Source organism: Castellaniella sp. S9, assembly GCF_027257175.1.
Classification (GTDB): domain Bacteria; phylum Pseudomonadota; class Gammaproteobacteria; order Burkholderiales; family Burkholderiaceae_B; genus Castellaniella.
In genome coordinates this window covers 1-57,071 of the sequence record NZ_JAPFGD010000008.1, presented here as the reverse complement: position 1 = coordinate 57,071, position 57,071 = coordinate 1, and the positions used below count along the sequence as shown (strand labels likewise).

The 57,071-nt window shown below is 66.6% G+C and carries 50 protein-coding genes and 1 pseudogene (1 of these 51 running past the window's edge); 32 read left to right on the top strand and 19 right to left on the bottom strand.

Going from position 1 to position 57,071, the window contains the following annotated elements; genetic code table 11:
• Positions 1 to 1,934, top strand: the 3' portion of a protein-coding gene (locus OOZ48_RS13675; RefSeq protein WP_269499244.1) for a helix-turn-helix domain-containing protein. 76 nt of this gene lie to the left of the window's left edge; only the last 1,934 of its 2,010 coding nucleotides appear in the window; its start codon lies beyond the left edge, outside the window; it ends in the stop codon at positions 1,932 to 1,934.
• 8 nt (positions 1,935 to 1,942) lie between these two features.
• Here the strand turns inward: OOZ48_RS13675 and OOZ48_RS13670 are convergent, their stop codons facing one another.
• Positions 1,943 to 4,300, bottom strand: a complete 2,358-nt coding sequence (locus tag OOZ48_RS13670; protein ID WP_269499242.1) for a sulfatase family protein — start codon at positions 4,298 to 4,300, stop codon at positions 1,943 to 1,945.
• Between the two features lie 127 nt (positions 4,301 to 4,427).
• Between OOZ48_RS13670 and OOZ48_RS13665 the strand changes: the two genes are divergently transcribed.
• The 6 genes from OOZ48_RS13665 to OOZ48_RS13640 all read left to right on the top strand — a co-directional run bounded on the left by OOZ48_RS13665 (position 4,428) and on the right by OOZ48_RS13640 (position 11,630).
• Positions 4,428 to 5,153, top strand: a complete 726-nt coding sequence (locus OOZ48_RS13665) for a response regulator (protein WP_269499240.1) — start codon at positions 4,428 to 4,430, stop codon at positions 5,151 to 5,153.
• On the top strand, positions 5,144 to 6,988 hold the full coding sequence (locus OOZ48_RS13660) for a sensor histidine kinase (RefSeq protein WP_269499239.1): 1,845 nt from the start codon (positions 5,144 to 5,146) through the stop codon (positions 6,986 to 6,988). The genes OOZ48_RS13665 and OOZ48_RS13660 overlap by 10 nt, the downstream gene beginning before the upstream one ends.
• Before the next feature lie 411 nt (positions 6,989 to 7,399).
• On the top strand, positions 7,400 to 7,642 hold the full coding sequence (locus OOZ48_RS13655; protein ID WP_269499238.1) for a hypothetical protein: 243 nt from the start codon (positions 7,400 to 7,402) through the stop codon (positions 7,640 to 7,642).
• Entirely contained in the window at positions 7,639 to 8,610 is a 972-nt protein-coding gene (locus OOZ48_RS13650) for a c-type cytochrome (RefSeq protein WP_269499237.1), read from the top strand. The genes OOZ48_RS13655 and OOZ48_RS13650 overlap by 4 nt, the downstream gene beginning before the upstream one ends.
• The gene (locus OOZ48_RS13645) at positions 8,607 to 10,304 is read left to right on the top strand and encodes a cbb3-type cytochrome c oxidase subunit I (protein ID WP_269499235.1); all 1,698 of its coding nucleotides are present in this window, start codon (positions 8,607 to 8,609) and stop codon (positions 10,302 to 10,304) included. The genes OOZ48_RS13650 and OOZ48_RS13645 overlap by 4 nt, the downstream gene beginning before the upstream one ends.
• A 99-nt stretch (positions 10,305 to 10,403) precedes the next feature.
• Positions 10,404 to 11,630, top strand: coding sequence for an MFS transporter (locus tag OOZ48_RS13640; protein ID WP_269499233.1), 1,227 nt, complete (start codon positions 10,404 to 10,406; stop codon positions 11,628 to 11,630).
• A 99-nt stretch (positions 11,631 to 11,729) separates the two neighbouring features.
• On the opposite strand, the gene fabB is transcribed toward OOZ48_RS13640, so the two are convergent.
• The 3 genes from fabB to OOZ48_RS13625 all read right to left on the bottom strand — a co-directional run bounded on the left by fabB (position 11,730) and on the right by OOZ48_RS13625 (position 14,053).
• Complete coding sequence (gene fabB, locus OOZ48_RS13635; protein ID WP_269499232.1) at positions 11,730 to 12,947, bottom strand: beta-ketoacyl-ACP synthase I; 1,218 nt, start codon at positions 12,945 to 12,947, stop codon at positions 11,730 to 11,732.
• A gap of 12 nt (positions 12,948 to 12,959) precedes the next feature.
• On the bottom strand, positions 12,960 to 13,472 hold the full coding sequence (gene fabA / locus OOZ48_RS13630; protein ID WP_269499231.1) for a 3-hydroxyacyl-[acyl-carrier-protein] dehydratase FabA: 513 nt from the start codon (positions 13,470 to 13,472) through the stop codon (positions 12,960 to 12,962).
• 137 nt (positions 13,473 to 13,609) lie between these two features.
• On the bottom strand, positions 13,610 to 14,053 hold the full coding sequence (locus OOZ48_RS13625; protein WP_269499229.1) for a hypothetical protein: 444 nt from the start codon (positions 14,051 to 14,053) through the stop codon (positions 13,610 to 13,612).
• Positions 14,054 to 14,120: 67 nt separating this feature from the next.
• Here OOZ48_RS13625 and OOZ48_RS13620 point away from each other — a divergent pair, with 67 nt between their 5' ends.
• From OOZ48_RS13620 to OOZ48_RS13600, 5 genes are all read left to right on the top strand, one after another.
• Entirely contained in the window at positions 14,121 to 14,885 is a 765-nt protein-coding gene (locus tag OOZ48_RS13620) for an NRDE family protein (RefSeq protein ID WP_269499226.1), read from the top strand.
• 46 nt (positions 14,886 to 14,931) lie between these two features.
• Entirely contained in the window at positions 14,932 to 15,657 is a 726-nt protein-coding gene (gene imuA, locus OOZ48_RS13615; protein ID WP_269499225.1) for a translesion DNA synthesis-associated protein ImuA, read from the top strand.
• Positions 15,557 to 16,828, top strand: coding sequence for a Y-family DNA polymerase (locus tag OOZ48_RS13610; RefSeq protein WP_269499224.1), 1,272 nt, complete (start codon positions 15,557 to 15,559; stop codon positions 16,826 to 16,828). Before imuA ends, OOZ48_RS13610 begins: the two co-directional genes overlap by 101 nt.
• A gap of 4 nt (positions 16,829 to 16,832) precedes the next feature.
• Complete coding sequence (locus OOZ48_RS13605; protein WP_269499223.1) at positions 16,833 to 19,991, top strand: error-prone DNA polymerase; 3,159 nt, start codon at positions 16,833 to 16,835, stop codon at positions 19,989 to 19,991.
• Positions 19,992 to 20,063: 72 nt separating this feature from the next.
• On the top strand, positions 20,064 to 20,525 hold the full coding sequence (locus tag OOZ48_RS13600) for a GatB/YqeY domain-containing protein (protein WP_269499220.1): 462 nt from the start codon (positions 20,064 to 20,066) through the stop codon (positions 20,523 to 20,525).
• 10 nt (positions 20,526 to 20,535) lie between these two features.
• On the opposite strand, the gene OOZ48_RS13595 is transcribed toward OOZ48_RS13600, so the two are convergent.
• Positions 20,536 to 21,618: an alkene reductase gene (locus OOZ48_RS13595; RefSeq protein ID WP_269499219.1), complete on the bottom strand. Its 1,083-nt coding sequence runs from the start codon at positions 21,616 to 21,618 to the stop codon at positions 20,536 to 20,538.
• 182 nt (positions 21,619 to 21,800) lie between these two features.
• Between OOZ48_RS13595 and OOZ48_RS13590 the strand changes: the two genes are divergently transcribed.
• From OOZ48_RS13590 to OOZ48_RS13570, 5 genes are all read left to right on the top strand, one after another.
• On the top strand, positions 21,801 to 22,454 hold the full coding sequence (locus OOZ48_RS13590; protein ID WP_269499216.1) for a potassium channel family protein: 654 nt from the start codon (positions 21,801 to 21,803) through the stop codon (positions 22,452 to 22,454).
• Between the two features lie 14 nt (positions 22,455 to 22,468).
• A complete protein-coding gene (locus OOZ48_RS13585) occupies positions 22,469 to 23,836 on the top strand; it encodes a TrkH family potassium uptake protein (RefSeq protein ID WP_269499214.1) in 1,368 nt (455 codons plus the stop codon).
• An 84-nt stretch (positions 23,837 to 23,920) separates the two neighbouring features.
• On the top strand, positions 23,921 to 24,733 hold the full coding sequence (locus OOZ48_RS13580; RefSeq protein ID WP_269499213.1) for a transporter substrate-binding domain-containing protein: 813 nt from the start codon (positions 23,921 to 23,923) through the stop codon (positions 24,731 to 24,733).
• A gap of 52 nt (positions 24,734 to 24,785) precedes the next feature.
• Entirely contained in the window at positions 24,786 to 25,502 is a 717-nt protein-coding gene (locus OOZ48_RS13575; protein ID WP_269499210.1) for an ABC transporter permease, read from the top strand.
• A complete protein-coding gene (locus tag OOZ48_RS13570; RefSeq protein WP_269499208.1) occupies positions 25,499 to 26,182 on the top strand; it encodes an ABC transporter permease in 684 nt (227 codons plus the stop codon). The genes OOZ48_RS13575 and OOZ48_RS13570 overlap by 4 nt, the downstream gene beginning before the upstream one ends.
• Positions 26,183 to 26,215: 33 nt before the next feature.
• Here the strand turns inward: OOZ48_RS13570 and OOZ48_RS13565 are convergent, their stop codons facing one another.
• From OOZ48_RS13565 to OOZ48_RS13530, 8 genes are all read right to left on the bottom strand, one after another.
• A complete protein-coding gene (locus OOZ48_RS13565; protein ID WP_269499206.1) occupies positions 26,216 to 27,004 on the bottom strand; it encodes an RNA polymerase sigma factor in 789 nt (262 codons plus the stop codon).
• A gap of 110 nt (positions 27,005 to 27,114) precedes the next feature.
• Complete coding sequence (locus OOZ48_RS13560) at positions 27,115 to 27,882, bottom strand: helix-turn-helix domain-containing protein (protein ID WP_269499203.1); 768 nt, start codon at positions 27,880 to 27,882, stop codon at positions 27,115 to 27,117.
• A gap of 81 nt (positions 27,883 to 27,963) precedes the next feature.
• The gene (acs, locus tag OOZ48_RS13555) at positions 27,964 to 29,943 is read right to left on the bottom strand and encodes an acetate--CoA ligase (RefSeq protein ID WP_269499201.1); all 1,980 of its coding nucleotides are present in this window, start codon (positions 29,941 to 29,943) and stop codon (positions 27,964 to 27,966) included.
• An 82-nt stretch (positions 29,944 to 30,025) separates the two neighbouring features.
• Positions 30,026 to 30,730, bottom strand: coding sequence for an ABC transporter ATP-binding protein (locus OOZ48_RS13550; RefSeq protein ID WP_269499199.1), 705 nt, complete (start codon positions 30,728 to 30,730; stop codon positions 30,026 to 30,028).
• On the bottom strand, positions 30,727 to 32,628 hold the full coding sequence (locus tag OOZ48_RS13545) for a branched-chain amino acid ABC transporter ATP-binding protein/permease (protein WP_269499197.1): 1,902 nt from the start codon (positions 32,626 to 32,628) through the stop codon (positions 30,727 to 30,729). The genes OOZ48_RS13550 and OOZ48_RS13545 overlap by 4 nt, the downstream gene beginning before the upstream one ends.
• On the bottom strand, positions 32,625 to 33,479 hold the full coding sequence (locus tag OOZ48_RS13540; protein WP_269499196.1) for a branched-chain amino acid ABC transporter permease: 855 nt from the start codon (positions 33,477 to 33,479) through the stop codon (positions 32,625 to 32,627). The genes OOZ48_RS13545 and OOZ48_RS13540 overlap by 4 nt, the downstream gene beginning before the upstream one ends.
• A gap of 94 nt (positions 33,480 to 33,573) precedes the next feature.
• Positions 33,574 to 34,950 (bottom strand): ABC transporter substrate-binding protein, encoded by a 1,377-nt coding sequence (locus tag OOZ48_RS13535; RefSeq protein WP_269499194.1) that lies wholly within the window; start codon positions 34,948 to 34,950, stop codon positions 33,574 to 33,576.
• A 554-nt stretch (positions 34,951 to 35,504) separates the two neighbouring features.
• Positions 35,505 to 36,545 (bottom strand): zinc ribbon domain-containing protein, encoded by a 1,041-nt coding sequence (locus OOZ48_RS13530; RefSeq protein WP_269499192.1) that lies wholly within the window; start codon positions 36,543 to 36,545, stop codon positions 35,505 to 35,507.
• A 137-nt stretch (positions 36,546 to 36,682) separates the two neighbouring features.
• On the opposite strand from OOZ48_RS13530, the gene OOZ48_RS13525 reads away from it, so the two are divergent.
• The 14 genes from OOZ48_RS13525 (at position 36,683) to OOZ48_RS13460 (ending at position 50,747) form a co-directional block, all read left to right on the top strand.
• Positions 36,683 to 37,114, top strand: coding sequence for a hypothetical protein (locus tag OOZ48_RS13525; protein ID WP_269499190.1), 432 nt, complete (start codon positions 36,683 to 36,685; stop codon positions 37,112 to 37,114).
• Entirely contained in the window at positions 37,111 to 37,638 is a 528-nt protein-coding gene (locus OOZ48_RS13520; RefSeq protein WP_269499187.1) for a plastocyanin/azurin family copper-binding protein, read from the top strand. Before OOZ48_RS13525 ends, OOZ48_RS13520 begins: the two co-directional genes overlap by 4 nt.
• Positions 37,639 to 37,833: 195 nt before the next feature.
• Positions 37,834 to 40,092, top strand: a complete 2,259-nt coding sequence (gene pgaA, locus OOZ48_RS13515; protein WP_269499186.1) for a poly-beta-1,6 N-acetyl-D-glucosamine export porin PgaA — start codon at positions 37,834 to 37,836, stop codon at positions 40,090 to 40,092.
• Between the two features lie 9 nt (positions 40,093 to 40,101).
• The gene (gene pgaB, locus OOZ48_RS13510) at positions 40,102 to 42,123 is read left to right on the top strand and encodes a poly-beta-1,6-N-acetyl-D-glucosamine N-deacetylase PgaB (protein WP_269499184.1); all 2,022 of its coding nucleotides are present in this window, start codon (positions 40,102 to 40,104) and stop codon (positions 42,121 to 42,123) included.
• Positions 42,120 to 43,451, top strand: coding sequence for a poly-beta-1,6-N-acetyl-D-glucosamine synthase (gene pgaC / locus OOZ48_RS13505; protein ID WP_269499181.1), 1,332 nt, complete (start codon positions 42,120 to 42,122; stop codon positions 43,449 to 43,451). The genes pgaB and pgaC overlap by 4 nt, the downstream gene beginning before the upstream one ends.
• Entirely contained in the window at positions 43,448 to 43,993 is a 546-nt protein-coding gene (gene pgaD, locus OOZ48_RS13500) for a poly-beta-1,6-N-acetyl-D-glucosamine biosynthesis protein PgaD (protein ID WP_269499179.1), read from the top strand. Before pgaC ends, pgaD begins: the two co-directional genes overlap by 4 nt.
• 134 nt (positions 43,994 to 44,127) lie before the next feature.
• Positions 44,128 to 44,610, top strand: a complete 483-nt coding sequence (locus OOZ48_RS13495; RefSeq protein ID WP_269499178.1) for a curli production assembly/transport protein CsgE — start codon at positions 44,128 to 44,130, stop codon at positions 44,608 to 44,610.
• Positions 44,611 to 44,636: 26 nt separating this feature from the next.
• The gene (locus OOZ48_RS13490; RefSeq protein WP_269499176.1) at positions 44,637 to 45,086 is read left to right on the top strand and encodes a curli assembly protein CsgF; all 450 of its coding nucleotides are present in this window, start codon (positions 44,637 to 44,639) and stop codon (positions 45,084 to 45,086) included.
• Positions 45,083 to 46,006, top strand: coding sequence for a CsgG/HfaB family protein (locus tag OOZ48_RS13485; RefSeq protein ID WP_269499175.1), 924 nt, complete (start codon positions 45,083 to 45,085; stop codon positions 46,004 to 46,006). The genes OOZ48_RS13490 and OOZ48_RS13485 overlap by 4 nt, the downstream gene beginning before the upstream one ends.
• A gap of 81 nt (positions 46,007 to 46,087) precedes the next feature.
• Positions 46,088 to 46,810 carry a hypothetical protein gene (locus tag OOZ48_RS13480; protein WP_269499172.1) on the top strand — a complete coding sequence of 241 codons (723 nt, stop codon included), beginning with the start codon at positions 46,088 to 46,090 and terminating at the stop codon, positions 46,808 to 46,810.
• Between the two features lie 98 nt (positions 46,811 to 46,908).
• Positions 46,909 to 47,244 (top strand): hypothetical protein, encoded by a 336-nt coding sequence (locus OOZ48_RS13475; RefSeq protein ID WP_269499170.1) that lies wholly within the window; start codon positions 46,909 to 46,911, stop codon positions 47,242 to 47,244.
• 101 nt (positions 47,245 to 47,345) lie between these two features.
• On the top strand, positions 47,346 to 48,152 hold the full coding sequence (locus OOZ48_RS13470) for a LuxR C-terminal-related transcriptional regulator (protein ID WP_269499168.1): 807 nt from the start codon (positions 47,346 to 47,348) through the stop codon (positions 48,150 to 48,152).
• A 79-nt stretch (positions 48,153 to 48,231) separates the two neighbouring features.
• Positions 48,232 to 48,639, top strand: coding sequence for a DUF2946 domain-containing protein (locus OOZ48_RS13465; RefSeq protein ID WP_269499166.1), 408 nt, complete (start codon positions 48,232 to 48,234; stop codon positions 48,637 to 48,639).
• 47 nt (positions 48,640 to 48,686) lie between these two features.
• Entirely contained in the window at positions 48,687 to 50,747 is a 2,061-nt protein-coding gene (locus OOZ48_RS13460) for a TonB-dependent receptor family protein (RefSeq protein ID WP_269499165.1), read from the top strand.
• 37 nt (positions 50,748 to 50,784) lie between these two features.
• Here the strand turns inward: OOZ48_RS13460 and OOZ48_RS13455 are convergent, their stop codons facing one another.
• From OOZ48_RS13455 to OOZ48_RS18475, 6 genes are all read right to left on the bottom strand, one after another.
• Positions 50,785 to 52,065 carry an MFS transporter gene (locus OOZ48_RS13455; protein WP_269499164.1) on the bottom strand — a complete coding sequence of 427 codons (1,281 nt, stop codon included), beginning with the start codon at positions 52,063 to 52,065 and terminating at the stop codon, positions 50,785 to 50,787.
• A gap of 164 nt (positions 52,066 to 52,229) precedes the next feature.
• Positions 52,230 to 52,688 carry a hypothetical protein gene (locus tag OOZ48_RS13450; RefSeq protein ID WP_269499162.1) on the bottom strand — a complete coding sequence of 153 codons (459 nt, stop codon included), beginning with the start codon at positions 52,686 to 52,688 and terminating at the stop codon, positions 52,230 to 52,232.
• 122 nt (positions 52,689 to 52,810) lie between these two features.
• On the bottom strand, positions 52,811 to 54,667 hold the full coding sequence (locus OOZ48_RS13445) for a TRAP transporter large permease (RefSeq protein WP_269499160.1): 1,857 nt from the start codon (positions 54,665 to 54,667) through the stop codon (positions 52,811 to 52,813).
• A 35-nt stretch (positions 54,668 to 54,702) separates the two neighbouring features.
• Positions 54,703 to 55,239, bottom strand: coding sequence for a TRAP transporter small permease subunit (locus OOZ48_RS13440; protein WP_269499158.1), 537 nt, complete (start codon positions 55,237 to 55,239; stop codon positions 54,703 to 54,705).
• A 34-nt stretch (positions 55,240 to 55,273) separates the two neighbouring features.
• A complete protein-coding gene (locus OOZ48_RS13435) occupies positions 55,274 to 55,966 on the bottom strand; it encodes a cysteine hydrolase family protein (RefSeq protein ID WP_269499156.1) in 693 nt (230 codons plus the stop codon).
• A complete protein-coding gene (locus OOZ48_RS18475; RefSeq protein WP_332108276.1) occupies positions 55,967 to 56,701 on the bottom strand; it encodes a c-type cytochrome in 735 nt (244 codons plus the stop codon).
• A gap of 27 nt (positions 56,702 to 56,728) precedes the next feature.
• On the opposite strand from OOZ48_RS18475, the pseudogene OOZ48_RS13425 reads away from it, so the two are divergent.
• A pseudogene (locus tag OOZ48_RS13425) lies at positions 56,729 to 57,071 on the top strand (IS21 family transposase); the annotation flags it as partial.

Genomic DNA, 57,071 nt, shown 5'->3' with positions numbered 1-57,071 from the left:
CCAGCCTGCTCGGCTTGCTGCACGACGGTGCGGGCGCCGAAGAATTGCAGCAGCTGCAGAAGCATGGCGACGCCATGGCCCTGGAGCCCGGCCAGCGGGAATTGCTGGCCGGGAGCCTCCAGGCGGCCTTCTCCATCCAGAAGCAACAGACGATCCAGCTACAGCGGGAAAAGGGGCTGCTGGCGGTCCTCGAGACGGCGCAGGACCTCACCGCCATCAGGGACCTGGAACTGGTGCTGCAGGCGATCGTGCGCCGCGCGCGGCAGATTTTTGCATCCGACATCGGCTATCTGACCCACTACGATCGCGTCCGCAACGACTTCTACATCCGCGCCACGGACGGCGCGACATCCGATCGGTTCAGGAACGTGCGCGTTCCTCCGGAACACGGCATTTGCGGCCACGTCCTCAAGCACAAGACCCCCTACCACTGCACCAACTACATGCAGGACCAGGGGTTCATGCATGACAACGGCATCGATCTGGCGATCACCGAGGAAGGGGTCTGCTCCCTGCTCGGCGCACCGCTCATGGTGGGCAATCATTGCATCGGCATCCTCTGCGTCTGCGACCGGCAGCCGCGCAGCCACGAACCCTGGGAAATCTCCATGTTGTCGACATTGGCCGCGCAGGCGGCCATCGCCATCGAAAATGCCCGCCTTTTCCAGGACACCCAGGTCGCCCTCCAGCAGGCCAGCGAAGCCAATGCGCTGCTGCATCGGCAGGCGGCGGAGATCGCCGACGCCGACGAGGCCCATGAGCAGATGACCAAGCTCGCGGCGCGAGGAGGCACGGTCGCCAATATCCTCCAGATGGTCGCCTCGCTGCTCGACGGGGAAATCGCGCTCTTGAACGAGGCCGAACAGCTCACCCATCACGCATCCGCCCCGCAGGCCGCCCCCGCGCCGCGATTGGCCGACCTGCTGCAAACCACGGACGTGCAGGACCTCGTGCACAAGGCCGTGGCGCAAAGCCGCTCGTCCGGCGAATCGCAATCCGTCACGCCGATGCCGGACCTGATCATCAAGGTCGCCGCGATCACCGGCGCGGACCGCCTGCTGGGCGCCATGCTGATGCTGTCGCGCGGCGCAATCTCCGACACCCAGGTCCGTACGTTCGAACGCGGCGCGCTGGTCGCCGGCCTGGCCCTGCTCTCGGAAGAGCGCAGCAAGCACGCATTGAGCAGCCGCAGCATGGCCACGATCCGCTCGCTGGTGACCTGGCAGCAAGAACCCTTGAGCGTGCTGCAGGCCCTGACGGAACCGCTGGGGCTGGATCTGGGCGCCCCCCTGCGTATGATGGTGCTTCACGTCGAAGGCAACCACCTGGAGTATGCGCTGCGCCGCATGCGGCCGCGCCTGCCGATTTCAGTATTGATGGAGGCGCTCGACGGCCTCATCGTCGCCATTTACGCGGCCCAGCATGCCGACGAGACGCAAGCCGCCGTCCAGTCCAAGCTGGTCCGGAGCTCGCGCCTGAACGTCGTCGGCGTCTATTCGGACACGATGAGGCAGATCGAGATGCTGCCGCAGCGCTTCCGCTCGCTCAAGCGCTGCATCGATGTGCTGCGGATCCTGAAACGCAGCAACGAACTGGTTCCCGAACCTTTGTTCTCGATGTATGCACTGCTGTTCGAACAACGCAGCGACAAGGATCTCAACGCGTTCATCCAGGCCACGATCGGCGAGCTCATCGTCCAGGACCGGCGCCGCAACGCCAATTTGTGCGACACGCTGCTGGCCTACCTGGATGAGGGGCAAAGCTTCAAGCCGGCCGCCAAAGTCCTGGGCATCCACATCAACACGCTGCGCCAGCGGCTCGAGACGATCGATCAATTGCTCGGCAACTGGCGCAACGGCAGCAAGACGCTGGAGCTTCACATCGCCCTGCGGATGCACAAGCTCGGCGGCTCCCTGTCGATGCCCATGGACTGAGCGTTCATTCAGGCGCCCTGGCAGGTCCTGCCCATGTTGTTCCGGATGATCAGGCGGTCGGCCTCGTCGGTCTTGCCATCGTGGTTGAAGTCGTACCAGCTTGATTGCCCGCCGTTGATCCGGCTGAGCTCCTCCCAGTTGGCCAAGTCCTTGGCATCCACCACTAGGTCGCGGTTGCCGTCGCCCGGGCAATTGACGCTGTCGTATGCCTGGTTGTAGCTGGCCACCGCATCGTGCTGGTCCATTTCTGCCGCCAGCTTGGCATACGCCTGCTGCTGCTCGCCGTTCAACGCAGTGACATCCAGCCGCGGTGCCGCGATGGGGGCCAGTTCGGTGTTTTCTTTATCCAGCGTGGGGTTGGGCTTGGCGGCGTCGATCCGGTAGAACTCGTCCAGAATGCTGAAACTGGTCGTGCTGTAGCGGTAGACCGTGGGATCGCCCGCGCTGCCCATGGCCGGCTCGCACTCGTTGCGGGTCTGGCGCACCAGCTTGTAGGTGCCGTCGGTGACCGCCTTGGTGGCGACCGGCAGGAAGGTGGTGGTTTTACCCCCATCGGCCAGGCGATAGGCTTGGACCTGGCAGCAGTTGTGATAGCCTTCCTCGGGCACACCGTCGGTTTCCCCTGCGGTGTCGTTGTCGCCATACCAGATGCCCCCTTGGGTCAGGCACACGCCTTTCTGCGGGAACAGCGTCGTGCAGACATTGTTCGCCGCCGGGATGACGCAGGGCGATTCGTTTTCGCTGGAACCCGTCGCCCTGAGGTTGGTGCCCATCTCGGTGAAATTGCTGCTGCGGATGCCTGCCTGGCCCGCATTGGTCAGATAGGCCAGCATGGGCTGCGCATCCAGTGGGCGGTCGGCCGGAATGGCGGCTTCGACATCCGCGCCCGCGATGTCGGCGAACAGGCGGTACAGGTCTACCGAGCCGACCATGTGCGGCACCTCGCGCCCCGGCGAGGCGACCATCGGCCCCGCCACCAGCAGCGGCACCCAGACGCCGGTCTGGTAGGGGGTGGCCTTCGCGCGCGTGGGATCGAACCGGCCCGGCTCGGTCAGCTTGACGCTGTCCACATAAGTGCCGTTGTCGCCCATCACGACCACGACCGTATTGGTGCGCTCGGGATGATAATCGAGCGTGCCATCGTCCTTGTACGCGGCCAGGTTCAAGCCAACCAGCAGATCCCCGATCTTCTTGTCCATGGCCTCGATCATCAGGTTGGTGATGAGGCGGTTGTCGACCACATCGGTGAATGCCGTCAGCGCCGGGGTGTTTTCCGAGTCGGCCCGCGGCGAGCACACGAGATTGTCGTTACGGCCCGGCGTGTCCTCGGCGATGAGCGAGACGGGCGGCACTTGCAGGGGCGTGTGAATGGCCGAGTAGCCCACCGTCAGCATCCAGGGCTTGTCCGAGGGCTGCTGACGGGCCCAGGCCAGGGCGCGCTCGGTTTCCAGGATGCTGCGATAGCCGCGCGAGGACGGGTCGGACGCCGGAATGACGCGGCCCTGCCCATTGGGTCCGCTTTGTACCCATCGACCGGTGTAATAGCCGTTCTGCGCGTCGAAATCGATATAGTCGGGCACCGCCGCCTGGCAGGTCTGCTGTGGATCCAGGATGCCGCCACGCTCCAGGCAACTGCGGCCCGGCGTGACGATCTCGCCGCCGATGGCGAGTTCCGAGCAACTGCCGTCGGCAAGGTAGCAGGCGCCGGCATCGGCGCCATTGACCCCGTCGATGTGGGTCGTCGGGACGAAACCGCACTTGTAGGGGCCGCTGTCGACGTCGGCCCCCGCGGTCGTCAGGCCCGCCCGGGTATCGATGTTGTAGGGCGCACCGTCCAGGAAGCCATCAAAATAATCCCAGCCCAGCTTCCACATGCTGTCGTAGCCATAGGGCAGGTTGAAGGCGCCGCCCAGGTCGGAGCCCGTCAGATGCATCTTGCCGATCAGCGCGCTGGTGTAGCCCTGGGTCTTCAGAAGCTTGGGCAGCGTGACCTCGTAGGGCGCCGTCGAGGAATTGGCAAGATCCAGCGACACCACCGCATTCAGAATATTGGTCTGGGAGGGATAGCGTCCGGTAAAGAAGGTGGCCCGCGTGGGGGTGCAGTCGGGCATGGCCCAGGCATTGCGGAACTGCACGCCGGCACGGGCGATGGCGGTGAGGTTGGGCATGCGGGCCGGGAGCTTGCCGCCATAGCCATAGGACGTCATCTGGTCCACGCCCAAGTCGTCGATCACGATGAAGAGCATGTTCGGCTTGGCCGCGGCCATGGGTTCCGAGGCCGAGTCGGTATCGGTGCACGAGGCCAACAGCACGGTCATCGCCGCCAAAGCCGCCGAGAGCACGGGCTGCAAACGTCTTTCGGGCATGAAATGTTCCTTTCTTCGGGAGCGGGATGACAAGCCGGCCTCGGCGTGACAAACTAAAACAAACGATGGCAATCGATTAAATATTCAATGTCGAAGATTAAAGGTCCGGGCGCCGCCGGCCTATACCATGAAATGGGTAAGACCGATGGCCTCTGAGGGCGGGCGCACCGACACGGGAGGGGGCGGCGGTCCCGCGCTCTGCCGCACGCTGCTGGTCGAGGATGACGAGCCCCTGCGCCTGCGCTTCGAATCGATCCTGTCGGACTGGCCGGGCGGGCGCCTGGTCGCGGCCTGCGGCACACTGGGCGCCGCGATGGCCGCCCTGCAGAGCGAGCCCGTCGACCTGCTCATCACGGACCTGCGCCTGCCGGACGGCCATGGCATCCAGGCCATCCGCCGTCTGCGTGCGGTGAACCCGCAAGCCGAAGCCATGGTGATCTCGGTGCTGGCCGACAAGGAGGTCGTGATCGCGGCGATCGAGGCCGGCGCGACGGGCTACCTGCTCAAGGACATCGGCGCCGCCGACCTGATCGAGGCCATCGAGGAATTGCGCGCCGGGCGTTCGCCGATTTCCTCATCGATCGCGCGTGTCCTGATGCAGCGCCTGGGCACGGGCGCCTTGCCGGCCGGCGTCCAGGCATCATCCCGCGAGGCGGCTGTGCTGACCCCGCGCGAGACCGAGATCCTGTGGGGCATCGCCAAGGGCCTGACCTACGCCGAGGTGGCTGAACAGCTCGGCCTGTCGCGCCAGACCGTACCCGTGCACATCAAGAACATCTACCGCAAACTGCAGGTCGGCAATCGTTCGGAGGCGGTGTTCGAGGCCTCGCGCCTCGGGCTCATATGGCTGTGAATAGGCGCTGGCTGGGCCTGCTCCTCGCCATGCTGGCGGCGCTGGCGGCCAGCACCCCGCTGTGGCTGGACCTGCCCACGCCGCGGGATGTCCTGGTGATCGACCAGGCCCGGTTCACGGCCAACGGCGGCGCGCCCGCGGACGTGGATCTGCCTCACGCGCAGGGCCGCCGCCACGTCCAGGGCCGCTACCGCATGGATTTCGAGCTGGCCCGGACGCCCACGCAGCCGCTCTACCTCTTCATTCCCACATTCAGCTATCGTGCGGTCGTCGCGCTGGACGGCGACGTGGTGCTGGACACCGGCGCGGATTCCCTGGTCCCCGGCATCATGCTGGGCGCCTCGGCACTGGTGCCGCTGTCGGGCCGCCACGTGGCGGCCGGCCGCCACACGGTCGACGTCCAGCTCGACGTGCCGGACGTCGCGCGCGGCTACCTGTCCGCGCTGTACCTGGGCACGGCGCAGCAAGTCGCACCCTATCACAGGCTCAGGGTCCTGGTGTTCGAGCATACGCGCATGATGGTGCTGGCCTGCCAGCTGCTGCTGGCCATCGCGACCCTGATGGTCTGGATCTACCGGCCGCGGGAACCTCTGTACGGCTGGCTGTTCCTGCTGCTCGTGGTGTCCACGGCCTCTTATGCGGGCCTGCTGGCCGACGCCGCGCCCGACGTGCTCGACTGGCTGCCCCATGCCTACGCCTTCAGCATGTCGAGCGTCTTCATCCTGCACGTGATTGCGCTGGAGATCAACGGCACCGCGCCGCCGGGCTGGCTGCGCGCCTGCGTGGTGGCCGTGCCCGGCGCATGCCTGCTGGCGATGGCCTCCGGCGTGGTGCCGGCCCCCGCCCTGATGATCGGCGTCGTGGCGCCCGTCATGGTGATCTCGCCGCTGATCACGGTCGCCATCTCGGCCTGGGGGGCACTGGTGAAAAAGGTGCGGGAAGCCTGGCTGCTCCTGCTGCCCCTGTGCGTCTTCTCGGTGGCCGCCCTGCATGACGGAGCGATCGTCGCCGGCATGCTGGACGGTCCGTTCTTTCTCTCGCTCTACTACCGGCAGCTGCTGGTGGTGGCGATCGCGGTGATTCTCATGCGCCGCCTGGGCCTGAGCCTGATCCGCCTGGACGGCGCCAACGCCCACCTCAGACAGCGGCTGGCCGACCGCGAGGCCGAGCTGCGCCGCCTCTACGAGGATGAACGCAGCGAGGCCGCCCGCCGCGTCCGCAGCGAGGAGCGCCACCGGCTCACGGTCGACCTGCACGACGGCCTGAGCGGCCACCTCGCCTCGATCATCGCGCTGGCCGAGCGCGGTTGCCCGGCCGGCATCGAGCGCACCGCCCGCGAAGCGCTCGACGACCTGCGCCTGGTGATCCATTCGCTGGACATCGGCGACCGCGAACTCGCGGCCGCGCTCTCGGGCCTGCGCGAACGGCTCGAACCCCGGCTCAAGCGCCTGGGCGTGGACCTGCAATGGTCGATGGCGCACTTGCCCGAAGTCTCGGGCGTGACTCCGACGCACGCGCTGAACGTGCTGCGCATCGTGCAGGAAGCGGTCACCAACGCCTTGCGCCACGGCCCCGCCTCGCGCATCGCCGTGCGCGGCGGCGCCGGTCCGCAGGGCGGGGCGCTCATCGTCATCGAGAACGACGGCGCCCCCTATGTGAATACCGCCGCGGGCGGCGCGGGCGTGCGCAACATGGGCCGGCGGGCGGTCCTCCTGGGGGGCGCGCTGCAGATCGAGGCGCTGCCCGGCGGGACGCGGGTCGCGCTTGCGCTGCCGCCACGGCTGGATGCTGGCCGGGCCTCACCGGCCCCCTCGGGACCCTGGGCGTCCTCGTGATCCGAAGCCTTGTTGTAAGGGTAAATACTTAAATCACGATTAGAATTAATCCATATCAAAAATCCATGATTCCATATTGAAAAAATGGCAATTCAATACCCATGAAGGCACCCTGATCATTATCGAGGATTGACGAATTCATCTCTTAATAAAAATTATAGATTATTTATATAATTTATTGATTAATAATAGTATTTTCTATTTTTTAAAGAATGAATGGAATAGCCTGGACAGGTTTTCAATATCCCATCGGGAACCCATCCCACCCGCAAGGATAATCATTCGTTCAATAAGCTCGAAACATGAATCAATTGATACACCCTATCGTGTGAAGTGCCATCGTTGACGCTACGGCCGCGCATTTCATAGATTGACCAGGTCACTTGTTCACATCACGACAAAGGTCAACCCATGACGCAGCGTATCGTCGATCTCACGCTTTCCGCGCTTGCAAGCCTGGTCAGCGTGCTCCTGTCCTGGCCGTATTGGCGGGATTTCCAGTATTGGCCGGAATCCCATGCCATGTGGTGGCTCTACATCGCCGTCGGCTACGTCCTGGCGGTCTACGTCTTCTATGCCTTCCTCGGCAGCCTGCGCACGCTGTTCCAGCACGATGAACAGGCCCGCGCCGACTCGCAGGGGGGCCAACCATGAGCTGCCTGAACGACGCGGATTGCAAGGAACCCCTCAAGCGCCGCGCGGCCCTGGGCGTACTGGGCCTGATGCTGGCGATCTTCCTCGCGCTGTCGGCCATGTCCTTCCTGCCTTCGCGACAGCAGGCCGTGCCCGACGAAATCAGTTTCATGGATCAGGGCGCGGTCCATGGCAAGCGGGTCTTCCAGGCCTACAACTGCATGGGCTGCCACACGATCGTGGGCAACGGCGCCTATTTCGGGCCGGACCTGACCAAGGTCTACGCCCATGCCGGGCCGGCATGGCTGGCGGCTTTCCTGCCCTCGGCCGGCGGCTGGCCCACCGCGGCGGCCGTGCAGGCGCAGCTGCAGAACCCGGCCATCCAGGCCGATGCCGGCGCGGCCGACATCGCCGCCTACCGCGCGCAGTATCCCGGCGCGGCCGAGCGCATCGACCGGCGCGGCGGCCATCCGTCCCTCATGCCCAACCTGCCCCTGAGCGCGGACGAGATCCGCGGGCTGATCGCCTTCCTGAAATACACCTCGGCCATGGACAACGAGGGCTGGCCGCCCAAGCCCAAAGTCGATGGCGTGGCACTCATCGAGTCGCGGCGCGCGGCCGCCCGGCCGGCCGCCGTCCAAACGGCCAGCGCCGCGGCGGCCGGAACGGCAACGGCCCCAGAGGATCCCGCCCAGGTCGGTGCGAGGCTGGTGTCCGATTTCGGCTGTCTGGCCTGCCATGCCACCGACAAGAAGCGGGTGGTGGGCCCCGGCTGGGGCGGCCTGTACGGATCGCAGACCACATTGGCCGACGGCACGCGGGTCAAGGCCGACGAGGCCTACCTGATCGAAGCCATCCGTCATCCGGACGCCCAGGTCGTCGCCGGCTACCCGGCCAAGGTCATGCCCTCGTACGACGCCATGATCAATGAATCCGACATGAGCGCCATCATCGCCTACCTGCGCAGCCTCAAAGAGGTCCAAAAATGATACAGATCGAATATCGCACGCAGCGCCTGAGCCGGCCCTTTTTCGTGCTGATGCTGGTGCTGTTCCTGTTCCAGGTGGGTTTCGGCCTGCTGATCGCCGCGCAGCACGTCGATCCGCGCCTGCTCTCGGGCGTGCTGAACTTCAACATCCTGCGCGCCGAACACACCAACCTGGGGATTCTCTGGATCCTGTCCGGCTTCATCGGCACGATCCTGTTCGTCGGCCCCCTGCTCTCGCGCCGCGAACTGGCCGCGCCCTGGCTGATCCGCATCCTGTTCTACGCCCTCATTGCCGTGACGCTGTGGAACGTGGCCACCCAGGCCCTGGCCGCCGAGGGCGTCGCGGGCTGGTGGCTGGGCCAGCCCTGGCTTCAAGAAGGCCTGGAGTACCTGGAGGCCGGGCGCGCCGCGGACGTCGTGATCCTGATCGGCTTTGCGGTCCTGTGCTACGTGGTGCTGCGCACTTTCCCCGCCATCCGCGACTGGAACGAGATCCATTGGGGCCTGGGCCTGGGCGTGACGGCCCTGACCCTGGTGTGGGTCTTCGGCATGTTCTTCGTCGAGCGGCTGGACGTGCAGGAATACTTCCGCTGGTATGTCGTGCACTACTGGGTCGAGGGGGTATGGGAAGTCATACACATCAGCCTGGTCGGGTTCCTGCTGGTCCTGATGTTCAAGGCGGACGTCAAGGCGGTGGGCTATGCCGTGTTCTGGGGCGTGGCCATGGTCTGGCTTTCCGGCCTGATCGGCAACGCGCACCATTATTTCTGGGTGGGCACGCCCGAATTCTGGCAATTCTGGGGGTCGCTGTTCAGCGCCCTGGAACCCCTGCCCCTGGTGTTCTGCTTCTGGCACATCTACCTCGATGCGCATCAGGACCGCAAGCCGCTGGAGAATGCCCCCGCCTTCTATTTCATCCTGGGCTCGGTCGTGCTGGAGCAGGTCGGCGCGGGGATCCTCGGCTTTACGATGACCTTCGCCCTGACCAACGTCTGGTCGCACGGCACCTGGGTGACCCCCAGCCATGCGCACCTGGCGCTGTTCGGCACCTTCGGCATGCTGGGCATCGCCGCCGCCTATTACGCCCTGCCCATTCTGCGCAAGGCCGCCGGCTTCGACCAGCGGCTGGGCAAGCTCGCGTTCTGGCTGGTCTTCACCGGCATGCTGGGCATCGCATTCGGGTTCGCCATCGGCGGCACGGTCCAGGTCTTCCAGTACCGCACGCTGGGGCTGGACTGGTTCGGCGGCGACGTGTTCCCCGCCATGCAGTTCTACAAAGCCTTGATCCCGCTCTTTGGCCTGGTGTTCACGGTGGGCGCGGGACTGTTGGTGTTCGACCTGCTGACGCTGGGCCTGCGCGCGCACCGGGCGCCGGCGCTCCAGCCGGCGCGTCCCGCGACGGCCATGCGCTGGGCCGGCACGCTGCACGGCTTCGAGGCCGGCCTGTGGCTCATGGGCATGTGGATCTTCGGCGCCGTCATCACGCTGGGCCTGCTCAGCTTCAACCTGCCGACGGTCCAGGCCGGCGATCCGACCCTGCCCTATCTACTGGCCGGCCTGGGCTATCCCGGGCTGCTGCTGATCACCCTGCTGTTCGTCTGGCGCTTCCTGCGCTCGCTGGACGCGCGCCAGCACTCGCCCGCGCGCGCGGCCGTGCCCGAGGCGGCCACGCAGGCCGCGCACGTGGCGGCCTGAGGCCCGCCCCATCGCACGCCATCCCCCGGACGCCCGCCACGGGCATCCGGGGGATTCTGCGCGTACAATGTCCCGGGTCTTCCTTCAGGCCATAGTCCCATGAAAGAACCGCTCGCCATCAGCCCCGCCGCGACCCTGCCCCGCGCATCCGGCAGCCGGGTGGCCTATCCGGTGTTGGGGGCCATCAGCGTCACGCACATGCTCAACGACATGATGCAGTCGGTGCTGCTGGCGATCTACCCCATCCTCCAGGGCAAGTTCGACCTGACCTTCGTCCAGGTCGGCCTGATCACCCTCGCCTTCCAATTCTCGGCCTCCTTGCTGCAGCCCTTCGTCGGCCTGATCACCGACAAGCGGCCCATGCCGTATTCCCTGCCGATCGGGATGGGGTTCACATTCTGCGGCCTGATCCTGCTGTCGATTGCCGGCAGTTTTCCCGTGATCGTCCTGGCCGCCACGCTGGTCGGCATGGGATCCTCGGTCTTTCATCCGGAATCCTCCCGCGTCGCGCGCATGGCCTCGGCGGGCCGCCATGGCCTGGCGCAATCCATTTTCCAGGTCGGCGGCAACATCGGGGCGTCGATCGGCCCCTTGCTGGCGGCCCTGCTCATCGTCCCGCATGGACAGCGCAGCATCGCCTGGGTGTCGCTGGCCGCGCTGGCCGCCATCGTCATCCTCGTCATGGTCGGCCGCTGGTACGGCGCCAACCTGGGCGGGGTGCGCGGGCGCGGCGGCAGCCTGCGCAAGACCGATACCACGCTGTCCAGGCGCGAGGTGGGGTCCGCGATCTCGATCCTGCTGCTGCTGATCTTCTCGAAATACTTCTACCTGGCGGGGATCACCAGCTATTTCACTTTCTACCTGATGGATCGCTTCGGCCTGCCGATCCAGCAGGCCCAGGTCAGCCTGTTCGTCTTCCTGGCGGGCGTGGCCACCGGCACCATGGTCGGCGGCCCCATCGGCGACCGCATCGGCCGCAAGCAGGTCATCTGGGGCTCGATCCTGGGCGCGGCGCCCTTCACCCTGCTGCTGCCCTACGCCAATCTCCATTGGACGCTGGTGCTGGCCTTCTGCGCCGGCCTCATGATCGCTTCGGCCTTTCCCGCCATCGTGGTCTATGCCCAGGAACTCATGCCCGGCAAGACCGGCACGGTCTCAGGCCTGTTCTTCGGCTTCGCCTTCGGCATGGGCGGCATCGGCGCCGCCCTGCTGGGCAAGCTCGCCGACGCGACCAGCATCGAATTCGTCTACCACGTGTGTTCGTACCTGCCCCTGCTGGGGCTGACGGCGTTCTTTCTGCCCGACATGCGGCGCGCGCGCACCTGAACGGCCGCGCCATGCCGGGCGCATCGCGCAACCGCATGAAAAACGCCGCCCTGTGAGGCGGCGTTTTTCATGGCGCGGACGAGCCCGCCGCGGCGTCGGTCAGAGGCCGGCCGTCGAGAACACCAGGGTGGCGTTGGTGCCGCCGAAGCCGAAGCTGTTGGACAGCGCCGTGCGGACCTCGGCCTTGTCCAGCGTCTGGCGCAGGATGTTGGCGCCTTCGAGGGCGGGATCCAGGGTCTCGATGTTGGCCGAGGCGGCCACGAAGCCATGCTGCATCATCAGCAGGGTATAGATGGCCTCGTTGACGCCGGCCGCGCCCAGGGCGTGCCCCGACAAGGACTTGGTCGAGGCGATCAAGGGTTGCCGTTCGCCGAAGACCTCGCGGATCGCCTCGATTTCCTTGACGTCGCCCACCGGCGTGCTGGTGCCGTGCGTATTGATGTAGTCGACCGGCGTCGAGACGTCCTGCAGGGCCAGGCGCATGCAGCGCACCGCCCCCTCGCCCGAGGGTGCGACCATGTCGTAGCCATCCGAGGTGGCGCCATAGCCGACGAGTTCGGCGATGATGCGCGCGCCGCGCGCGCGCGCGTGCTCGTATTCCTCGAGCACGACGATGCCGCCGCCGCCCGAGATCACGAAGCCGTCGCGATCCACGTCATAGGTGCGCGAAGCGCGCTCGGGGCTGTCGTTGTAGCGCGTGGACAAGGCCCCCATGGCGTCGAACATGAAGGACAGCGACCAGTGCTCCTCCTCGGCGCCGCCCGCGAAGACGACGTCCTGCTTGCCCATCTGGATCTGCTCCATGGCGTTGCCGATGCAATGCGCGCTGGTCGAGCAGGCCGAGCTGATGGCGTAATTGATGCCCTTGATCTGGGCGCCCGTCGCCAGGCAGGCGGACACGCCGCTGGCCATGGCTTTGGTCACCATGTAGGGGCCCACGCGGCGTACGCCTTTTTCCTGCAGCGTCTGGATCCCCTCGTGGATGCTGGCGTGCGAGGCGCCGCCGGCGCCGACGATCAGGCCCGTGCGGACGTTGGATACGAGCTCCGGCGGCAGGCCCGCGTCGGCGATGGCTTCCTGCATGGCGATCCAGGCATAGGCGTGGCCGTCGGCCATGAACCGCCCGAGCTTGCGATCGATCAGCGCCTGGGCATCCAGGCTGACGGACCCGGCGACGTGCGAACGCAGGCCCTGTTCGACGTAGCTGGGCTGGAAGGAAATGCCCGAGCGGCCCGTGCGCAGGCTTTCGAGGACCTCGGACTGCTTGTTGCCCAGGCTGGACACGATGCCCATGCCGGTCACGACCACACGACGCATGATCCCATCCTCCTAGAAATTGTTGGTGCCGGTGAACAGGCCCACGCGCAGGTCGTGGGCGACGTAGATCTCGCGGCCGTCGACCTCCATGCGCGCATCGGCGATACCCATGACCAGCTTGCGCATCATGACGCGCTTCATGTCGATGTGGTAGCGCACGAGCTTGGCCTGCGGCAGCACCTGCCCGGTGAATTTCACCTCGCCCACGCCTAGGGCGCGGCCGCGGCCGGGGCCGCCGCACCAACCCAGGAAAAAACCCACCAACTGCCACATGGCATCCAGGCCGAGGCAGCCCGGCATCACGGGATCGCCCTGGAAATGGCAGTTGAAAAACCACATGTCGGGATGAATGTCGAGTTCGGCGATGATCTCGCCCTTGTCGTGCGGACCGCCCTTGTCGCTGATGTGGACGATCCGGTCGAACATCAACATGGGTGGCAGGGGAAGCTGCGCATTACCCTCGCCGAATAGTTCGCCGCGCCCGCACGCGAGCAGATCCTCGTAGCTAAAACTGTTTTTCTGCATGTCGTCCCGAATGGTTCCCGTCTGGCCCGCGCGGCATGCCGGATCCTCGGAACCGATACCACGATATTGTAAATAGCCCGTTAGTATAACCTGAGGGCGGCCGCCACCTGAGGACGGCCATCGCTCGTGCATGGATTTTATCGGGGCCCGCCACTGGAAAACCAGACCGTGACCGATCCCGGGATGAACAGCGGCGGCGGGGTGTTCACCCAGTTCAGCGCCCGATGCACCAGCAGGAACGGCCCTTCGGGGGCCAGGCCGTCGAAGGCATGCGTATCGAGCTGCGTGCCCCGCAATTCGACGCACGGCCCGTCGGCGGAGCGCCAGCACAGGCGCGTGGCGACCCGCGCATCGCCCGCATAGCGGCGCGCCGCATGCACGCGGGTCACCCGCGCGCCCGGGCCGGGCCGCGGATCCGCGGCCGTGGGCGCATAGGACACCACGACGTCGGTGCGCAAGGCGTGCAGACCCGTGCTGGTCCGGTTGGCGGTCCAGGCCACGTCGCCCGCCGACGCGGGCAGGGACGCCGCCCAGCAGACCAGGCCCGCGCACAACAGACGCGTGAAGGAAAGATCCGGCATGCGGCGATTATGGCATGCCCGCATCTATCGTATCCTGTCGCATGGGACACGACATCAAGGCCAACCCATGTGCATTGCCTATCTCGCCCTCGGCGATCCCGACTGGCCGCTGCTCATCGCCGCCAACCGGGACGAATACCATGCGCGGCCGACCGCGGCGGCGGCCCCCTGGGCCGACCGGCCGGACATCATCGGCGGCCTGGATCTGCACGCCGGCGGCACTTGGCTGGGCCGATCCCGTGCCGGCCGCTACGCCCTCCTCACCAATTACCGCGAGCCCGGCCGGCACCGGTCGGGCGCCCCCTCGCGCGGGGCGCTGGTGCGGGATTTCCTGCTGGGCACCGATTCCGCGGCGGCATACGCCGAGGCGGTCTGCGCCCGGGGCGCGGACTATAACGGCTTCAACCTGATCATCGGCGCCGCGGACGGCGTCCGCTATCTCGGCAACCGCGACCCTTCGGGCCGCGCCCGGCCGCTGACGCCGGGCCGCTATGTATTGTCCAACCACCTGCTGGACACCCCGTGGCCGAAGGCGGCGCGGCTGCGCGCCGCACTGGATACACAGCCTGTCGGCATGCTGGCGGCCGACCCGGACGGGGTCTTCGCGGTCCTGCGCGATGCCGAGCCGGCCGAGGACGCGGCCTTGCCGGCCACCGGGGTCTCCATCGAATTCGAGCGCCTGCTCAGCAGCCCCTTCATCGTCAGTCCCGACTACGGCACCCGCTGCACGACCGTGATCGCCGTGGCGGCCGATGGCCACGCCCTGTTCAGCGAACAGCGCTACGACCCGGCGGGCCGAGCCTGCGAACGACACGACTGGTGGACGCGATGATTTATACTGTATATAAATACAGTATTTCATGGGTCCGAAACTCGCCATGGACACACCGTCAGTTCTCCAGCATCCCGAGCGCATCCACCCCGCCCTGTGGCGGGCCAGCCAGATCGCGCCACCGCGCCGCGCCGCCGTGCCCACCGGGCACGCGGCCCTCGACCATGCACTGCCCGGCGGCGGCTGGCCGCTGGGTACGCTGATCGAATTCCTGCCCGAACGCCCCGGCATCGGCGAGCTCCTGCTCCTGCAGCCCGCCCTGGCCGGCCTCGATCCCGGGCGCCCCATCCTGCTGATCGATCCGCCGTATCCCCCCTCGATGCAGTGCTGGGCCAACTGGGGCCTGCAATCCCGCCGCCTGGCCTGGCTGCGCGCCGGCGCCGAATCCGAACGCCTCTGGGCCGCCGAACAAATCATCCGCCATGACGTCTGCACGGCCCTGTTGTGCTGGACGGACCACTCGCCCGGCCAGGCCCTGCTGCGGCTGCAGCGTCTGGCCCGCCGCTGCAACCTGCTGTTGATCCTGCTGCGCCCGCATTCGGCTGCGCGGCAGGCCAGCCCGGCCGCCCTGCGCCTGTCCCTGGCTCCCACGCCGCAGGGCCTGGCGCTCGGCATCCTCAAGCAGCGCGGCCCCGCCCTGCGCGGAACCCTCGCCATCCGTCTGTATCCCGATGCTCTGGATCTGCCTGCATCTGCCCCAGCCCGTGACGGCCGGCCCGCCCGGGCTGGCCGCCCGCCTGCTGCGCTACACGCCGCACCTGGCCGCCCTTGACGATCAAGCCCTGGCGCTCGAGGTCGAGGGCAGCCTGCGTCTGTTCGGCGGCGTCCGCGCCCTGTTGCGCGCCGTGCGTCAGGATTGTCCGCCCGGCACGGTGACAGGCCTCGCGCCCACCGCGCTGGGGGCTTGCCTGATGGCTCGCCGGGGCCACGGCGCACGTCACGCCCTGCGCCCGCACACCTTGGCCCGACACCTGGACGCCCTGCCTTGCGAGGCCCTGCCCGCAGCGCCGGACAGCCTGGCCGCGCTGCGGGCACTGGGGTGCCGCCGCCTGGGCCAGCTGCGCGCCCTGCCCCGGACGGGTCTGCGCAACCGCGGCCAGGCCGCCCTCCTCCAGATTCTCGACCAGGCCTATGGACAGGCGGCCCCCGGAGACTATCGATGGCTGGGGGACGACGGCGGCTTCGTCCTGGCCCGCGAACTGGACCATCGCAGCGTCTCGGCCACGGCGGTCGAGGCCGCCGGCGCCTCCTTGATCCGCGCCCTGTGCGCCTGGCTGGACACGCGGCAGGGCGCCGCCGATGAACTCGAGCTGGACCTCGGCCACGACGAACGGCGCGCGGGCCCTTCGACCACCCCGATCCGTCTGCGGACCGCCCAGCCCGAATGGGCTGCGGAACGCTTCATCGGCCTGCTGCGCGAACACCTGACGCGCCGTCGGCTTGCCGCCCCGGTCGTGCGCATCGCCTTGCGCTGTGCGCGGATTCTGCCGCGCACGCCGCGGACCGCGCCCCTGCTGCTGGACGACAGCCCGCCCCCGGGCCGTGAATCCGCCCTGCTGGACGTGCTGCGCGCCCGCCTGGGGGCGGACTGCCTGCACTTTCCCGACCCGCGGCCCCAGCACATTCCCGAGCGCACGGACCGCTGGCGCACCGAGGCCGCACGGCCACGCGCCCGGCTGCCCGAACGTTCGCCCCGCAGCCGGCCCTTGTGGCTGCTGGCCCACGCGGTCGCGCTGGCCGCCCCGGATCACCGGCCGATGATCGACGGTGCCCCCCTGACCCTGGTGTCCGGCCCCGAGCGCATCGAGGGCGGCTGGTGGACCCAGGGGCAGGCGCCGGTCGGCCGGGACTATTTCATTGCGTGCGACGCGCGCGGGGCACGCTACTGGGTCTACCGGGACCACCACGGGGCGGGCTGGTTCCTGCACGGCCTGTTCGGATGACGCCATGGGCCTGCCGGACTACGCCGAACTGGACTGCCTGTCGAACTTCACGTTTCTGACGGGCGCCTCGCACCCCGAGGAATTGGTGGGCACCGCGGCCGAACTCGGCTACCGGGCGATCGCCCTGGCCGACGAATGCTCGCTGGCCGGCGTCGTGCGCGCCTGGCGCGAGGCGCGCCGCCACGACATGCACTTGATCGTCGGCAGCCGCTTCCGTCCGGAAGGCGAACCCTTCGAGCTCATCGTCCTGGCCGAGGATCGCGACGGCTACGGCGCCCTCAGCCGCCTGATCACCCGCGCTCGGCGCGGCAGCCCCAAGGGCCGGTACGCCTTCGCCGTCGAGGACCTATGGCAAGGCGAGGCATCCGGCGACGGGCCCGGCACGTCCGCCGCCCCGCTGCCGGGCTGCCTGCTGATCGTCAAGCCCGACGAGGGCGCGCCCGCCGACTGTCCCCCCGCTCTCGATCGCCTGCGGCACGCATACGCCGGCCGCCTCTGGCTGGGCCTGTGCCTGCAGCAAGGCGACGACGACGCCCGTCACCGCCGCACCGTGTCCCGCTGGTCGGTCGTGCTGGACATCCCGTTGACGGCGCTGGGCGGCGTCCAGATGCACCGGCGCTCGCGCCAGCCCCTGCACGATACCTTGTGCGCCATCCGCAACGGCCGCCCCATCGCCGACTGCGGCATCCGCCTGCGCGCCAATACCGAGCACGCCCTGCGCAGCCGCCTGCGCCTGGCCAATCTGTATCCGCCGGCAGCCCTGGCGCAAACCCTGGCCATCGCCGGGCGCTGCCGCTTCTCCCTCGAGACCTTGCGCTATCAGTATCCCGAGGCCAGCGTGCCGCCCGGGACCACGGCGGCGCGGTATTTGCGCGACGAGTGTCTGGCGGGCGCCGCCCGGCGCTATCCCGGGGGGCTGGCGCCCGAGGCGCGGCGCCAGCTCGAGGACGAGCTGACCCTGGTCGGCGAGCTGGGCTACGAGGCCTACTTCCTGACGGTATACGACCTGGTCCGCCATGCCCGCAGCCAGGGCATCTTGTGCCAGGGCCGGGGCTCGGCGGCCAATTCCATGATCTGCTATTGCCTGGGCATCACCGAGATCGACCCCATCGCCCGCGAACTGCTGTTCGCTCGCTTCATCAGCCGCGAGCGCGGCGAGCCGCCCGACATCGACGTGGATTTCGAGCATCACCGCCGCGAGGAGGTCATCCAATACGTCTATGCCCGCTACGGGCGCACCCACGCCGCCCTGGCCGCCGTGGTCATCACCTACCGGCGTCGCAGCGCCTTGCGGGACACCGGCAAGGCGCTGGGCGTGGCCCCGGTCATCATCGAAGAGGCGGCCCGGCGCCTGCGTCACGTCCGCGACCCGGACGCCATGCCCGGCACGCTCGAGGCCTTGTGTCCCGCGCAGGGCAGGCTCTGGGCGGCCCTGGCCGGCGAGCTGATCGGCTTTCCGCGCCACCTGTCGCAACATCCCGGCGGCTTCGTGATCGCCCGCCAGCGGCTCGACGAACTGGTGCCCCTGGAAAATGCCGCCATGCCGGGACGCAGCGTCATCCAATGGGACAAGGACGACCTGGACACCATGGGCCTGCTCAAGGTCGACATTCTGGCGCTGGGCATGCTCAGCGCCCTGCGCGCGTGCGAGGCGCTGGTCGCGCAGCGCCGCGGCCGGCCCTGGACCCTCGACGAGGTGCCCCCGGACGACCCCGGCACCTTCGAGATGATCGGCAAGGCCGACACGGTCGGGGTGTTCCAGATCGAATCCCGCGCCCAGATGAGCATGCTGCCGCGCCTGCTGCCGCGCTGCTTCTACGACCTGGTGATCCAGGTGGCCATCGTGCGGCCCGGCCCCATGCAAGGCGGCATGGTCCATCCCTATCTGCGCCGCCGCGAAAAACTGGAGGACGCGGTCTACCCCACGCCCGCGATCCAACGGATCCTGCAGCGCACGCTGGGCATCCCGATCTTCCAGGAACAGGCCATGCGACTGGCGATGGTCGCGGCGGGCTTTTCGGCGGGCGAGGCCGACCAGTTGCGCCGCGCCATGGCGGCCTGGCGCCGCACCGGCGAGATCGCGGCCTTTCACGAGCGCCTGCGCGAGGGCATGGCTCGCAACCACTATCCGCCCGACTTTGCCGAAGGCCTGATCCGGCAGCTCGAGGGTTTCGGCGAATACGGTTTCCCCGAGAGCCATGCGGCGGGCTTTGCCCGGCTCGCCTGGATCAGCGCCTGGCTTAAGCACCACGAGCCCGAGGCCTTTCTGGCCGCCCTGCTCAATGCGCAACCCATGGGGTTTTATACGCCCAGCCAGCTCGTCGAGGATGCGCGCCGCCACGGCGTCCGCGTCCTGCCGGTCGACGTGCGGCACAGCGGGGTCGGCGCAATCCTCGAAAGGAACGAGGACCCTGCTTCTTGGCCCCGGAACGGCCAGACGGGCGACGCCCCCAGGCCGGCGGTGCGACTGGGACTGTCGCAGGTCCGGGGCCTGGCGCGGACGGCGATGGAGGCCATCGTCGCCGCCCGCTGCGAAGAGCCGTACACCCAGATCCAGGACCTGGCCATCCGGGCGGGCCTGGGAACGCGCGACATGCATGCGCTGGCCGCTGCGGATGCGTTCGCGGGACTGGCCGCGCACCGCCGCCAGGGCCACTGGCAGGCGACCCTGCAGCGGCCGCCGGGGCTGCTGCGGCGATCGGTCATCGCCGAGGGGCCGCCGCCTGCCCTGCCCGCGCCCAGCGAGGGCGAAAGCCTGACGGCCGACTACGCCGCGCTGGGTCTGACACTGGGACGCCACCCCTTGGCCCTGCTGCGCGATGAACTCGCGCGGCGCGGCTTCCGTCCCGCCGCCGAGCTGGTCGGGGACTATCCCGACCGGCGCCTGGCACGGGCCTGCGGCCTGGTCACCGCGCGGCAGCGTCCGCGCACCGCCCGCGGCACCGTCTTTATCACGCTCGAGGACGAAACCGGCCCCTTGAACGTCATCCTGCACGCCCGCGAGGCCGACGCCCAGCATGCGGTCCTCACGGGCGCCGCCCTGATGGGGGTGTATGGGGTCTGGCAGCGCCATCGGGGGGTCTGCCACTTGCTCGGGCGCCGCCTCGTCGACCTCAGTCCTCTGCTGGGGGACCTGAGCACGCACAGCCGGGATTTCCACTGAAAGATCCCGCCGGGCGGCCGACACCGGCGCGCTAAAATGCGGGGATCGACACTTCTTCAAAGGACCCGCCCCATGAGCAACGCGCTCGCCACCCGCATCGCCGAGGCCGTCAAAGCCGCCATGCGCGCCCACGACGGCACGCGCCTGGGCACCCTGCGGCTGCTGCAGGCGGCCATCAAGCAAAAGGCCGTGGACCAGCGCGTGGAGCCCGACGAGGCCGCGATCATCGCCATCATCGAAAAACAGGCCAAGCAGCGGCGCGAATCCATCGCCGCCTTCGAGTCGGCGGGCCGCAGTGAAAGCGCCGCCCAGGAGCGGGCGGAACTGGACATCCTCCTGGAATTCCTGCCGCGGGGCGCCGATCCCGAGGAAGTCTCGGCGGCGATCGAGACGGCGGTCGCCGAGGTTCAGGCCCAGGGCCTGCAAGGCGGCGCCGCAATGGGCAAGGCCATGGGCCTGCTCAAGGCCTCTCTGGGTGGGCGCGCCGACATGGCGGCGGTCTCGGCTCAGGTCAAGGCGCGCCTGGCGGGCTGAAGCCCGCTATTCAAACCGACAGCGCCTGCGGGTCGGGACAGGCGGCCGCACACGGATAATCGGTGTAGCCATGGACGCCCGAACCATAGAAGGTCGAGCTGTCCCAGGGGGCCAGCGGCGCGCACGCACGCAGGCGGGCCACCAGGTCGGGATTCGAGATGAATGCCTTGCCGAATGCCACGGCATCGGCCCGGCCTTCGCCGACCACCTGTTCGGCCAGCACCGGGTCGAAACGTTCGTTGGCGATCACCGGACCGCCGAACGCGCGGCGGATGTCGGGCATGAGGCTGTCCTCGCCGAGCGACTCGCGCAGGCAGATGAACGCCAGGCGCCGGTGACCGAGTTCCCTCGCCACGTGCAGGAACAAGGCCTGTGGATCCGTATCGTGCATGTCGTGCGCATCGCCGCGCGGCGACAGGTGCACGCCCACCCGGCCGGCGCCCCAGACGCCGACGCAGGCATCGACGATCTCGAGCAGGAAGCGGCTGCGGTCGCGGATCGGGCCACCGTACTCGTCCGTGCGGCGGTTCGATCCGTCATGCAGAAACTGGTCGATCAGGTAGCCATTGGCGCCATGGATCTCGACGCCGTCGAAACCGGCGCTCTGGGCATTGCGGGCGGCCAGGCCGAAATCGACGACGATGCGGCGGATCTCGTCGGTGTGCAGGGCGCGCGGCACGACGTAGTCGCGCTTGGGCCGCAGCAGACTGACCTGTCCGGCGCAGGCCACCGCGCTGGGCGCCACGGGGATTTCCCCGGACAGGTATTCCGGGTCGGAGACCCGGCCCACGTGCCAGAGCTGCAGGAAGATCTTGCCGCCCTTGTCGTGCACCGCACGGGTGATCGACTGCCAGCCCTGCACCTGCGCCTTGCACCAGATGCCCGGCGTATCCGGATACCCGACCCCCAGCGGCGACACCGAGGTCGCCTCGGTGATGATCAGCCCCGCCGTGGCGCGCTGCGCATAATAGAGGCGCATCATGTCATTGGGAATCCTGCCCGGCGCGGCGCGCGTACGGGTCATCGGGGCCATCACAATGCGGTTGGCAAGAGAAACCTCGCCCAGCCGTATCGGGTCGAACAAACTTGTCATATCATCATGCAGGCAGCGTCGGGCATCGATTGATGCGTTGCAGCATTTTTCAGCCATGAATGCAGGGAAAACTCCATAAGGGTTTTTACCAGAATTCGGGTCATGTGACCATTGAAATCCCCGCCGCCCAGTCGGGTGAATCGCTGCCCGCGCCACGGACTTCACCAAATACAGGACGACACATGGGGCAATTCGCAGTCATCGGCCTAGGGCGATTCGGTTCGGCGACCTCGCTGGAACTCATGCGCCAGGGCCACTCGGTCCTGGGCATCGACGCCGACGACAAGGCGGTCGACCGGCATGCCGACCAGCTCACGCGCGCCGCCATCGCCGACGTGACCGACCAGAACGCGCTGGCCGAACTGGGGCTGGACGGCTACGACGCGGTGCTGGTGGCCATCGGCGAGGAACTGCAGGCCAGCCTGGTCTGCGTGGTCCACCTCAAGGCCATGGGCGCACGAAACATCTGGGTCAAGGCCACCTCGCGCGCCCACCACCTGATCCTGGGCAAGCTGGGCGTCGCCCGCATCATCCATCCCGAGGAGGAAATGGGCATCCGAATCGCGCAAACCCTCAGCTATCCGATGGTCGAGGACTACATCCCGCTGGGCAACGGCGAATTCGTGGTCCAGATCGAGGCCAGCGAGCAACTCGAGGGGCGCACACTGGGAGGCACACTGGGCTCCGGCGAAACCACCATCCGGACACTGGCCGTCAAGCGCCGCACCGAGACCACCGTCCACCCCCCCGAGGAATTCGTCCTGCGCGCCAAGGACACCCTGATTCTCTTTGGCCAGCTGCACGACCTCAAGATGGCCGCGCCCAAGCTCAGCTGAGCCTTCGCTGCACCATGGCGCGCCTGTTCTCCGTCACCCCCTACCAGGCCCTGCGCAGGGCACGGCGCACCGGCCAGCTGCAGGCCAGTCCGCCCGCCGTCCTGGCCGGCAGCTTCATCGTCCTGATCCTGATCGGCACCCTGCTGCTCGTCCTGCCCTTCGCCCAACAACGCCCGTTCGGCGGGTTCGAGGCGTTCTTCACCGCCACGGCCGCGGTCACCGTCACCGGCCTGACGCTGATCGATCCCGCCCGCGACCTGACCCATTTCGGGCAGTTCGTCGTCCTCGCGCTGGTCCAGATCGGCGGGCTGGGCTTCGTGACCTTCGCCATCATTGCCGCCCTCACCTTGGGCAAACGCGTCAGCCTGCGCTACCAGGCCCTGGCCCTCGAGGCCTTCAACCAGACCAGCGTCGCCCGCATCCGCCAGACCGCGCTGTCGGTGCTGAAGTTCTCGCTGGCGATCGAACTTGCGGCGGCGCTGGTCCTGACGCTCTGGTGGTGGCGCCACGCCGACCTGCCGCACGCCGCCTGGATGGCCCTGTTCCATACGGTATCGGCCTTCAACAATGCGGGGGTGTCGCTCTACCACGGCAGCCTGGCCCTGTTCGCGCACGACCCGGTCGTGACCTTCATCCTCAGCGGCTGCGTCATCCTGGGCGGTCTGGGCTTTACCGTCCTGGCCGACATCCACCAAAAGCAGTCCTGGCGGAAATTCACGCATTACACCCGCCTCATGCTGCTGGGCACGCTGGCGCTCAACCTCATCGGCCTGCTGGTGTTCTGGGCGATCGAATCAGGCAACGCCGCCACCCTGGGGGCCCTGCCCCTGGCCGAGCAGGGCCTGGCGTCATGGATGCAGATCGTCAGCACGCGCACGGCGGGATTCACCAGCCTGGACATCACCCAGCTGCGCGAGAGCTCCCTGTTCCTGCTGATCATGCTGATGTTCATCGGCGGCGGCTCGCTCAGCACCGCCAGCGGCATCAAGCTGGGCACCTTCATCGTGCTGCTGGCCGTCGTGCGCTCGTACATCCTGCAGCGCCGCGAGGTCGTGCTGATGCACCGGACCCTGGGCCCGGAGACCATCCAGAAGGCGCTCGCCCTGCTGATGGTCTCGGGCGCGCTGGTGTGCCTGGGCACCTTCGTGATCTGCCTCATCGAAGACCAGCCGTTCCTGTTCATTCTGTTCGCGGTGGTCGCGACCTTCAGCACGACCGGAATGGATCCGGGCCTGACCACGGGGTTCTCGACGGCCAGCCACGTCCTGATGGTGATCCTCATGTTCATCGGCCGGATCGGGCCGTTGACCCTGGTCTACAGCCTGGGCACCCAGCAGCACAGCCGGGTGCGCTATCCCGAGGCCCAGATCCAGGTGGGCTGAGCCGCCGCCGCAGATGGACTAATATTCTCTTTTTTCGCTCCAACCCCGATCCCGCCCGGGATTGAACACAGGAATCCGCTCGTGATGACCTCTATCCTACGCAAGGCCGCCCTGTGCGCGGCCATCGGCCTGGCCGGCCTGTCCACGGCCGCCTCGGCCGCCACCCTCAAGATCGGCACCGAAGGGGGCTATCCGCCCTGGAGCATGGTGGACGCCTCGGGCAAGGTCACGGGCTTCGACGCCGACATCGGCCACGCGCTGTGCCAGCGCCTCGAGGCCAAATGCCGCTTTGTGGTGCAGGCCTTCGACAGCCTGATCCCGGCCTTGCAGGCCGAGCGCTTCGACCTGGTGATCTCGGGCATGTCCGTGACCGCGGAGCGCGCCAAGGTCATCGCCTTCAGCATCCCGTACGCCACCGAGGACTCGGCCTTCGTGCTGCCCAAGAACAGCCCGCTGATCGACGCGCCCGACCAGGAGGCGATCTTCAAGGGCCTGGCCGGCAAGACCATCGGCGTGCAAGGCGGCACCACCCAGGGCGCCTTCCTGCAGAAATTCGCGCCCGGCATCACGCTCAAGACCTACGAGACCCAGGATCAGATGCAGATGGACCTGTCCTCGGGCCGCCTGGACGGCACGTTCTCCGAGGTGACGCCCCAGAGCCAGTTCCTCAAGAAAGCCGGCGACGGGCAGTTCGCCATGGCCCATCACGTGATCAAGAGCAGCGCCGCCCCCGAAGTCCTCGGGCTGGGCATCGGCGCCGGCATCAACCAAAAGAACGTCGAGCTGAAAAAACGGGTCGACGCCGCGCTGTGCGCCATGATCGCAGACGGGACCGTCAAGGCATCCAGCGAGAAATGGTTCGGCGTCGATCTCTCGAACTATCAGGCCTGCCCCTGATCCATTCGTCCGCAGCCGGTCCCGCGCGGGGCCGGCGCGCGCCACACGCCCCATGAACACCGCCCTGATCGACATCCTCCAGTCCGGCTGGATCGGCATGCTGCTGCGCGGCGCCGGGATGACGATCTTTATCTCATTGTGCGGCATCGCGCTGGGCATGGCCATCGGCATCGCCGGCGCGGCGGCCAAGATCGGCGGCAGCTGGCCGGTGCGGGGCCTGGTCGGCCTGTACACCCTGATCGTGCGCAGCGTCCCCGAACTGCTCATCATCTACCTGCTGTTCTTCGGCACCGTCCAGCCGGCGGCCGACCTGGCCGACTATCTGGCATGGGACGAACTGATGAGCAGCGCCTTTCCCATGCTCATCGGCATCCTGGCGATCGGCCTGATCTCGGGCTCCTACAGCGTCGAGGTGTTCCGGGGCGCCTTCAAGGCCATCGATCCCGGACAGATCGAGGCGGCGCGCGCCTTCGGCATGAGCCGCGCACAATGCCTGCGGCGCATCACCCTGCCGCAGCTGCTCTGGTACGCCCTGCCGGGCGCCAACAACGTCTGGCAGAACGCGCTGAAGGACACCGCGCTGATTTCGCTCGTCGGCCTGGTCGAACTCATGCGCGCGGCGGTGCTGGGCGCGGCGGCCACGCGCGAGCCCATGACCTTGTACCTCCTGGCCGGCGCGCTGTATTTCCTCATCGGCCTGTTCAGCCAGGGGCTGTTCGTCCTGGCGGAACGCCGCTACGGCCACGGCATGCGCAGGGCCGCCGCATGATCGCGCTGATCGAACAGGCGATCCCGGTCCTGATCGAGGGCTTCTGGATCACGGCCCTCATCGGCCTGTCGGCGATCGTCCTGGCCTCCCTGCTGGGCCTGGCGGCGGCCTTGATGCGCGTCTCGGGCAACCGCCTGCTGAGCGGCTGCGCCTTTGCCTACAGCACCCTGTTTCGCGGCACGCCCCTGCTGATCCAGCTCTTCGTCCTGTACTACGGCGTGGGCGCCATCGGCTTCATCCGCGAACAACCCGCCTTGTGGTGGCTGTTCAGCGACGGCGTGCGTTGCGCGATCCTGGCCATCGGCATGAACAGCGGCGCCTACATGAGCGAGGCCATCCGCGGCGGCCTGCAGTCGGTGCCCCAGGGACAGATCGACGCCGCGCGCGCCTGCGGCATGGGCCGTGTCCTCGCCTTTCGCCGGATTGTGTTCCCGCTGGCCGTGCGCCAGGCGTTTCCGGCCTACAGCAACGAACTGGTGCTGGCCATCAAAGGCACCAGCCTGGCCTCCACCATCGCGGTGATGGAGCTCACCGGCTATGCCCGCCGGCTCATGAGCCAGAGCTTCCTCATCGTCGAGACCTTCATCATCGCCGGCATCCTGTACCTGGCGATCAATATGTTCCTGCTGGGCTGTGCGCACCTGATCGAGCGCCGGCTGCGCATCCAGCATCCCCGCTGATCCGGCGCGCGGCAGGCACACCGCGCCCTCGTTTCAGTCGCCCGTCCCCGCCCCATGGGCGGCCAGGCGTGCCAGCACGGCGGTCACGATCCGATCACAGCGGCCTCCCGCAAAGGCAAACGCATCGCGGCCGCACAAGTCCATGTCCTGGGACAAGGCGCCGCGCATCAGGCGGCGCGCCCGGAAATAGCGCGTGCGCACGGTCGCCTCGGGGATGCCCAGCACCGCGGCGACCTCGACGGCCGGCATGTCCTCGACGGCGCGCAGCATGAAGACCGTGCGATAGTCGTCCGGCAGTTCGTCGAGGCGCCGTTCGATGAGGCCGCGCACTTCGGCGCGCCAGGCGGCGTGCGCCGGATTGTCGTCGGCGTATCCAGGTACCGCCGAGGCGTCCAGCCGATCGAGGTCGTGACGGGTGTCCATGTCGGATTGGATGAACTGCGCGCGGCGTTTGTTCCGCCTCAGGCGCATCAGGGACTCATTGACGACGATGCGCGTCAGCCAAGTCGAGAGCCGCGCATCGGCCCGGAACGTGCCGATGTTCAGATAGGCCTTCCAGTAGGCCTCCTGGACGGCGTCCTCGGCCTCGGCCTCGTTCTTGAGGATGCTGCGCGCGGCGCGGTACATGCGCGTATTGTGGCGCCGCATCAGCCGCTCGAACGCGCGCGCGTCTCCCGCGGCCACCCGGGCGATCTCGGCCAGCTCGCCGCATTCGGCCGCATCCCCGAGGTCATGGGGCCCGGCATCCGCCGGGCCGCCCGCCGCGCGCGCCGGCCGATCCGGCGGCGTGGCGATCACCATCGCATCCATAAGGTCCTCCATTCATGAGTCCCATTGGATGCAGTGTCTTGCCGAATCGTTCCCGACGCAAGCCCGCGGCATCCAGTGGCAAGGCCGAAGGCACGCGCGTCCGTGATGCCGGGCGGCGGCGCTCAGGCGTTGGCGGGTTCCGGCTGGGCGTAGCGGCTGGGCGCGGTGCCGAGGTATTTGCGGAACATGGCGGTGAAGGCGCCCTGGTTCTGGTAGCCCAGGTCCAGGGAAATATCCAGGATCGAACGCCCCTGCGCGAGCCATTCCAAGGCCAGGCGTAGCTTGGCCTGGTGGCGCCAGACAGTGAAGCTCATGCCGGTTTCCTGCAGGAACAGGCGATGCAGGGTGCGTTCGCTGCAGCCCATGTCGGCGGCGAACTGCCCCAGGGTGGTCGCATCGTCCGGGTGCAGCTGGATACGGGCGCAGATCGCCGCCAGTCGCGGGTCGCGGGGCTCGGGCAGCTCGATGGGCGGCGGCGCGCGATCGATGACCTTTTCCAGCAGGAGTTCGCCCAGCAGCTGGGCCTTGCGGCTGGGCCGCGGCGGGTTGCCGTACTGCGTCAGCGAACGCATGACCTCGCGCAACAAGGGGGTGACGTGCAGCACGCAACTGCGCTCCGGCAGCGCGGGCGAGGCCTGCGGATCGAAGACGAAGATCTTCATCCGCACATTGCCCAGGGCGCGCACCTGGTGCCGGTCGCGCCCGGACAGCCAGACGGCGCGCGAGGACGACACCACCCAGTGGCCGGCGTCGCTGGCCACCAGCAGCGTCCCGGTGATGGGAAACATCAATTGCGGCCTGCCGCCACCGGAATCGGCCAGCAGGCCGCCATCGGGCAGGGATTGAATGGCGCAGCTCAATGCGTAACGCACTCCAGAATTGAATCGCATGGCACGACCCTCAACATAAAGCACGGCTCGCGCCGCGCACGAAGCGCGGCGCATATCACATTATGAAACGGACGGCATGGCTCAGTATGGTCCATGCAGGCGATTCAGGGCGTCAGGGTTTTCCAGCGTTGACGTATCCTGGGTAATTTCACCGTTTTCGGCGACGATGCGCAACAAGCGGCGCATGATCTTGCCGGAGCGGGTCTTGGGCATGGCGTTCCCAAACCAGATGTCGCGCGGCTTGGCGATCGGCCCGACCTCGCGGGCCACCCAGTCGCGCAGGCGCCCGGCGACCTCGGTGGCCCGGGCGTCGTCCGGCAGTTCGTCCTTGAGGACGATGAAAGCCACCACCGCCTCCCCCGTCACCGGGTCGGGACGCCCGACCACGGCCGCCTCGGCGACCTCGTCATGGGCCACCAGCGTGGATTCGATCTCGGTGCCGCCCAGACGATGGCCCGAGACGCTCAGCACGTCGTCCGTGCGGCCCATGATCCAGTAATAGCCATCGGCGTCGCGCTGGGCGCTGTCGCCCGACAGGTAGGCGCCGCCGAGTTCCGCCGGGAAGTAGCTCTTGACGTAGCGGTCGGCGTCGCCCCAGACGGTGCGTATCATGGCGGGCCAGGGCCGGGTGATCACCAGGTAGCCGCCCTTGCCCTCGGGCAGGCTGTTGCCGGCTTCGTCGACCACGTCGACCTCGATTCCGGGCAGCGGCAGCGTGCACGATCCGGGCTTGAGCGGCGTCGCCCCAGGCAGGGGCGCCAGGATGTGGCCGCCGGTCTCGGTCTGCCACCAGGTGTCGATCACGGGGCAGCGCTCGCCGCCGACGTTCTTGTAGTACCAGATCCAGGCCTCGGGGTTGATGGGCTCGCCCACCGAACCCAGCAGGCGCAGGCTGGAGAGATCGTAATTCGAGGGCGCCGTCGCCGGATCGGCGCTGGAGGCCTTGATCAGCGAGCGGATGGCGGTCGGCGCCGTATAGAACACCGTCACCTTGTGGCGCTGGATCATGTGCCAGAAGCGCCCCGCATCCGGGTAGGTGGGCACGCCCTCGAAGACGATCTGCGTCAGGCCCGCCGCCAGGGTGCCGTACACGATGTAGCTGTGGCCGGTGACCCAGCCGATGTCCGCCGTACACCAGAACACGTCATCCGGCCGGGCATCGAACACCCACTGCGAGGTCAGCTTGGTCCACAGCAGGAAGCCCGCGGAGCTGTGCTGCACCCCCTTGGGCTTGCCGGTCGAGCCGGAGGTATACAGGATGAACAGGGGATGCTCGGCCTCGACCGGCACCGGCTCGCAGCGGTCGAGCCGGCCCTCCTCGACCTCGTGCAGCCAGCGGTCGCGGCCCTCGCGCCAATCCACGTGGCCGCCGCTGCGCCGATAGACGATCACCTGGCGCACGCCGCCGGCGTCGGGTTCGGCCAGGGCCTCGTCGACGGCGGCCTTCAGGGGAATGGCGCGGCCGCCGCGGATCTGCTCGTCGGCGGTGAACACCAGGCTGGCCTGCACGTCGACGATGCGCTGATGCAGGCTGCGGGTGGAAAACCCGCCGAACACCACTGAATGCGTGATCCCCAGCCGCGCGCAGGCCTGCATGCAGGCGATCGCCTCGATCGACATCGGCATATAGATGATCGCGCGCTCGCCCTTGCGAAAGCCCAGTTCCCGGATGCCGTTGGCGATGCGGCAGACGCGCGCGTGCAGCTCGCGGAAGCTGACGGTCTGCACGGCGCCGTCGTCGGCCTCGAATATGATGGCGGGCTTGTCGGCATTGCCATTTTGCAAGTGCACGTCGAGGCAGTTTTCGGAAACGTTCAGCTCGCCGTCGTCGAACCAGCGGTAGAACGGCGCATTGGAGGCATCGAGCACACGCGTGAAGGGCTTGCGCCACACCAGAGCATCACGGGCCATGTCCCCCCAGAATCCATCGGGGTCGCTGCGCGCACGCTCGGCCAAGGCCCGGTAGGCCTCCATGCCCGAGACCACGGCCCCGGCCACGGTCTCGGGCGAGGGTTCGAATACGCGCCGCTCCACGAGAATGGAATCGATCGCACCTGACATAGCAGACCTCCTGTCCAGTCATAGGTTGATGCGCCCCCCCCCGGAACCCCCGCGATCCCGGGACGCGCCGCGGCGACGCCGCTCAGGCGGCGACGCCCAGGTACCGGTTCATGATCTCGGGGCGGGTGCGCAATTCGTCGCTGGTGCCGCTGAAGACGACATGGCCGGTGTTGAGCAAGTAGCAGCGGCTGGCCATCGACAAGGCGGCCGCCACGTTCTGTTCGACGACCAGGATCGTGCGGCCCTGCCCGGCCAGTTCCTGGCAGACCCGCATGAGGTCGCGCACGATCAGCGGCGCCAGCCCCTCGAAGGGCTCGTCGAGAAGAATCAGGCGCGCATCGCGGATCATGGCCCGGGCGATGGCCACCATCTGCTGCTCGCCGCCCGAGAGCTCGCGGCCCTTGTTCCCGCGCCGCTCGTCCAGCCGCGGGAAGGTCCGGTAGATCTCGGCGTAGTCCAGCGGCTTGGCCGCTGTCATGGCCGCGAGCTTGAGGTTCTCGTGAACGGTGATGCCGCCGATCACCCGGCGCTCCTCGGGCACGAGCTGCAGACCCAGGCGGGCGATCTCGTGAGCGGGCTTGTCGTGGATGGACGTGCCCGCGAACTCGATCGTTCCCGACTTGGGCGACAGGGCGCCGGCGAGGGTCTTGAGCAAGGTGGACTTGCCCGCGCCGTTGCGCCCGAGCAGGGCCACGACCTCGTTCTCGCGGATGTCCATCGAGACGTCGAAGAGGATATGGGAATCCCCGTAATAGGTATTGATGCGCTCGGCGTTCAGCAAGCTCATTGTCCGAACCCTCCCAGGTAGGCGTCCTGCACGGACTGATTGGCCTTGATGTCCTCGGGCGTGCCCTCGGCAAGGAAGTTCCCGTCATACAGCACGGTGATGCGGTCGGCAAGCTCGAACATGGCATCCATGTCGTGTTCGACGATGAGCACCGTGCGGCCCTTGCGGATGGACTTGAGCAACGCCACCGCGTGGACGCGCTCCTCGGGGCTCATGCCGGCCAGGGGCTCGTCGAGCAGCAGCACGTTGGCCCCGGTGGCCAGCGCCAGGCCGATCTCGACGCGCCGCTTTTCCCCGTACGAGAGCTCGTGGACCGGCGTATCGGCGCGCGCGCCGAGCTCGACCAGCTCGATCGCCGCATCGACCTGCGCATGGCAGCCCTTCACCCCCTCGATCGTGCCCAGCGCATCGAAACGGAAGGCGCCGCGTTTTTGCCCCAGGACGGACATCAGGATGTTCTGGCGCACCGTCAGCGCATCGAACAGCTCGTTGACCTGATAGGACTTGCTCATGCCGAGCTGGCACACCCGGGTGACGCCGATGCCGGTGATCTCGTCGCCGCGCAGGTGCACGGAACCGAAGGTGGGCTGGATTTCGCCCGCCAGCATGCGGAAGAACGTCGACTTGCCCGCGCCGTTGGGCCCGATCAGGCCCCGCAGCTCGCCCTCCTGGACCTCGATCGACACGCCCTTGACCGCCTTGAGGCCGCCATAGTGCTTGGCGATGTTGTCGGCCCGCAGGATCGGCGTCCCGGCGGGCAGGGGCTGCGCCTCGCGCATCACGAGATGGTGGTGCCCGCCGCGGCCGGGTGCGGCCGCGCCGGCCGTGCCCACCGCCTTGCCGACGCGCCGGGCGGCGCGGCGCGCCTGCCAGGCGATGTACTCGCCGCAGATGCCGCGCCGGAACACCGTGACCAGGATCACGAAGATCACGCCGAGGATCAGCCGCCAGTACGGGCCGATGGCGTCCACGAACTGCAGGACCTCGAACAGATACAACCAGATCAGGGCGCCCAGCAAGGGGCCGAACAAGGTGCCCGCGCCGCCCATCACCGTCTGGATGACGACCTCGGCGGAGGTGTGGATGTTGAAGGCGTCGGGCGGCATATAGCCCTGGAACAGGCCGAGCAGGCCGCCGGCGATGCCGCCATAGCCCGCCGCCACCATGAAGATGGCGAGCTTGTAGGACTGGATGCGGTGCCCCACGGCCATGGCGCGCTGCGGATTGTCGCGGATGGCCGTCAGGATCACGCCGAAGGGCGAAAACGAAATCCGCCGCGCCAGCACGAAGCCGATGAAGAACATCACCGCGAGGAAAACGTACATCGGCCAGCCCGGCGAGATCACATAGCTGAAGAACCCGAGGTCGATCGAGGCCTCGGGGATGCCGGGAATGCCGTTCTCGCCGCCGGTCCAGTCGCGCAGCGGCCCGAATTCGAGGAAGTAGATCATCTCGGCAAAGGCCAGCGTGCTCATCGCGAAGTAAATGCCGCTGCGCCGCAGGGTGAGATAGCCGATTGCCAGGCCCAGCACCGCCGCCACCATCACCGACAATGCCAGGGCGATCAGCATGTTCTCGACAATGCCGCTGGTCATCAAATAGGCGGTCACGAAGGCGCCGGTGCCATAGAAGGCGGCCTGGCCGAACGACAACAGCCCCGCATAGCCGAACAGCAAGTCGAAGCCCAGGCCGAACAGGCCCCAGATCAGCACCCGGCCCAGCAGGTCGGGGCCGGCGCCCACGAGCGGCGCGAGAAACGGCGCGACCGCGAGGACGACGATGGTCAGGCCCTCGACCTTGTAGCGGCGCCGCAACCCGCCGGCGGATGTTGAAGCGGCGCGGCCCTCGGGCGCCGCCACGCCCGGCTGGATCGCCACGGAATCGTCATGCCTGCTCATGCCCTGCCCTCCACGCCCAACAGCCCTTGCGGCCGAACGATCAGGATCAACGCCATCGCCGCAAAGAGCATGACGTCCGAATACACCGGATTGAACAGCGAGGTCAGGCTGAGAATCTGGCCCGCCACCAATCCGCCCAGAATGGCGCCCGGAAACGAGCCGACCCCGCCCAGCACCACCACGACGAAGGACTGGATCAGCACGCGAAAGCCCATGTCCGGCACGATGGACACGATCGGGGCGTAGATCATCCCCGCGAAGCCGGCCGCCGCGGCGCCCACCCCGAACACGACGAGAAAGGCCCGCTGGATGTTGATGCCCAGCAGCCGCACCATCAGGGCGTCCTCGATGCCGGAACGCACGATCAAGCCCAGGCGCGTGCGGTACAGCACCACCCAGCACAGGCCCAGCGCCGCCGTGGCGATGGCCAGGATCTCGATGCGGTACAGGGGGTACACCACGAATCCCATGTCGACGACGCCTTCGCCCCAGGACGGCACGGGCACGCGCTGGCCGATGCCGCCGTAGATGCCGCGGATGATCTCGACCAGCACGATGCTGATGCCGAAGGTCACGAGGATCTGGTCCTCGACCGGCCGGCTGTAGAACTTGCGGATCAGGCCGCGTTCCAGCACCAGCCCGACGACCATCGCCGCCACCGCGCCGGCGGCGATGCTGAGCACGAAGGAGTCCGTGGCCATGTAGGTCGAGAAGCCCGCATAGGCGCCGACGACGAACAGCGCACCGTGCGCGAAATTGATGACGCCCAGCGTGCCATAGATGATGGTCAGGCCGGCGGCGATCAGGGCGAGCAATATCCCCAGCGCCAGTCCATTGAAGACCTGAGACATGAACAAGCCGATTCCAGGCATATGTCCCCCCTTGTCATGATTGAAGTAAAGCGGCGCCCATACCCGGGAAGGCACGGGCGCCGCGTGGTCCGGCTCAGGTGTAGTCGGTCATCTTGCAGCCGGCATAGCCCACCGGCGGCAGTGTCGCCACCCCGTCGGCGACGGCCACGATGTCGACCAGGTCATCCTTGTCCTTGATGTCCGAGGGCTTCTTGCCGCGCACGATGGTGAAGTTGGCGGCGCCGTCATGGTCCTCGGCGCGGAAATACGCCTCGCCGCCCATGGTGTAGGGACGCTTGTGGTTGATGCTGTCCTCGAGCGCCTTGACCACCTCGGCCGGATAGAAGGTGCCGGCCCGCTCGATCGCGTCGACCCACAACAGCATCGTCATGTAGGCGTTGTGCTCCGGATCGCGGGGCTTGGCGCCGTACTTGGCCTCGTAGGCCTCGACGAAGTCGCGGGCGATCTCGTTCTGCTCGGAATAGGCATGCCAGAACACCATCGTGCCGTAGACGCCCTCCATGATCTCGGGGCCGACTTCCTCGAGCATGTAGGCGGGCATGTAGGGCACGCACATTTTCATGTTCTTGAGAACGCCGAACTGGTGCGCCTGCTTGGCCGAGTTGACGGCATCGGCGCCGTAGTCGTGGTTGATGAGGATGTCGGCGCCGCTGTTGGCAATGTTCAGCATGTAGGCGCTGTAGTCCGTCGCCCCGAGGGGATGGATCTGGGGTGTGTCGATGGTGGTCCAGCCTTGTTCCTCGGTGAACTTCTTCATGTACTCATGGATCGAGTGGCCATAGTTGTAGTCCGGCACCAGATGGATGGCCTTCATGTTCTTGCCGTAGGCCTCGGCCAGCACCGGCGCGATGGCCTTGGAGGCCGTATAGGCGTGATGGCACAGGCGGAACCCGTAGCGGCGGCAGTCCTTGCCGGTGGTGTCGCTGGAGCCGCTGATGACGGGGAAGTACAGGGTCTTGGCGCGATCGCAGGTGTTTTGCAGGGCGATGGCCACCGAGCTGCTGACGCTGCCGGCGATCATCATGGCCTTGTCCTGGCGAATGAAGCGCGTGGCCGCCTGCACCGCGCTGTTGGGCTTGGTCTCGGCATCGCCGATGACCAGCACGAGCTTCTTGCCCAGGATGCCTTCCTTGGTCAGGGGCGAGATCTTGCGTACTCGCGGATCACCTTTGTTGATCATTTCGGCGGCCAGCTCGAAGCCGCGCTTCTGGCCGTTGCCCTCGGCGGAGTACGGTCCCGTCAGGTCCAGGGTGAGGCCGGCCGTCACCGTGTCGCCCGAGACGCCGTCGGGATAGTTGCCGAGTTTCGGATAGTCCTTTTGCTGCGCGAGGGCCGATTTGCCGTAGAACGCGGGCACCGCCAGCGCGCCGGCGGCGCCTGCCGAGGTCTTGAGAAAACTGCGGCGCGGAGCTGAGTATGGGGTTTCAATGCGCCGATCCTGGTGTTTCATGGTGATGCCTCCTGTTTCCCGTTATGAACATGGGTGGAAAATCCGAGTCCGCGATCCGGCGTGAATGGCGAATGAATTCTTCGATATTCAAGCGTATTCAAGCGTAAATCGCCATATTGACCCGTGGCCGAGAAATAAAATCGGAACGCCTTGATTTTTATGTTCCCGGACTGGTGATTCTGATTATTGGGAATTCAAAAAATACAGGCGAAGATTATCAAAGCGATTTTCCGCGTGCCCATTCGTTTCTGACACGGAAATACTCGTTTATGACTTTTGGAGGGTGGCTAGGGAAAACACCAAAATGCGGGAAACACGCAAGAAAAAAGGCCTGTGGGGCAAAACCCTACAGGCCTGAAACAAATCGGAAAAGCACCAGGAAAGAATGCCCGGATGCAGCGAAACATATTGAATACGGCGGTTTCCGGGATTATGACGATAATCGCAGAAAGATAATCGATACCCTATTGAAACAATATAGACGCAATAATCCAAGGTACTATTAATAACACTCGATTCTTACGCCAACCTTACAACGCAAAAAGAGAATGGCCTCATGTTTGCGCGTCGACTGCGCCGCAGCGAAAGCAAAATCGGGTGAACGCGCTCTTGCGGGCACCGCAGGCACCGCAAGGGATATACAGGCCGATGCCGCAATGAGGGCAGAAATCCGTCACGCCGTCGCCCAAGGCCACCGCGCGTTCGCATCCCGGGCACACGCTCTTGGCCAGGCGCGCCAAGGCCGCGTCATAGCCCAGTTCCTTGCGGCGCTCGTTTTCGGGCAGGGCTTCGGCCTGTTTCTGGCGCGCCAGATAGCGTTCGAGCCCGCGGATGGCCGCACGGCCCACCAGAATCGTGGCGACGATGCCCACGGTGTAGCGCACATAGCCGCCATAGCTGGGCAGGTAAGGCACGAGTTCGACGAAAAAAGCGAACAGCGCGAAATAGATGAAGCCCCACACGAAAGGCCAATAGGCGCTCTTGCGCTTCCTGGCGAACAGCCAACCCGCCAGCACCAGCAAGGGCAGGGTCAGCGCCAGGCGGTAGAGAAAGACGCGCAGCTCGACCTTGCGGCGTGCGGACTGAAGCCCCTCGCGGGCATCGGCCCGCATGGCCTCGAGCTGGCGGCTTGCGGCGACGGCCCCTTGGCGTGCATCGAGCAGTGCCTGGCGCTGCGCCTCGACGGCCTGCTGGGCGCTGCGCTCGGACTGTTTGAGGACGTCGAGCGCCCGCGTGCGGGCCAGCACTTCGGGGTCGCTCTCCGTGCGCTGAGTCACGCTGCGCGCCGCCAGCCAGTTCTCGAAAGTCTCGCGCGCAGCCTCGTTTGCGCCGCGCGCCTGATCCCAGGCCAGTTGCGCCTGCTCGAGGGCCGCCTGCGCCTCGCGTTCGGCCTGTTGCGAGGCCTCGATGCGTGCGCGCAGCGCGCCGGCCTGGTCAGCGTCCAGGAAATCATCGAGCTGCAAGGGCGTCTCCACCTTGGGCAGGTCGCCCACGACGGCGCCGCCCAAGCCGATGAGAAAGCCGGCGAACACCACCGCCACGAGCCACAGGCCCCGGCGAAACCATTTCTCGGACAGACGCAGTGCTTTGCTCATGGCTTCCTCCCGGGGCCGATCATCGATATCCCGATTCTACGGAACTCGACGCCATGCCGGAACGATCGGGAGGGCACAGGCATCCAATGGCCGAAATGGAGCGATGTCCGCCCCATGCCGCACCCTTGGAGACGCTCATGATCCGATCTCTCACGACAGTGGCCGCCGCTGCCGCCCTTGTCCTGTCCTTTGCCGCCGTCGACGCCATTGCAGCCGGCCCCTCGGTCTCGGCCGCACCGCCGCCCGCACCCTACAAGGCCGTCAGTTCCCTGGTCAAGCTGCCCGATTTCATTCCCGGCCTGGGCCAGTTGTTCGTGGACCCCGCCTCGCTGCCGGCCGGTCCCTTCCTGGGCTACGACCATGACGGCAAACTGGTCAGCACGACCTATATGATTCCGCTGTCCCTGATGAAGCCCGAGCTGGATCTCCACGACCTGCAGGCGCCCGCCGGCACCGTCGACCACGTGGACATCATGTACAACGCGGGTCATCCCGGCGTGGCCGAACCGCACATCCACGTCGTGCTGTGGAACATCCCGGCCGCACAGGAAAGCCGGGTTGCAAAATGAACACCGGCATCCTCCATGCCCGCCGGCGCCTGCTGCTGTCGGCCGGCGCCGGCCTGCTGCTGGCGGTGCGTCCGCACGCGCGCGCGGCGACGGCGCCCCGCGGGATCGAGATCGCGATGGCGGGCACCCCGACCGGATCCGCCGTCTGGTTCCGCCCGCGGGGGCTGCGCCTGAAAGCAGGGCAGACCGTGCACTGGGTCAACCGGGACACGGGCAACGTCCACACCGCCACGGCCTATCACCCCGATAACGGCAAGCCGCTGCGGATTCCGCGCGGCGCCACGCCCTGGAATTCGGACTACCTGCTGCCCGGGGAATCCTTCGCGGTGACATTCGAGATCCCGGGCGTGTACGACTATTTCTGCCTGCCGCACGAACACGCCGGCATGGTCGGCCGCATCGTCGTCGAAGGGCCGGCCGTGCCGCAAGCGCCTTATGCCGACACGGACGACCGCCTGCCGGCGGCCGCCCTCGCCCATCTTCCCCAAGTCGCCGACATTCTGCGAGACGGCGCGATCGACTGAATGCGCCGGGCCATCCCGGCCGCCTCTGGGCAAAAAGAGCTAAGCCCGACAGCCGTCCCAGCCTAATCCCTCAGGCGCATGCGGCCTGCCGGGCCCCCTTCCTATCATGCAAGCACAAGCGAAGCCGCATCGATAGGGAGGCCTCATGAACACACCCCAGACCCACGCCAGCCGCCCAGCCGACGGATAGCCGCCATGTCCGCGGCACGTCCCCTGCGCGCGTCCTCCCTGTGTCTCGCCATGCTGATCGCCGATTCCGGCGGCGCCTGGGCCGCCGCCCCCGACATGGCGGCCTACGAGACCGCCATCCGGCAGGCGCGCGGGGGCTGGCACGAGCCCGCCCTGACGCTGTTGCGCCGGATGGACGATGGCAGTCACGCGAGCGGACGATTCATCCGGGATCACATCCGGGTCGCCGGATGGGCCGGTCATTCCGCAGAAGCGGCCCGGGCCTGCGCACGTCTGTCCGAGCCCGCAAACCGCTGGCCGGCGGACATCCTCGGCGCCTGCGCCCGGGCCTATCGGGAAGAAGGCGACTGGGATCACGCCCTGGACTTGTATCGGCGGGGCATGGCCCGGTTTCCCGAACGGCCGGAGTTCCCGGTGGGTGAGGCGATGACGCTGGCCGCCATGGGCACGCCGCAAGCCGCCCTCGACCTGGCGAAGCGGCATCCGCAGTGGTTCGATGCAGCAACGCGGCGGCGCCTGCAAGGCGATCGTCTGGCGCAACTGGCCCGCCTGGCCGCGGCCGGCGGGCGCGGCGAAGAGGAGCGATACCGGATCGCCGACCAGGCGCTGGCCCGCTACGACGCGCTGATCGCCCGTTGGTCCGCCCTGGGGCCCGCCGCCCGTCCGGATATCCTGAGACTGCGCCAGGACCGCCTGCAGGTCCTCGCCGCGCGCCGCCGACCCGGGGCCGTGATTGCCGAGTACGAGGCCCTGCGCGACGCCGGCGCCCCGGTGGCGCCCTACGCCTTGCGCATCGTCGCCGACGCCTACCTGGAATTGCGCCGGCCCGAGCAGGCCCTGCGCGTGCTGGACGCGGCGCAGGCCACCGGCGCGGGCCGGGAGCGGACGCCCGGCGTTCGTCCCGCCGAGACGCGGGTGTATGCCTTGTCCGAAAGCGGCCGCTCCGGCGAAGCGGAGACGCGGGCCCGGCAACTCCTCGATGAAACACCGGTCTGGATCCAGCTCAAGGGCCAGCCCAGGCGACAGGCCAGCGACGAGCGCATGGCCGCCGAACTGGCCGCCCTCTGGGCCCGGCGCGACCTGGGCGACGAAGCGGGCGTACGGGCACGCCTCGAAACGCTGCAGGCGCAGGCCCCGACCGACACATCGCTGGGCATCGCCCTGGCCGAACTCGACCGCAGCCAGGGCGAACCGCGCCGCGCCGAGTGGCTGCTCAAACGCATGGAAGCGCTGGACCCTCGCGCCGCGGCCCTGGAGGCGGCCCAGGCCCGCGTGGCCCTGGACCTTCAGGAATGGGCACAGGCCGACGCGCTGATCGCAGACGTGCAGGCCCGCTTCCCCGACGACCGCTCCGGCCGCCTGGCGGCACGCGACTGGAATCGGCACCGGATGTCCGAGCTGCGAGTCGAGGCCGACGGCGAGCTCTCGTCGGAGACCGGGCCGACCGGCGGGCACGGCTTGCGCATCGATGCCCTGCAATACTCCCCGCCTTTGGGTGGACCATGGCGCGCATTCGCCGGCGGCGGGCTCGCGCAGGCTTCCTTCCCCGAAGGCCGTGGCGAACACCAATGGCTGCGCGCCGGCGCCCAGTCCCGCAGCCGCGGCCTGACGCTGGACCTGGAGGCATCGATGCATCGCTATGGCCACGGTACCCGCTACGGCGCGGCCCTGCGTGCCGAGACCGACATCGACGACCGCTGGAGCCTGGGCGCGGCCCTGGAACGCCTGTCGCAGGATACGCCCTTGCGTGCCCTGCACAACGGCATCGACGCCAATCGCGCCGCCGCACACGTCCAGTGGCGCGGCTGGGACGACGGGGCCGTGCGCCTGGACGTCTCGGCGATGCGCTTCAGCGACGGCAACCGGCGCTGGGCCCTGGCGCTCGGCGCCCGGCAGCGCATCCTCGAATCCGCCCGCTGGCGCGGCGAACTGGGCCTGGACCTGTCCGCCTCGACGAACTCGGAAGGGGACGCGCCCTATTTCAATCCGCGCCAGGACCTGGAGGTCCTGCCCAGCCTGCGTTTGATCCATACGATCCACCAGCGCTACGAGGCCCGGCTGGAGCAGTCCTTCCTGCTGGGCGCCGGCCTCTATGCCCAACAGGGATATGGGTCCGCCGCCATCGTCGTCGCAGGGTACGGCCTGCGCTGGAAGGCCTCGGAAACCTTCGAAGCCGGCATTCAGGCGAGCGTGAACAACCGCCCCTACGACGGTGAGCGAGAGACGGGTTTCCGCGTCCTGCTGGACATGGCCCTGCGCTTCTAGGAGGATGCCATGACGCCCCGCATCTCATCGTCGATGCGCCGCCTGGCGGCCGGCGGCCTGCTCATGCTGGCCATCGGCGGCTGCGCGGTCGACCGGCCGGTCTTCACGCCGCCGGCGGCGCGGCCGACCGACGCGGCCTCTGAGGCCTGGCCACGCAATGCCTACCTGGCGCTGGCCTACCATGACGTCGAGGACCGGGACCCGGACCAGCGCTACCTTTCCGTCGAAACGAGGCAGCTCGCCGAACAATTCGCCTGGCTGGATGCCAGCGGCTACATCCCGGTATCGGTCGAGCAGATCCTGCGCGCCGGGAACGGCGGGCCGGATCTGCCCGCGCGCGCGGTGCTGCTGAGTTTCGACGATGGCTACCGCAGCTTCTACACCCGCGTCTTTCCGCTGTTGCGGGCACGCGGCTGGCCTGCCGTCCTGGCGCCGGTGGGCGCCTGGCTGGATGCGCCGCAGGACCATCCCGTCCTGTTCGGCGACACCCCCACGGCCCGCGATCGCTTCCTGGATTGGAGGCAGGTCCGCGAAATGTCCGACTCGGGCCTGATCGAGATCGCCGCCCACACGTATGCCCTGCATCAAGGCCTGGCCGCCAATCCGCAAGGCAACCTCCAGCCCGCCGCGGCGGCACGCGCCTACGATCCGGCCACGGGGCGCTACGAGGACGAAACCGTCCAGCGGGAACGCCTGCGCCGGGACATTCACCGGATCAGCGCGCGGATCCGGCAAGTCACGGGCAAGGCGCCACGCGTCTGGGTATGGCCCTATGGCGAACCGGGCGGCGTCGCCCTGGCGCTCGTGCGGCAGGCCGGCTACCGGATGGCCTTGAAGCTCGACTCGGGCCTGGCCAGCGCCCGGCGGCCCTTCGACACCCCTCGTCTGCTGATCGCCAACAACCCGTCCATCGAGGGATTTGCGCGCGCATGCCAGGATATGGAACGGCCGGTGCGCATGCGGGCCGCCCAGGTGGATCTGGACGCGGTCTACGATCCCGATCCCGCACAGACCGAGCGCAACCTGGGTCGGCTCGTCGAGCGCATCGCCAGGCTGCAGATCTCGACCGTGTTCCTGCAGGCCTTCGCCGATCCCAGGGGCGACGGGCGAATCACCTCGGTCTATTTTCCCAATCGCGAGCTGCCGATGCGAGCCGATCTGTTCAATCGTGCCGCCTGGCAGCTGAGAACCCGTGCCGAGGTGCGGGTCTACGCCTGGATGCCGGTGCTGGGACTGGCACTGCCCACCCCTCCCGCGAGCGTCCAGGCCTGGACGCCGCCCGGGCGAGAACCGGACCACGCGCCCGGACTGCGGCGCTTGTCGCCCTTCGATCCCGAAACCAGCCGCCGCGTGGGCGGCCTCTACGAAGACCTGGCGCGCGCCGCCATATTCGACGGCATCCTGTTCCACGACGATGCGGTGCTGTCGGACTTTGAAGACGCGGGCCCCGCCGCCCTGGCGGCCTACCGCGCCGCCGGCCTGCCCGCCGACATCGGGGCCTTGCGCGCCTCCCCCGATACGATGCGGCAGTGGACGCGCCTCAAAAGCCGCAGGCTGATTGCGCTCACCGACGAACTCGCAGCCCGTGTGCGGGCGATCCGGGGCCCGCAGATCAGGACGGCGCGCAATCTCTTCGCAGGGCCCATTCTCGATCCGGACCAGGAGGCCTGGTTCGCGCAGAACCTGGACGACTTCCTCGCCGCGTACGACTGGGTGGTGCCCATGGCCATGCCGCGCATGGAACACGTGCCCGCCGGCCGCGAGGCGGCCTGGCTGGACCGGCTGGTCGACGCGGTCGCGGCCCGGCCGACGGGCCTGGACAAGACAGTATTCGAAGTCCAGACGCTGGACTGGGCGGCGCCCGGCGGCGCGCGCCCCGTCCCGGCCGACACCGTCGCGGGCTGGCTGCGCCGGCTGCAGGCGCGCGGCGCCCGGCACCTCGCTTATTACCCCGATGACTTCATCAAGGACCGGCCTGCGCCCGACGCGTTGCGCCCGGCGATCTCCAACGCCTGGTATCCCTATCCATGACCCAGCGACTCATCGCCCTTCTGATCCTGATCGTCATGCTCGGCGCACCGCTGGGGCTCGCCCTCATGTTGACCAGCGCCTTCCTGCTGCATTTCGTGTTCTTCTATCCCCTGCTCATGTCGGGGATCTGGATGGCCGGCGGCCTGCTGTTCTGGCTGCGATGGGAGCGCCGCTGGCGCTGGCGCCCCGCTCCAGCCCCGATTCCGCCGGACGCGCCCCTGGTATCGATCCTGGTGCCCTGCCACAACGAGGCGCTGCATATCGAGGAAACCATCACCGCCGCCCTGGCCCAGGCATACCCGAAGCTGGAGGTCATCGCCATCGACGACGGCTCCAGCGACGGCACCCTGGCCGGACTGCGCGCCATCGCGCGCCGGCAGCCGGCGCTGCGCATCCTCCGCCTGGCGCAGAACCAAGGCAAAGCCATGGCGCTGCGCATGGGCGCCATGGCGGCCAACAGCGACGTGCTCGTGTGCATCGACGGCGATGCGCGGCTGGAACCCGACGCCGTGGCCTATCTGTGCATGCCACTGTTCCGTCACCCCCGCGTGGGCGCGGTCACCGGCAACCCCCGGATCCGCACGCGCTCCACATTGATCGGCAGGATCCAGGTCGGCGAATTCTCATCGATCATCGGGCTGATCAAACGCAGCCAGCGGATCTACGGTCAGGTCTTCACCGTATCGGGCGTCTGCGCCGCCTTTCGGCGGCAGGCCCTGGACGAGGTGGGTTATTGGAGCCTGGACATGATCACCGAGGACATCGACATCAGCTGGTTGCTGCAGCGGGCCGGCTGGTCGATCTTCTACGAACCGCGCGCCCTGTGCTGGATCCTGATGCCCGAGACCCTCAAGGGGCTCTGGAAGCAGCGCTTGCGATGGGCCCAGGGCGGCGCAGAGGTGCTGCTCAAGAACCTCGACGTCCTGCGCCAGCCGAGCCAATGGCGTCTGTGGGTGCTCATGCTGGAGTTCTGCCTGTCCAGCGGCTGGGCCTTCGCGCTGGCCCTGTCCCTGGGGCTGTGGCTCCTGACGCCCTGGGCGGGGCTGCCGCCGGCCATGGCGGTCGAGGCGTTCCTGCCGCCGTCGGCCGCGGGGCTCGTCCTGGCATGGGCCTGCTTGCTGCAATTCCTGGTCAGCATCCTGATCGAAAGGCGCTATGAGCCAGGCCTGGCCCGTTCGCTGTTCTGGATCGTCTGGTACCCCTTCGTGTTCTGGATGATCAATTGCCTGACCACCCTGTGCAGCTTTCCGGCCGTGATGCTGCGCATCCGGCGCACCCGCGCCCGCTGGACCAGCCCCGACAGGGGCATTCGGGAGACCCCCCCATGACGCCTATCATCATGACCCCTCGTCGATCCCTGCCCAGGCTGTTCGACAGCGCCATCACCTGCATGGCCTGGGCTGCGCTGGCCGTTCTGTGCCTGTCGGAACTGCCGGCCGCCTGGCCCCTCATGGCGGCCCGGGCGCAAGCCGGTCCGCTGGCCGCGCTGGAGCCCGCCCTGCAGACCCTTTTGATGTACTTGCTGGTCGGCAGCTTCAACGCCCTGCTGATGACGCTGTGGTCGCACTACCATCTGTCCAGCCCCCGGCGACGGCCGCGCCGCGCCGACGCGCCCTGCGGCATCAGCCTGCTGGCCTCGCACTTCGAGGTATCCCGCAGCCAGCTATCGGCCGTGCAGGGCAGCCGCATGGCGACCATCCATCATGCCGACGGCGGCGGCATCACCGGCATCGTTCTTGAGTCCGACCCGCCGCAGGCCATACCCGCGGCGATTCCCGCCAGGCCCCAGAGCATCCGGCCGCCGGCCGTACTAGGCCGTTCGGCAGATATCCGCCGCGGCCGGCTCGCCCATGAAGCGGACGCGATCTAGTCTGTCTGCCGCATGTTCCCGGCGGGGCGCACGCCTACCATTGAATCGGGGAAAAAAACCGTCCCGGCCCGCAGCGGACACCCTACGAATCCGCGGCCTCGAACGAATACAGAATATCGAAAGAGGAGAAGCACATGCGGCACCAGGCTTGGCCGGCCCTGCTGGCCCCGATGTTCGTATTGCTTGCGGCCGGCGCCCATGCCGGGGACGAGAAGGCTCCCGCCAACGGGGGCAAGCTGCCGCAAACCCAGATCGACAAGGCCGAACGCACGACCGAGAAGCTGTTCGATCAGTTCCTGGGCGGCATCGTGGTCAATCGCAGCATCACGGTGCAGGGCAATGATTTCTACCAGGAATTCTCGTCCTACTGGCGCAGCAAGGACATCAGCAGCCGGATTTCCCTGGCGGTCTACGAGCGCCCCACGGCCCGCTTCGGCAGCGAGATCTGGATCGATTTCGGTCAGCGCCGCGTCTTCCACGCCTTTTTGCCGCCGGCCCGTTCGGCGACCCGAAGCATCGGCCAGCAAGCCGTCGAGATCGTGTATCGCGAGATCGCCGACATCGAAGCGGAACGCCTGCTGTCCAACAGCCCCGACCTCGGTCGCGAGGAAATGTGAACCCCTGCAAGCCAAGGAGAATGACCATGAGGAAGACGTCGAACATGCTGCGCGCCGGGGCTCTCGCCACGGCCTGCGCGATGCTGGCCGGCCCCGGTCCCGGCGCCGCGACCGAGCTGGTGTACTACCCCCTGAACCCCTCATTCGGCGGCAACCCCCTGAACGGCACTGTCCTGCTCAATTCTGCCATTGCCACCAACCGCCACACCGATCCCGACGCCGGCCGCGACGACATCGGCATCGAGACCAAGACCCCGCTGCAGAACTTCAACGAGACACTGGAGCGTTCCATCCTCAGCCGCCTGGCCGCGTCGGTCAGCTCCCAGATCCTGGGCGACGACGGCAAGTTCCGTCCCGGCACCATCCAGACGGACAACTTCACGATCACCGTGACCGACATCGGCAACGGCCTGCTCAAGATCACCACCATCGACAATCTCACCGGGGCCATCACCGAATTCCAGGTGAACTCATGACACCCGGGTCCGCACGCCATGGCCGACTGGCGCTGGCCCTCGGACTGAGCGCCATGCTGGCCGCCTGCGCCGTCCCCAATCAGCCCGTTGGGCTGGCCACGCCCGCGCATCTGACCCCGGCCACCCCCTCGACCCGCGACCTGCTGAAACTGCCGCTGCCCAAAGGGCCGGTCTACGTGGCGGTCTACGGCTTTCGCGACAAGACCGGCCAGTACAAGCCCTCGCCCGACAGTTCGTTCTCGACCTCTGTCACCCAGGGCGCGGCCTCGATGTTGATCAAGGCCCTCAAGGACAGCGGCTGGTTCGTGCCCGTGGAGCGCGAGAGCCTGCAGGAATTGCTGACCGAGCGGCGCATCGTGCGCGCGCTGGACGGCTCGCAGCCCAGCAATTCGCCGCCGATCCAGATTCCCTCGTTGATTCCCGCATCGATCCTGATCGACGGCGGCATCATCGCCTACGAGAGCAACGTGCGCACCGGCGGCCTTGGCGCACGTTTCCTGGGTGTGGGCCTGTCCACCCAATACCGGATGGACCAGGTCACCATCAGCCTGCGCAGCATCGATACCCGCACGGGCAAAGTGCTGCAGACCGTGGCCACCACCAAGACCATCTTTTCCTACGAAATCCGGCCCAGCGTCTACAAGTTCGTGAACTTCAAGGACCTGCTGGAAGTCGAGGGCGGCATCACCAGCAACGAGCCCACTCAGCTGTGTGTCAAGGAAGCCATCGAAGCCGCCGTCCTGTACTTGACCGTACAGGGCATCAAGGACCGCAACTGGCTGCTGCACGACGACGCGGACATGGCCTCGCCGATCATCCAGAAGTATTCGGACGACGAGATCCAGAGCGCCGCGCTCTCGATCGAGCCCGGACAGGCCGGCGCCACCGAATCCCGAACCCCGCCTCCGGACACGCGCTGAGGGCGGCACCCATCCGGGCGCGCAGGGGCCGGCGTCCGGGCGATCCCTCGATCAGGCCCCGAAACCAGTACCAGGAGAAGCATGATGTTGACCAAACTTTCAGCAGCGGCTTTGGGCGTCGCCCTCGCCTACGGCGGCATCCCTGCCGCAATGGCCTACGACACGGCGACCGTCAGCCAGACCGGCAGCTTCAACGATGCCGTGGTCGAGCAGTCCGACAACAACGGCGCCTCGGCGTCCGTCACGAGTTCGGGCGACGGCAACGACGCGTACATCAGCCAGCAGTACGCCACGAACACCGGCGCCACGATCTCGACTTTCGGCGACTACAACGATTCCGTGATTGTCCAGCAAGGCGTGACCAATGCGCATGCCACCGTCTACCAGGCATCCAGCCACGACGACGCGACCATCGACCAGTCGGGCAGCTGGAACTGGTATCACGGCTACCTGCAGGGCCAGAACCTCACCGCCACCATCAACCAGAACGGCGGCTGGGGCGGCAATACCGCCTGGGTCACGCAAGACGGCCACAACGCGACCGCCACGATCAACCAATACGGCTGGCAGAACGATGCCGGCATCCTCCAGTCCGGCCACGGCGGCGCCTGGGACACCGCCAGCATCTCGCAATCCGGCTCCAAGAACGACGGCTACATCAAGCAGGACGGCAAGGACCTGTACGCCGCCATCACGCAGCAGGGCTATGGCAACGAAGCCGTGGTCCTGCAGCAGGGCAATGGCTATTCGGCGACCGTGTCGCAAACGGGCTTCATGAACAACGCCTACGTCAATCAGCATTGAGGCTTGCTTCCCTCCCCGGCCGGTTTTTTACCCGGGGAGGGGTTTTGGAATAGAATTCCTGTCGCAGGCCCCTATCCGCACCCACAGGAGGGTTCGCCATGGATACGGATGCCCCTCTAAGAGCCTGGCTTGAAACGCTTGACGCCTCGCAGCCAGCCATCATCATTCCTCACATCCAGACCGAGCGGGATGCCACCTTGCGCTACCGGATCACGGCGCGCCGCGACGGCCCGGACGGCAAGACGGTCGTTGGCCAAGGCGCCACGGTCCGCCTGACCGGCGGGGTGCCGGCCGCGCTCGGCCGGATATCGCTGCGCTACGGTCCCAAGGATTCCTGCGGCATCGACCTCACCATCTACGGCGTGGGCTCGTTCAGCCAAGCCTTCCACTTCGAATGTCCCACCTCCCGCCCACGGGAGGAGCACTGGAAATGACATGGACGATCCAATAAATCCAGCATGCCCCGCCGCAAGGCCCTCCGCCCATCGGGCTTTTCCCACGCCCATCCGCGTCTCGATCACCGGAAAAGAACAATATGCGAACCGTCCTGCTCATCGAACCTCTGCCACTGATCCGCCATAGCATCTGCGCCATCCTGGCCGAAGGCGAAGCCGCTTACCGGGTGCTGGGGATGGACATTCCCGACCCGGTCGGGGATTGTGTCCAAGCAGAGACCGTCGACCTGGCCATCATCTCGGTCGGCGTAAGCCAGCACCGGCTCGAGATCATCGACTGGGTCCAGCAACGCCACCAGCCCCCCGCCATCCTGATGATCGTCGACGCCCACAGCCCGCCATCCCTGGACGCCTTGCCGCCGACAGTGACCTGCGTGTCGAACGAGATCACCCCCGAGGTCTTGAGGGCGCTGGTGAACCTGCTGCTGGTGGGCGGCACGTACGACCAGTTGCACCCATGGCTCTATCGGCCCGCCGCGGCCGGCTCCCGGCAAGTGCCGCAAGACTCGCGCCACGCCGTCGAGCACACGGAGGAATCCGAACTGCTGGGACTGACGCCCCGGCAATACGAGGTCCTGGTGCTGCTATCCAAGGGATATCCCATCAAGACCGTGGGACGGACCATGAACATCTCGGCGGCCACCGCCAAGGCGCATGCCGAGGCGCTGTACCAGCGGCTCGACGTCAACAGCCGCAACGCCGCGGTCTACAAGGCGATACTGCGGGGCGCGACCCTCGGATGGACCATGGCGAAGGTGCGATCCATGGTCGGCGGGAATGCGGCAGGCCTGGAGACCCAGGGTCCCTGGAGCGTCGGCACGCGCCCCGACGACGATGCCGCACCCCCTCGCGGATCGCGGCCATCGGTCGGACGGCAGGCGGCGTAGCCGCTCGACACGTTCTTTCGGCAAGCGCCGGAGACGGGTAGAATTCTTGCGGACGGCACCCTCGCAGACACATTCCTCGATGACGGCTCACGCGCACGGCAAACGGCTGGCGGCATGGCTCGGCATGATCGCCATGCTGCTGATCGCGTGCGCGCCGACGGTCAGCCATCTGGCCGCAAACGCGCGCACGGTCGCGGCGACGGTCTGCGGCGAAACCGCCACGCCCGCGCAAACCCTCCTGATCACGCTCGACGGCCGCCAGGACGACCCGCACACAGCGGGCGGCCAGCCCGACCCGCATATCCTGGACGATTGCGGCTATTGCGGCCTGATGACGCACGAGGCCGCGCTGCCGTCCGTCCCGCCCGCTCTGCCCTCCCCCCTGCCGCTGCTCATGCTGACCATGCTGCTGCCGGCGCTGTTCCGATTCACGCCGATCGGCGCATTCCCCTGTGGCCGGCCGCGCGCGCCGCCTGTTTTCTCCTGACCTGCACACCCGGCATTCCTTCAGCCCATTCCTGCACGGAGAAAACCATGTTTCCCAAGATACACGCGCTCTGCGCGGCGGCCGCCTGCGCCGTCGCGGCATCGCCGGCCGCGCTCGCCCAGCAGACGCTGCCCGCCATCACCATCACCGCGGATCCTCGAGCCGATCGGGGCGCCCTGACCGTCCCCGACACGGAACAAGCCATCGCCGACATCGAGCGCATTCCCGGCGGCGTCGAGGTCGTGCCCGACACCCAGTTCAAGAATACGCCTGCGCAAACGGTCAAGGACATCCTCGAGCGGGTGCCCGGCGTCTTTGCCCAGCCTCGCTACGGCGACGACGCCCGCGTATCGATCCGCGGCTCGGGCCTGTCGCGCAACTATGGCAACCGCGGCATCAACATGAGCATGGACGGTATTCCGATCAACACGTCGGACGGCCTGGTCGATCTGTTCGAAATCGATCCGACCGCATACCGCTACGTCGAGGTCTACAAGGGTGCGAACGCACTGCGCTACGGCGCCAATTCGCTGGGCGGCGCAATCAATTTCGTCACGCCGACCGGCCGCGACGCCGCCCCCTTCGAAGGGCGCCTCGACATCGGCAGCTTTGGCTACCGGAAGGCGCAGGCAAGCACCGGCGCGGCCGGCGGGCCGTGGGATTACTTCCTCACCGCCTCGGCGCAATCCGTCGACGGGTACCGCGACCACAGCGATGGCAAAGAGCAGCGCGCCAGCGGCAACCTGGGCTACCGGTTCTCGGCGGACGCCGAGACGCGCTTCTATCTGAACCTCAACCGGATACGCCAGCGCCTGCCCGGCGAAGTCACGAAGGATGCCGCCCTGAATACCCCGCAGGCGGCGGATGCCGAGTTCGAGCGTCTCGACCAGCAGCGCAACATCGACTCGCTGCGCCTCGCCAACAAGACGATGCTGCGCTTTGGGCCGGCGACACTGGAGTTCGGACTGTTCGGCGTCCATCGCCACGTGATGCATCCGATCTATCAATGGCTCGATTACCGCGTCCAGGACTACGGCGGCTTCGTACGCGCGACCGACCGCCGCATGATCGGCGGCTTTCACAACGAGTTCGCCGCGGGCGTCAAGGTCCACAATGGCGCGATCGACACGGACCAGTACATCAACCTGACGGGCGGACACAAGGGGAACCTGGCGGCCTCCATGTACGACACCTCCAAGAACCTGTCCGCCTATTTCGAGAACTCCTTTTTCATCCGGCCGGATCTGGCTCTGGTGGCCGGCGGCCAATTCCAGCACGCCGTGCGCGAGCGGGAAGACCGCTACCTGTCCGATGGCGACCAGTCCGGCCGCCGCCGCTACGACAATTTCAGCCCCAAGATCGGCGTGCTGTGGGACCTCGACCCCGACTGGCAGGCATACGCCAATATTTCGCGCAGCGCCGAAGCGCCGACCTTCGATGCCAACACCTTCGCCACCCCGACCAGCTCGGACATCGAGGCGCAAACAGCCACGACCTACGAAGTCGGCACGCGGGGACGGCGCCCCGGTTTCACATGGGACGTCTCGCTATACCATGCGCGCATCGAGAACGAGCTGCAGTGCTTGACCACGGCGCCATGGAGCCCTTGCACGATCGTCAATGCCGGACGCACCGTGCACCAGGGCATCGAGCTGGGCGCCGAGTTCGCCGTCCTCGAGTCCGCCCTTGCAACCGGCGACCGGGTCTGGTTCAACGCCAACTATGCCTACAACGATTTCCGCTTTGACGGGGATCCCGTCTACGGCGACAACCGCCTGCCCGGCGTGCCCGTGCACATCCTGCGCGCCGAGGTGCTGTACAAGCTGCCCGGCGGCTTTTACGCCGGTCCGAACGTGGAATGGATGCCCAAATCCTACTACGTCGACAACGCCAATACGGAAACCGTCGATCCCTATGCGCTCCTGAATTTCCGGGTCGGCCTCGCCCCTGCGAAACAGGGCTGGACGGGCTACATCGAAGGGCGGAACCTGACCGACCGGCGCTACATCGCCAATGCCGCCGCAGCCGGCGTCGCCACCCCCGCCTCCGCGCTGTTCAACCCGGGCTCGGGCCGCTCGATCTACGCCGGCGCGCGGTACACATGGTGACGCGCGGGGCCATCGGGCCGCGCGCTTGCACCCGGATTCAGGCCGCCAACCGCAGCAGCCTGACCCGGCGCGCGCGCATCACCAGGAAAAGCACGATCGCGGCATTAAGCACGTTCCAGGCAATCCCGTTGATGAACGCCGCCCGGTACGACAGCGACAGATCATAGATGGCGCCCGACATCCAGCCGCCCAGCGCCATGCCCACCAGCGTGGCCATGAGCACCGTGCCTACGCGCACGCCGGTGCCCTCGCGGGGAAAGTATTCGCGCACGATGACGGCATAGGCCGGCACGATGCCACCCTGGAACAGGCCGAACAGCGCGGAAATCACATACAGCGAGAGCAGGCCGTGGCTCAGCAGGTACAGCCACAATGCCAGCCCTTGCAGCAGGGACCCCACCAGCAGCGTACACAACCCGCCGATGCGGTCCGACAGCCAGCCAAAGGAGAGCCGGCTGATGATACCCATGGCCAGCATCAGCGACAGCATGTTTGCGCCATTGGTCGCGCCGTAACCCAGGTCGCTGCAATAGGCCACGATCTGGACCTGAGGCATCGCCATCGCGACGCAGCAGCCCACCCCGGCGACACACAGCAGCGCCAGCAGGGTGTTCGGCGACAAGCCCAGCGGCCGGTCCTTGTCCCCGGCGTCCGGGCGCGACGCCGGGGCGGCCGCCAGCCCCGTGTCCGGCAGTGGCAGTTCCGTGGACGGGGCGCGGCGGCGCAGGCACACCGCCAGCGGCAGCAGGCTGATCGCACAGAACACCCCGATGCCCGCATACGTTTGCCGCCAACCGATCTCGCCCACGAAATACTGCATCACCGGCGGCCAGACCGCGCCGGCCAAGTAGTTGCCGCTCATGCAGATCGCCACCGCGATGCCGCGGCGCCGGGTGAACCAGTGCGAGGCATCGGCCACCAGCGGCGCAAACGTGGCCGATGAACCCAGCAGACCGATGAACACCCCGTGCACCAGGTTGAACGTGCCGATGCCATCGGCCATGCCGGCCAGGAAGAAACCCACGCCCAGGCCCAGGGCGCTGATCACCAGCGGCACAAAGACCCCGAAGCGATCCGCCAGCCGGCCCATGACGATACCGCCGATGCCAAAGCCGATCATCGTCACCGCGTAGGGCAGCGAGGCCCCCGAACGGCTCACCCCGAAATCCGCCTCGATCGAGGGCAGCACGATACTGGCCGCATACATGCCCACATTGCCGATCGTGACCGCCGTCAGAGTGATCAACAGGCGGATCCAGGCATAAGGCGATTCGACGCCCTGATCAGGGTAGCCGTCGGGGCGCGCGCGAAGAATCATGATACGTATGGACCGGGCGGCCCCAGGGGATGGTTCAAAGCTGGACATTGTGGCCCGCGCGCCCGTAAAGCGCAATCCACGCCCTCATCCCCACGGACGGCGCCCCGCCGGCACGGCTGATGCCAGCGGCCCCGCCGTCCCGGCCGTCCCAAGCCGGGTTTCCCCTAGCCCGCCTCGCGGATGTCGGTGAGGATGCGGCAGAACAGCTCTGCCGGCAAGGAGGTCGGCGCTGGCTGCGGCGCCTCGCCGGTCAGGTGGAGGATGTCCAGGCCGCGGGTGGAGCGCAGCACACGGCGCAGGCCCTCGTTCTGGGCGAAGCGTGCACGCAGCGCCCGCTCGACCAGGTGATGATGTTCCACGGAGCCGAAGCCGATCTGGGCATCCTCCCAATAGGCGAACTGCTTGTCCGCGCCCTCGCCGCATTGCTTGGCCTCCCAGGCCCATGACGCGAAAGCGCGATTGCGGGCCGGATGGCCGGGAGGAAACTTGATGCCCTGGATGAAGCCCTCGACCGAGGCCATTAAGCAGCCGTCCAGTTCGAAAGGTGACAGACTGAAATTGGACAGGGCGACGCCCCGCCAATCGTCGGATGTGAATGCGATGTTGATGGTCTTGCCCGCCATACCTATCCCTCGTTGTGCGATCCATCTTTCCCAAGGAAGGGAATTCTCGCATGGAAAATCGCAGGAAGGTGGCGGGTTCCTGATCCAGAGGTCATCCGACCCTTCACGGCATTGGTCCGCGATCAGTTTGCAGGCAGCAGGAAATCAATATCCCCAAGCTCTACACTATCCAATTGCTGCATGACCTCTTGATCTGAAACCTCCTGAGCGAGGGATTTATAGTGCATGACTGTCTGAGGAAAGAGAATGATCAGCAATACGGCGAGAAGTTGAATGCAGATATAAGGAACGGCCCCCCAATAGATCTCGCTCGATGTGATGCCTTTGATCCGCTTTCCGGTCACGCTATCCACATAGGCGTCTTTGGGTGCGACGGACCGCAAGTAAAACAGAGAAAATCCGAATGGGGGATGAACATATGAGGTCTGCATTGTCATGCTGATAATCACCCCGAACCATATCAGGTCGATTCCCAGTTTGTTGGCCGCAATCGCAAGAAATGGGATGACAATAAATGCTATTTCGAAGAAATCAAGAAAAAAGGCAAGCAAGAAAATAGCAAGGCACACAATGATCAAGAATCCGATTTCACCCCCCGGAAGCGATGTCAGCACGCTCTCCACCCAAAGGTTGCCGCTCACACCGTAGAATGTCAGTGAAAACACTCTAGCCCCGATCAGGATGAACATCACGAAAGCGGCGAGCTGCGCGGTCTTCTCGATGGCTTGTCTAAGCAGCAGAAAATTGAAACGCCTCCGATCGCCGTCCGCCACCCGCTTGGCCAAGGCCAATACAACCGCACCGACGGCCCCCATCGCCCCTCCTTCCGTAGGCGTGGCGACCCCGAGAAAAATCGTTCCCAATACCAGAAAGATGAGTAGCAGCGGCGGAACCATGACGAAAGTCACCCGTTCGGCAACCTGGGAAATCAGCTTGATGGCGAACCAGCGCCGAGCGGCGCTCGCAACAAAGGAATAGGCGCTCCCGGCCGTCAGGATGCTCCATAAAGTCCGATGATCTCCTCCCCCGTTGAGATCCAACCACAGCAATACGGCGCCCAGGAAAGCCAAGGCAGCACCGGCGTAGAATCCAATGTTTCCGCGCATGCCCAGGTAACGATATAAGGCCGTCGCTATAAAGCCGATGCCAATGGCCATGCAGATATAAAAGACCAGGAAGTCCGCCAGTCCGGTCACCGCCAGCGACGAAGTGATCTCATATCCAAGCCAGCCCGAGTACGCGACCAAAAGCCCCAGTTGCCAGTTCCCCGAAGACCCGTCCTCCTCTCGTTGCATATGCCCCTCGGCCGGGACGCTGGGCGCTGATTCCGGAAACAGGATCGTATTGATCATTATCCAGACAACATACAGCAACACCAGGATGAATGCCGGGACAAACGCGCCGACATACATGTCACCGACCGATTGGCCCAGTTGGTCCGCCATCACGATCAGCACCAATGCCGGCGGAACGATCTGGGCAAGCGTCCCGCACGCCGCAATAATCCCCGTCGCCAGCCGCCGGTTATAGTTGTAGCGCAGCATGATCGGCAGCGAGATCAGACCCATTGATATGACTGACGCGGCAACGACGCCCGTCGTTGCCGCCAACAGCGTCCCCACGAAGATCACTGCGTATGCCAACCCGCCGCGCAACGGGCCAAACAACTGGCCAATGGTATCGAGCAGCTCCTCCGCCAAGCCTGATCTTTCCAGGATCAATCCCATAAATGTAAAGAATGGAATCGCCAAGAGCGTTTGGTTTGCCATCGTCTGGAAAACACGCTCGGGCAGCGCTTGCAAGAATTCCCAAGAAAGGCTTATAGCCCCGTTGGAAAACGGTGCCAGATACACGCCGGCAACGAAAAACAGCAGGCCGCCGGCTGACAAGGTAAAGGCGATCGGGTATCCCAGCAGCAATAGCGCGATGAGGGACACGAACATGATCGGCGCGAAATTTACGGCTAGGAGCTCCAGCATGGCATACCTTATTTCTGATTGTGTTGGTGTTTATCCTATTGGTCCTGGGCCGGCTCATCGGGCGCCGCGATATTTGCCGCGCATTTAATGATTTCACTAATCGCCTGAATCAGAAGAAGCAAGAACCCCAGCAATACGAACCCTTTCGGCGGCCACAATAAAAGCCCGCCGGCATCAGCGGATGCCTCATTTTGAAGGAACGAACGCATGAAGAATGAATACGACAGATAAGACAGCAAGCCGGCAAAAGGAATCAGAAAGAATACATGCCCGAACAGATCGACCCAACTTCGCTTTCTCGGGGAAAGCTTAGAATAAATAATATCGATCCGGACATGCTCGTCCAAGCGCAAAGTCCAGGCGGCGCAAAGCATGAATACCGCGCCAAAAAGATGCCATTGCAGCTGAAGAAAAGAATTTGAACCCAGATCGAACAGCTTGCGGGCAATCGCGTTTCCCGCTGAAACAACGATCGAAAGGAGAATGAGCCATGCCACCGTTCTGCCTAGCCATGCATTGCACCAATCGATCCAGCGACTGACCTTCGCTGGAGCACCGTTCCTCAACGCCATATCCGCCTCCTCGTGTATCGATCTAGCGTCCGGATCAATCCTGCTTCAATAACTGGAGGATCTGGTCCGTTGTACGCACATCCCCGAACATCACCGTGACGATGGCAAGGGTTGCGCTCTGCTCCTCCTTTGTCCTGCACGCCGTCGCGTCCGAGACGAAATGGACTCTGTAATTCATCATCATGCCGTCTCGGGCAGTGCTTTCGCAGCAGGCATTGGTCGCCACCCCCGTGATAATCAGCGTATCGACGCCGCGTTCCCGTAATCGGACATGCAGATCAGAGGACCCCTCCGTAAACGGACTGAAGCAATACTTGTCGATCATCAGATCGCCGCCTTCCACATCCAGCGCCTGATGGATCTCATGCCCTTGCGAACCGGGAAGAAGCGCCTCACGGGTACGTGAGCTCCACTCTCCCGATCCCAGCTCGTTCAACCACAATGGCCAGCGTTTCTCGGATTCCTCGGTGATCGTATGGCGCAACCACGCGATGGTGCCGTCCGAGGCACGCATGGACGCTGCGAGCTGATTCACATTGGAAATGATCTCCCGCGTAGCGTCGATCTCGCCGGCCTGTGTCGGCTGCATGAAATAGTTCTGCATGTCCACGACCAGCAAGGCGGTCGAGCGCGGGTTGATCGATTCGAACGCATGCAGACGTCCCCCCCGGCGGCTCTTTGCCCGTTCAATGGCAAAATCCGGAACCCTCGTGTGTATGATGCTCATTCAAGACTCCTGTCCATGTTCCCGAAACGGCGTTTCTGACCGGGCCCTTTTTGGCAAAGGCCCGGGCGGCCTTTGATAATCAGGACTTCTTCCGCGCCTCGGAGGCGCTGAAGCCTTCGAAGGAGAGTTCCGCCACCGGCCACTGTCCTGGGCGCGGCGCACCCATTCCAGGACCTGTTCGGGCGTGTTGGCCAGCATGCCGGCCGCAATACGCCGGCGCGATCCCAAATGCGTCAGATCAGGGCCGAATGTCCCGTCCGCATCGCTGCCGCGCACCGCGTGGCAGCCGGCGCACCGCTTCATGAAAAACGCCCGGCCCGTGCGGGCCAGCGCATCCGTGGGCGCCTGCGCCTGGCGCGATTGCGCCTCGCGCCACGCATCGAACTGTGCCGGCGGCTGTGCGACCACCTCAAAACCCATGTGGGCGTGCTGCGCCCCGCAAAACGCCGCGCATTGCCCCCGGTAGACGCCTGGCGCGTCCGCCTGGATCCATTGTGCATTGACTTGTCCTGGAATCGCCTGGGTGCGTATTCCGATGATTGTGACCACCGATTCCGGTGATCGTGACCAGCCAATATTTTCAATCTGATTTTTCTGATTCCGGCATCGTGACCACTCATTCCGGTGGTGTGACCAGCGATTCCGATGATCGTGACCACCGCCGCAACAGCCGGCGAGATCCCGCGCGTTGACCTCAACCTTGCGGTAGGGTGTTGGGCTTTTTTTGGAGCCCACATGCCGCCGCCGTTACTGAGTACGCGCATGATCAAATCCATTCTTCATCACACGCTTTGTCTGGGCCATTCCCAACGCCATTGCGCCCAGGCCCTGGGCGTGTCCAAGAGCGCCGTCGCCAAGTACCTGGCCGCCGCCGCAGCGGCGGGCCTGGACTGGATCGCCATCGAGCCTTTGGACGAAGCGGCCCTGGAGCAGCGGTTGTTCCCCGCCCGGGCGGGCACCGCCGCGGCCATCAACCCGGACTACGCCGTTATCCACCAAGAACTCTCTCGCAAGGGCATCACCCTGATGTTGCTGTGGCAGGAGTATCAGGCCAACCACCTGGGGCGGCGCACCCTGCAATACAGCCAGTTCTGCGAGCGCTACC

Excerpts from the sequence above, each read along its gene's own strand:
- OOZ48_RS13670 (WP_269499242.1), bottom strand. The coding sequence starts at position 4,300 with ATGCCCGAAAGACGTTTGCAGCCCGTGCTCTCGGCGGCTTTGGCGGCG.
- OOZ48_RS13665 (WP_269499240.1), top strand. The coding sequence starts at position 4,428 with ATGAAATGGGTAAGACCGATGGCCTCTGAGGGCGGGCGCACCGACACG.
- OOZ48_RS13660 (WP_269499239.1), top strand. The coding sequence starts at position 5,144 with ATGGCTGTGAATAGGCGCTGGCTGGGCCTGCTCCTCGCCATGCTGGCG.
- OOZ48_RS13655 (WP_269499238.1), top strand. The coding sequence starts at position 7,400 with ATGACGCAGCGTATCGTCGATCTCACGCTTTCCGCGCTTGCAAGCCTG.
- OOZ48_RS13650 (WP_269499237.1), top strand. The coding sequence starts at position 7,639 with ATGAGCTGCCTGAACGACGCGGATTGCAAGGAACCCCTCAAGCGCCGC.
- OOZ48_RS13645 (WP_269499235.1), top strand. The coding sequence starts at position 8,607 with ATGATACAGATCGAATATCGCACGCAGCGCCTGAGCCGGCCCTTTTTC.
- OOZ48_RS13640 (WP_269499233.1), top strand. The coding sequence starts at position 10,404 with ATGAAAGAACCGCTCGCCATCAGCCCCGCCGCGACCCTGCCCCGCGCA.
- fabB (WP_269499232.1), bottom strand. The coding sequence starts at position 12,947 with ATGCGTCGTGTGGTCGTGACCGGCATGGGCATCGTGTCCAGCCTGGGC.
- fabA (WP_269499231.1), bottom strand. The coding sequence starts at position 13,472 with ATGCAGAAAAACAGTTTTAGCTACGAGGATCTGCTCGCGTGCGGGCGC.
- OOZ48_RS13625 (WP_269499229.1), bottom strand. The coding sequence starts at position 14,053 with ATGCCGGATCTTTCCTTCACGCGTCTGTTGTGCGCGGGCCTGGTCTGC.
- OOZ48_RS13620 (WP_269499226.1), top strand. The coding sequence starts at position 14,121 with ATGTGCATTGCCTATCTCGCCCTCGGCGATCCCGACTGGCCGCTGCTC.
- imuA (WP_269499225.1), top strand. The coding sequence starts at position 14,932 with ATGGACACACCGTCAGTTCTCCAGCATCCCGAGCGCATCCACCCCGCC.
- OOZ48_RS13610 (WP_269499224.1), top strand. The coding sequence starts at position 15,557 with ATGCTCTGGATCTGCCTGCATCTGCCCCAGCCCGTGACGGCCGGCCCG.
- OOZ48_RS13605 (WP_269499223.1), top strand. The coding sequence starts at position 16,833 with ATGGGCCTGCCGGACTACGCCGAACTGGACTGCCTGTCGAACTTCACG.
- OOZ48_RS13600 (WP_269499220.1), top strand. The coding sequence starts at position 20,064 with ATGAGCAACGCGCTCGCCACCCGCATCGCCGAGGCCGTCAAAGCCGCC.
- OOZ48_RS13595 (WP_269499219.1), bottom strand. The coding sequence starts at position 21,618 with ATGACAAGTTTGTTCGACCCGATACGGCTGGGCGAGGTTTCTCTTGCC.
- OOZ48_RS13590 (WP_269499216.1), top strand. The coding sequence starts at position 21,801 with ATGGGGCAATTCGCAGTCATCGGCCTAGGGCGATTCGGTTCGGCGACC.
- OOZ48_RS13585 (WP_269499214.1), top strand. The coding sequence starts at position 22,469 with ATGGCGCGCCTGTTCTCCGTCACCCCCTACCAGGCCCTGCGCAGGGCA.
- OOZ48_RS13580 (WP_269499213.1), top strand. The coding sequence starts at position 23,921 with ATGACCTCTATCCTACGCAAGGCCGCCCTGTGCGCGGCCATCGGCCTG.
- OOZ48_RS13575 (WP_269499210.1), top strand. The coding sequence starts at position 24,786 with ATGAACACCGCCCTGATCGACATCCTCCAGTCCGGCTGGATCGGCATG.
- OOZ48_RS13570 (WP_269499208.1), top strand. The coding sequence starts at position 25,499 with ATGATCGCGCTGATCGAACAGGCGATCCCGGTCCTGATCGAGGGCTTC.
- OOZ48_RS13565 (WP_269499206.1), bottom strand. The coding sequence starts at position 27,004 with ATGGAGGACCTTATGGATGCGATGGTGATCGCCACGCCGCCGGATCGG.
- OOZ48_RS13560 (WP_269499203.1), bottom strand. The coding sequence starts at position 27,882 with ATGCGATTCAATTCTGGAGTGCGTTACGCATTGAGCTGCGCCATTCAA.
- acs (WP_269499201.1), bottom strand. The coding sequence starts at position 29,943 with ATGTCAGGTGCGATCGATTCCATTCTCGTGGAGCGGCGCGTATTCGAA.
- OOZ48_RS13550 (WP_269499199.1), bottom strand. The coding sequence starts at position 30,730 with ATGAGCTTGCTGAACGCCGAGCGCATCAATACCTATTACGGGGATTCC.
- OOZ48_RS13545 (WP_269499197.1), bottom strand. The coding sequence starts at position 32,628 with ATGAGCAGGCATGACGATTCCGTGGCGATCCAGCCGGGCGTGGCGGCG.
- OOZ48_RS13540 (WP_269499196.1), bottom strand. The coding sequence starts at position 33,479 with ATGTCTCAGGTCTTCAATGGACTGGCGCTGGGGATATTGCTCGCCCTG.
- OOZ48_RS13535 (WP_269499194.1), bottom strand. The coding sequence starts at position 34,950 with ATGAAACACCAGGATCGGCGCATTGAAACCCCATACTCAGCTCCGCGC.
- OOZ48_RS13530 (WP_269499192.1), bottom strand. The coding sequence starts at position 36,545 with ATGAGCAAAGCACTGCGTCTGTCCGAGAAATGGTTTCGCCGGGGCCTG.
- OOZ48_RS13525 (WP_269499190.1), top strand. The coding sequence starts at position 36,683 with ATGATCCGATCTCTCACGACAGTGGCCGCCGCTGCCGCCCTTGTCCTG.
- OOZ48_RS13520 (WP_269499187.1), top strand. The coding sequence starts at position 37,111 with ATGAACACCGGCATCCTCCATGCCCGCCGGCGCCTGCTGCTGTCGGCC.
- pgaA (WP_269499186.1), top strand. The coding sequence starts at position 37,834 with ATGTCCGCGGCACGTCCCCTGCGCGCGTCCTCCCTGTGTCTCGCCATG.
- pgaB (WP_269499184.1), top strand. The coding sequence starts at position 40,102 with ATGACGCCCCGCATCTCATCGTCGATGCGCCGCCTGGCGGCCGGCGGC.
- pgaC (WP_269499181.1), top strand. The coding sequence starts at position 42,120 with ATGACCCAGCGACTCATCGCCCTTCTGATCCTGATCGTCATGCTCGGC.
- pgaD (WP_269499179.1), top strand. The coding sequence starts at position 43,448 with ATGACGCCTATCATCATGACCCCTCGTCGATCCCTGCCCAGGCTGTTC.
- OOZ48_RS13495 (WP_269499178.1), top strand. The coding sequence starts at position 44,128 with ATGCGGCACCAGGCTTGGCCGGCCCTGCTGGCCCCGATGTTCGTATTG.
- OOZ48_RS13490 (WP_269499176.1), top strand. The coding sequence starts at position 44,637 with ATGAGGAAGACGTCGAACATGCTGCGCGCCGGGGCTCTCGCCACGGCC.
- OOZ48_RS13485 (WP_269499175.1), top strand. The coding sequence starts at position 45,083 with ATGACACCCGGGTCCGCACGCCATGGCCGACTGGCGCTGGCCCTCGGA.
- OOZ48_RS13480 (WP_269499172.1), top strand. The coding sequence starts at position 46,088 with ATGATGTTGACCAAACTTTCAGCAGCGGCTTTGGGCGTCGCCCTCGCC.
- OOZ48_RS13475 (WP_269499170.1), top strand. The coding sequence starts at position 46,909 with ATGGATACGGATGCCCCTCTAAGAGCCTGGCTTGAAACGCTTGACGCC.
- OOZ48_RS13470 (WP_269499168.1), top strand. The coding sequence starts at position 47,346 with ATGCGAACCGTCCTGCTCATCGAACCTCTGCCACTGATCCGCCATAGC.
- OOZ48_RS13465 (WP_269499166.1), top strand. The coding sequence starts at position 48,232 with ATGACGGCTCACGCGCACGGCAAACGGCTGGCGGCATGGCTCGGCATG.
- OOZ48_RS13460 (WP_269499165.1), top strand. The coding sequence starts at position 48,687 with ATGTTTCCCAAGATACACGCGCTCTGCGCGGCGGCCGCCTGCGCCGTC.
- OOZ48_RS13455 (WP_269499164.1), bottom strand. The coding sequence starts at position 52,065 with ATGATTCTTCGCGCGCGCCCCGACGGCTACCCTGATCAGGGCGTCGAA.
- OOZ48_RS13450 (WP_269499162.1), bottom strand. The coding sequence starts at position 52,688 with ATGGCGGGCAAGACCATCAACATCGCATTCACATCCGACGATTGGCGG.
- OOZ48_RS13445 (WP_269499160.1), bottom strand. The coding sequence starts at position 54,667 with ATGCTGGAGCTCCTAGCCGTAAATTTCGCGCCGATCATGTTCGTGTCC.
- OOZ48_RS13440 (WP_269499158.1), bottom strand. The coding sequence starts at position 55,239 with ATGGCGTTGAGGAACGGTGCTCCAGCGAAGGTCAGTCGCTGGATCGAT.
- OOZ48_RS13435 (WP_269499156.1), bottom strand. The coding sequence starts at position 55,966 with ATGAGCATCATACACACGAGGGTTCCGGATTTTGCCATTGAACGGGCA.